General features: G+C 61.4%; 46 protein-coding genes, 1 tRNA gene and 1 pseudogene (1 of these 48 running past the window's edge). 33 read left to right on the top strand and 15 right to left on the bottom strand.

Going from position 1 to position 57,671, the window contains the following annotated elements:
* The 4 genes from DDF78_RS09430 to dapB form a co-directional block, all read left to right on the top strand.
* Positions 1 to 345: the final stretch of an ATP-dependent DNA helicase gene (locus DDF78_RS09430; protein WP_152581107.1), read on the top strand. It extends 3,918 nt beyond the left edge of the window; 345 of the gene's 4,263 nt are visible here — the last part of the coding sequence; the start codon falls outside the window, past its left edge; its stop codon occupies positions 343 to 345.
* A gap of 286 nt (positions 346 to 631) precedes the next feature.
* The gene (locus tag DDF78_RS09425; RefSeq protein WP_152581108.1) at positions 632 to 1,399 is read left to right on the top strand and encodes a GNAT family N-acetyltransferase; all 768 of its coding nucleotides are present in this window, start codon (positions 632 to 634) and stop codon (positions 1,397 to 1,399) included.
* A gap of 107 nt (positions 1,400 to 1,506) precedes the next feature.
* Positions 1,507 to 2,997 (top strand): MFS transporter, encoded by a 1,491-nt coding sequence (locus tag DDF78_RS09420; protein ID WP_152581162.1) that lies wholly within the window; start codon positions 1,507 to 1,509, stop codon positions 2,995 to 2,997.
* A 224-nt stretch (positions 2,998 to 3,221) separates the two neighbouring features.
* Positions 3,222 to 3,974, top strand: coding sequence for a 4-hydroxy-tetrahydrodipicolinate reductase (gene dapB, locus DDF78_RS09415; RefSeq protein ID WP_152581109.1), 753 nt, complete (start codon positions 3,222 to 3,224; stop codon positions 3,972 to 3,974).
* A 31-nt stretch (positions 3,975 to 4,005) separates the two neighbouring features.
* Here the strand turns inward: dapB and DDF78_RS09410 are convergent, their stop codons facing one another.
* Positions 4,006 to 4,767: a FadR/GntR family transcriptional regulator gene (locus DDF78_RS09410; RefSeq protein WP_152581110.1), complete on the bottom strand. Its 762-nt coding sequence runs from the start codon at positions 4,765 to 4,767 to the stop codon at positions 4,006 to 4,008.
* Between the two features lie 163 nt (positions 4,768 to 4,930).
* Between DDF78_RS09410 and DDF78_RS09405 the strand changes: the two genes are divergently transcribed.
* The 7 genes from DDF78_RS09405 to DDF78_RS12320 all read left to right on the top strand — a co-directional run bounded on the left by DDF78_RS09405 (position 4,931) and on the right by DDF78_RS12320 (position 14,383).
* Positions 4,931 to 6,352, top strand: a complete 1,422-nt coding sequence (locus tag DDF78_RS09405) for a GntP family permease (RefSeq protein ID WP_152581111.1) — start codon at positions 4,931 to 4,933, stop codon at positions 6,350 to 6,352.
* A 109-nt stretch (positions 6,353 to 6,461) separates the two neighbouring features.
* Positions 6,462 to 7,061, top strand: coding sequence for a gluconokinase (locus DDF78_RS09400; RefSeq protein WP_237564631.1), 600 nt, complete (start codon positions 6,462 to 6,464; stop codon positions 7,059 to 7,061).
* Positions 7,062 to 7,147: 86 nt separating this feature from the next.
* Positions 7,148 to 8,026 (top strand): phosphogluconate dehydrogenase (NAD(+)-dependent, decarboxylating), encoded by an 879-nt coding sequence (gene gnd, locus DDF78_RS09395; protein WP_152581112.1) that lies wholly within the window; start codon positions 7,148 to 7,150, stop codon positions 8,024 to 8,026.
* 52 nt (positions 8,027 to 8,078) lie between these two features.
* Positions 8,079 to 8,984: a 4-hydroxy-tetrahydrodipicolinate synthase gene (gene dapA / locus DDF78_RS09390; RefSeq protein WP_152581113.1), complete on the top strand. Its 906-nt coding sequence runs from the start codon at positions 8,079 to 8,081 to the stop codon at positions 8,982 to 8,984.
* 143 nt (positions 8,985 to 9,127) lie between these two features.
* Positions 9,128 to 11,191 carry a ribonuclease J gene (locus DDF78_RS09385; protein ID WP_237564630.1) on the top strand — a complete coding sequence of 688 codons (2,064 nt, stop codon included), beginning with the start codon at positions 9,128 to 9,130 and terminating at the stop codon, positions 11,189 to 11,191.
* Positions 11,192 to 11,475: 284 nt separating this feature from the next.
* Positions 11,476 to 14,121 carry an aminopeptidase N gene (gene pepN / locus DDF78_RS09380; protein WP_152581114.1) on the top strand — a complete coding sequence of 882 codons (2,646 nt, stop codon included), beginning with the start codon at positions 11,476 to 11,478 and terminating at the stop codon, positions 14,119 to 14,121.
* 91 nt (positions 14,122 to 14,212) lie between these two features.
* Positions 14,213 to 14,383, top strand: coding sequence for a response regulator transcription factor (locus tag DDF78_RS12320; protein WP_152581165.1), 171 nt, complete (start codon positions 14,213 to 14,215; stop codon positions 14,381 to 14,383).
* 317 nt (positions 14,384 to 14,700) lie between these two features.
* On the opposite strand, the gene DDF78_RS09370 is transcribed toward DDF78_RS12320, so the two are convergent.
* Entirely contained in the window at positions 14,701 to 16,674 is a 1,974-nt protein-coding gene (locus DDF78_RS09370; RefSeq protein ID WP_162000754.1) for a beta-glucoside-specific PTS transporter subunit IIABC, read from the bottom strand.
* Between the two features lie 287 nt (positions 16,675 to 16,961).
* On the opposite strand from DDF78_RS09370, the gene DDF78_RS09365 reads away from it, so the two are divergent.
* The 6 genes from DDF78_RS09365 to DDF78_RS09340 all read left to right on the top strand — a co-directional run bounded on the left by DDF78_RS09365 (position 16,962) and on the right by DDF78_RS09340 (position 23,798).
* A complete protein-coding gene (locus tag DDF78_RS09365; RefSeq protein ID WP_152581116.1) occupies positions 16,962 to 18,029 on the top strand; it encodes a phosphotransferase enzyme family protein in 1,068 nt (355 codons plus the stop codon).
* 175 nt (positions 18,030 to 18,204) lie between these two features.
* Positions 18,205 to 19,704 (top strand): amino acid permease, encoded by a 1,500-nt coding sequence (locus DDF78_RS09360; RefSeq protein ID WP_152581117.1) that lies wholly within the window; start codon positions 18,205 to 18,207, stop codon positions 19,702 to 19,704.
* Positions 19,705 to 19,871: 167 nt separating this feature from the next.
* Entirely contained in the window at positions 19,872 to 21,236 is a 1,365-nt protein-coding gene (locus DDF78_RS09355; RefSeq protein WP_152581118.1) for an aspartate aminotransferase family protein, read from the top strand.
* 224 nt (positions 21,237 to 21,460) lie between these two features.
* Positions 21,461 to 22,291, top strand: coding sequence for a GntR family transcriptional regulator (locus DDF78_RS09350; RefSeq protein WP_237564629.1), 831 nt, complete (start codon positions 21,461 to 21,463; stop codon positions 22,289 to 22,291).
* Positions 22,292 to 22,408: 117 nt separating this feature from the next.
* Positions 22,409 to 23,104: an MgtC/SapB family protein gene (locus DDF78_RS09345; protein ID WP_162000755.1), complete on the top strand. Its 696-nt coding sequence runs from the start codon at positions 22,409 to 22,411 to the stop codon at positions 23,102 to 23,104.
* A 4-nt stretch (positions 23,105 to 23,108) separates the two neighbouring features.
* Positions 23,109 to 23,798, top strand: a complete 690-nt coding sequence (locus tag DDF78_RS09340; protein WP_152581121.1) for an HAD family hydrolase — start codon at positions 23,109 to 23,111, stop codon at positions 23,796 to 23,798.
* Positions 23,799 to 23,933: 135 nt separating this feature from the next.
* Here DDF78_RS09340 and DDF78_RS09335 read toward each other — a convergent pair whose 3' ends face one another.
* Positions 23,934 to 24,806 carry an EamA family transporter gene (locus DDF78_RS09335; protein WP_202613260.1) on the bottom strand — a complete coding sequence of 291 codons (873 nt, stop codon included), beginning with the start codon at positions 24,804 to 24,806 and terminating at the stop codon, positions 23,934 to 23,936.
* Positions 24,807 to 25,027: 221 nt separating this feature from the next.
* Between DDF78_RS09335 and DDF78_RS09330 the strand changes: the two genes are divergently transcribed.
* Positions 25,028 to 25,888 (top strand): LysR family transcriptional regulator, encoded by an 861-nt coding sequence (locus DDF78_RS09330; protein ID WP_152581122.1) that lies wholly within the window; start codon positions 25,028 to 25,030, stop codon positions 25,886 to 25,888.
* A 138-nt stretch (positions 25,889 to 26,026) separates the two neighbouring features.
* Here DDF78_RS09330 and DDF78_RS09325 read toward each other — a convergent pair whose 3' ends face one another.
* Together DDF78_RS09325 and DDF78_RS09320 are read right to left on the bottom strand one after the other, a co-directional pair.
* Positions 26,027 to 26,779, bottom strand: a complete 753-nt coding sequence (locus DDF78_RS09325) for a LuxR C-terminal-related transcriptional regulator (protein WP_152581123.1) — start codon at positions 26,777 to 26,779, stop codon at positions 26,027 to 26,029.
* On the bottom strand, positions 26,776 to 28,368 hold the full coding sequence (locus tag DDF78_RS09320) for a PspC domain-containing protein (RefSeq protein WP_419465476.1): 1,593 nt from the start codon (positions 28,366 to 28,368) through the stop codon (positions 26,776 to 26,778). Before DDF78_RS09320 ends, DDF78_RS09325 begins: the two co-directional genes overlap by 4 nt.
* 165 nt (positions 28,369 to 28,533) lie before the next feature.
* On the opposite strand from DDF78_RS09320, the gene DDF78_RS09315 reads away from it, so the two are divergent.
* Together DDF78_RS09315 and DDF78_RS09310 are read left to right on the top strand one after the other, a co-directional pair.
* Positions 28,534 to 30,537: a PspC domain-containing protein gene (locus DDF78_RS09315; RefSeq protein ID WP_152581124.1), complete on the top strand. Its 2,004-nt coding sequence runs from the start codon at positions 28,534 to 28,536 to the stop codon at positions 30,535 to 30,537.
* Positions 30,530 to 31,666 carry a hypothetical protein gene (locus DDF78_RS09310; protein ID WP_152581125.1) on the top strand — a complete coding sequence of 379 codons (1,137 nt, stop codon included), beginning with the start codon at positions 30,530 to 30,532 and terminating at the stop codon, positions 31,664 to 31,666. Before DDF78_RS09315 ends, DDF78_RS09310 begins: the two co-directional genes overlap by 8 nt.
* A gap of 127 nt (positions 31,667 to 31,793) precedes the next feature.
* Here DDF78_RS09310 and DDF78_RS09305 read toward each other — a convergent pair whose 3' ends face one another.
* Complete coding sequence (locus DDF78_RS09305) at positions 31,794 to 32,363, bottom strand: cysteine hydrolase family protein (protein ID WP_152581126.1); 570 nt, start codon at positions 32,361 to 32,363, stop codon at positions 31,794 to 31,796.
* A gap of 343 nt (positions 32,364 to 32,706) precedes the next feature.
* Here DDF78_RS09305 and DDF78_RS09300 point away from each other — a divergent pair, with 343 nt between their 5' ends.
* Together DDF78_RS09300 and DDF78_RS09295 are read left to right on the top strand one after the other, a co-directional pair.
* On the top strand, positions 32,707 to 33,180 hold the full coding sequence (locus tag DDF78_RS09300; protein WP_152581127.1) for a MarR family winged helix-turn-helix transcriptional regulator: 474 nt from the start codon (positions 32,707 to 32,709) through the stop codon (positions 33,178 to 33,180).
* Between the two features lie 98 nt (positions 33,181 to 33,278).
* Positions 33,279 to 34,697, top strand: coding sequence for an MATE family efflux transporter (locus DDF78_RS09295; protein ID WP_162000756.1), 1,419 nt, complete (start codon positions 33,279 to 33,281; stop codon positions 34,695 to 34,697).
* Between the two features lie 118 nt (positions 34,698 to 34,815).
* Here the strand turns inward: DDF78_RS09295 and DDF78_RS12455 are convergent.
* The 4 genes and pseudogenes from DDF78_RS12455 to DDF78_RS09280 form a co-directional block, all read right to left on the bottom strand.
* Positions 34,816 to 34,905: pseudogene (locus DDF78_RS12455) on the bottom strand (DUF3800 domain-containing protein); the annotation flags it as partial.
* Positions 34,906 to 35,955: 1,050 nt separating this feature from the next.
* Positions 35,956 to 37,605: an alpha/beta hydrolase family protein gene (locus tag DDF78_RS09290; RefSeq protein WP_237564628.1), complete on the bottom strand. Its 1,650-nt coding sequence runs from the start codon at positions 37,603 to 37,605 to the stop codon at positions 35,956 to 35,958.
* 14 nt (positions 37,606 to 37,619) lie between these two features.
* Positions 37,620 to 38,258 (bottom strand): DUF4125 family protein, encoded by a 639-nt coding sequence (locus DDF78_RS09285; protein ID WP_152581129.1) that lies wholly within the window; start codon positions 38,256 to 38,258, stop codon positions 37,620 to 37,622.
* 90 nt (positions 38,259 to 38,348) lie between these two features.
* The gene (locus DDF78_RS09280) at positions 38,349 to 40,382 is read right to left on the bottom strand and encodes a DUF4037 domain-containing protein (protein ID WP_152581130.1); all 2,034 of its coding nucleotides are present in this window, start codon (positions 40,380 to 40,382) and stop codon (positions 38,349 to 38,351) included.
* Between the two features lie 220 nt (positions 40,383 to 40,602).
* On the opposite strand from DDF78_RS09280, the gene DDF78_RS09275 reads away from it, so the two are divergent.
* The gene (locus tag DDF78_RS09275) at positions 40,603 to 41,004 is read left to right on the top strand and encodes a VOC family protein (RefSeq protein WP_024464262.1); all 402 of its coding nucleotides are present in this window, start codon (positions 40,603 to 40,605) and stop codon (positions 41,002 to 41,004) included.
* A gap of 369 nt (positions 41,005 to 41,373) precedes the next feature.
* Here DDF78_RS09275 and DDF78_RS12220 read toward each other — a convergent pair whose 3' ends face one another.
* Complete coding sequence (locus tag DDF78_RS12220) at positions 41,374 to 41,502, bottom strand: hypothetical protein (RefSeq protein WP_272869826.1); 129 nt, start codon at positions 41,500 to 41,502, stop codon at positions 41,374 to 41,376.
* A 295-nt stretch (positions 41,503 to 41,797) separates the two neighbouring features.
* Here DDF78_RS12220 and DDF78_RS09270 point away from each other — a divergent pair, with 295 nt between their 5' ends.
* The 3 genes from DDF78_RS09270 to DDF78_RS09260 all read left to right on the top strand — a co-directional run bounded on the left by DDF78_RS09270 (position 41,798) and on the right by DDF78_RS09260 (position 45,383).
* Positions 41,798 to 43,066 carry an MFS transporter gene (locus tag DDF78_RS09270; RefSeq protein ID WP_152581131.1) on the top strand — a complete coding sequence of 423 codons (1,269 nt, stop codon included), beginning with the start codon at positions 41,798 to 41,800 and terminating at the stop codon, positions 43,064 to 43,066.
* 51 nt (positions 43,067 to 43,117) lie between these two features.
* Positions 43,118 to 44,158, top strand: a complete 1,041-nt coding sequence (locus DDF78_RS09265; RefSeq protein ID WP_152581132.1) for an NAD(P)-dependent alcohol dehydrogenase — start codon at positions 43,118 to 43,120, stop codon at positions 44,156 to 44,158.
* A 325-nt stretch (positions 44,159 to 44,483) separates the two neighbouring features.
* On the top strand, positions 44,484 to 45,383 hold the full coding sequence (locus DDF78_RS09260; protein WP_152581133.1) for a helix-turn-helix domain-containing protein: 900 nt from the start codon (positions 44,484 to 44,486) through the stop codon (positions 45,381 to 45,383).
* Positions 45,384 to 45,457: 74 nt separating this feature from the next.
* On the opposite strand, the gene DDF78_RS09255 is transcribed toward DDF78_RS09260, so the two are convergent.
* A tRNA-Pro gene (locus DDF78_RS09255) sits at positions 45,458 to 45,531 on the bottom strand.
* A gap of 187 nt (positions 45,532 to 45,718) precedes the next feature.
* On the opposite strand from DDF78_RS09255, the gene lysS reads away from it, so the two are divergent.
* From lysS to DDF78_RS09240, 3 genes are all read left to right on the top strand, one after another.
* Entirely contained in the window at positions 45,719 to 47,383 is a 1,665-nt protein-coding gene (lysS, locus tag DDF78_RS09250) for a lysine--tRNA ligase (RefSeq protein WP_162000757.1), read from the top strand.
* A gap of 277 nt (positions 47,384 to 47,660) precedes the next feature.
* Positions 47,661 to 48,887 (top strand): 1,4-dihydroxy-2-naphthoate octaprenyltransferase, encoded by a 1,227-nt coding sequence (gene menA / locus DDF78_RS09245; RefSeq protein WP_152581135.1) that lies wholly within the window; start codon positions 47,661 to 47,663, stop codon positions 48,885 to 48,887.
* 81 nt (positions 48,888 to 48,968) lie between these two features.
* The gene (locus tag DDF78_RS09240) at positions 48,969 to 49,715 is read left to right on the top strand and encodes a phosphoglyceromutase (protein ID WP_152581136.1); all 747 of its coding nucleotides are present in this window, start codon (positions 48,969 to 48,971) and stop codon (positions 49,713 to 49,715) included.
* 265 nt (positions 49,716 to 49,980) lie between these two features.
* Here the strand turns inward: DDF78_RS09240 and phoU are convergent, their stop codons facing one another.
* Positions 49,981 to 50,661, bottom strand: coding sequence for a phosphate signaling complex protein PhoU (gene phoU, locus DDF78_RS09235; protein WP_152581137.1), 681 nt, complete (start codon positions 50,659 to 50,661; stop codon positions 49,981 to 49,983).
* A 239-nt stretch (positions 50,662 to 50,900) separates the two neighbouring features.
* Here phoU and DDF78_RS09230 point away from each other — a divergent pair, with 239 nt between their 5' ends.
* Positions 50,901 to 52,220, top strand: a complete 1,320-nt coding sequence (locus DDF78_RS09230; RefSeq protein WP_152581138.1) for a sensor histidine kinase — start codon at positions 50,901 to 50,903, stop codon at positions 52,218 to 52,220.
* Positions 52,221 to 52,225: 5 nt separating this feature from the next.
* On the opposite strand, the gene DDF78_RS09225 is transcribed toward DDF78_RS09230, so the two are convergent.
* Positions 52,226 to 52,480, bottom strand: a complete 255-nt coding sequence (locus tag DDF78_RS09225; protein ID WP_152581139.1) for a DUF2530 domain-containing protein — start codon at positions 52,478 to 52,480, stop codon at positions 52,226 to 52,228.
* Between the two features lie 73 nt (positions 52,481 to 52,553).
* Here DDF78_RS09225 and manA point away from each other — a divergent pair, with 73 nt between their 5' ends.
* Positions 52,554 to 53,960, top strand: coding sequence for a mannose-6-phosphate isomerase, class I (gene manA / locus DDF78_RS09220; RefSeq protein WP_237564627.1), 1,407 nt, complete (start codon positions 52,554 to 52,556; stop codon positions 53,958 to 53,960).
* Positions 53,961 to 54,064: 104 nt separating this feature from the next.
* Here manA and serC read toward each other — a convergent pair whose 3' ends face one another.
* Positions 54,065 to 55,207 carry a phosphoserine transaminase gene (gene serC, locus DDF78_RS09215; RefSeq protein ID WP_152581141.1) on the bottom strand — a complete coding sequence of 381 codons (1,143 nt, stop codon included), beginning with the start codon at positions 55,205 to 55,207 and terminating at the stop codon, positions 54,065 to 54,067.
* Positions 55,208 to 55,503: 296 nt separating this feature from the next.
* Here serC and DDF78_RS09210 point away from each other — a divergent pair, with 296 nt between their 5' ends.
* Positions 55,504 to 56,475, top strand: coding sequence for a CHAP domain-containing protein (locus DDF78_RS09210; protein WP_152581142.1), 972 nt, complete (start codon positions 55,504 to 55,506; stop codon positions 56,473 to 56,475).
* Between the two features lie 240 nt (positions 56,476 to 56,715).
* Positions 56,716 to 57,492 (top strand): C40 family peptidase, encoded by a 777-nt coding sequence (locus DDF78_RS09205; RefSeq protein ID WP_152581143.1) that lies wholly within the window; start codon positions 56,716 to 56,718, stop codon positions 57,490 to 57,492.
* Positions 57,493 to 57,671 lie beyond the last annotated feature (179 nt).

The raw sequence follows: 57,671 nt of genomic DNA, 5'->3' as shown, positions 1-57,671 counted from the left end.
CAGAGCGATACTGCCAACGAACAACATGGGCGGGCTGACCAGCATGGTGAGCAATATGGGCGTGACAGCCAGGATGAGCCGAAACGCTTCACCATCGTCGACTGGAAGACGGGTGCGAAACCCCGTACGGCAGAGGATACCGAACGCAAATTGCGGCAGCTGGACATGTACCGTCTTCTGCTCTCGGCGATTGAGGACGTGCCATTGGCCAGCATTGACGCTACGCTGTACTATCTGGATGAGCCCGAAGAGGGCAGTCGCGAGCTGCATGCTCGCGCGAAAACGGAACAGGAGATTCTGGCCGAGTTGAGCTCCGGCATCCCCCAGCAATCCGACAATGACTAGGCGACCGCGCGAGCGGTAAGGCCCTGCGACTGGAAACCGCGTCGCAATGCCGTTGCGGAGGGGAGCTGCGACCCTCGTGCCTCATGTGTGGGCGGCATACATGGTGATGCAACGAAGGAGAGGCATAGCCATGCCCGCGCAGAATGTGACGAAGCAAAACGTGACGAACCGGAACGTGACGAGGCAAAACGCAACGAGCCAAGGCGTAACGACTCAGAGGAACGCAGCAAACCGGAAAAGCGCAGCAAACGAAGTGCGCAGCGCCAGCCGCATTGAGTACCGACCTATGCTTTGGGACGATATCGGGGCGATTACGCAGGAGTTCGACCGCACCTGGGGCCGCGCAGTGCCGATGGACAGCCCACAGCTTTCCAAGATGATATCGCGCCGTTTCGTGCTGCGCTATCTCGCGCCGAGCACAGGCACGCGAATCGCCTGCCTCGACGGGCGATTCATGGGAGCCACCCTCGTGCGGGCAGTCGGTCAAACTCCGCTGTTTCCCCGCGCCGAAGAGGAGCTGCGAGAACTGGACCGCGAGCTGGCGCTCAGCGACGCCGGCCGGCATGCCTTGCACGGCATGGCGCTCCAACGCGATATCGACGTGCAGATGGAGCAAGATTCAGGCGTCGACCGCGACTCGGATGCTGAGCTTGAGCTGTTCCTCGTCGCGGCAGATGCTCGTGGGCATGGGGTCGGCGGTGGTCTGTGGCGCGCCATGCTCGAAGACTTTGCCAGTGCAGGCGTGCAGCGTTTCCACCTGCATACCGATAGCGATTGCGATATGGGCTTCTATGACCATCAGCGCATGATCTGTGTCGCGCAGCGCAATATCTCGGATACTGATGACGCCGATCTGGTGTTGTTCGCTCCGGAAATCTCACGCATCTATGCCGGCGAAACAGAGCGGATCCTAGGCGATGTACAACACATGGGTCGCACTGAAACAGATCACACGGAAACAAGCCGTATGTCGCGGGCAAGCCGCGCGGCACAGCTGGATATTACCGAGCAGCCGAACCACATGGCAGCAGCACGAAAGGATGGTGCGCGGTGAACGCGATGTTCCGAATACCACGGCTTGCACGCCGGCGTTCAACTGCGGCCTCGGCGACATTTGCCGCTTCAGGCGATAAGCCTTCGGATGGCAAGTCTGCCCATGACATGTCTTCGCATCGCGGGCTCTCGACTGGCAATTCCGCCGCGAACAACCCTTCAACCGGCGGTTCCTCGCCCTACGCCGAGCTTTTCACTGTCCCCGGGTCGAAGGCCTTCTGCCTTTCCGGTGCCGTGGCGCGGCTGCCGATGTCTATGATGAGCCTGGGCATCGTGCTGGCGCTGAACCATCTGTATGGCAACTGGACGACTGCCGGCACGATGAGCGCGGCCTATATTCTGGCGCTCGCAGCTGTCACGCCGCTCTATGCGCGGCTGTTCGACCGTTTCGGACAGCGGCGCGTCGGACGTGTCGCGCTGGTGCTGCAGGTCATCGCGATGCTGGTCTTCGCATTCGCGGCCTTGCTGCGTGTGCCGATTGCGCTGCTGTTCGCGTTGGCCGTGCTGATGGGGCTGACCCAGTTCTCCTTCGGCGCGCTGGTGCGTACGCGATGGGCGTATGCGTTGCGCGGGGCCGCCAACGCGAAGAAGCTCAACACCGCCTACGCCTTGGAATCCGCCATCGACGAGATGGTGTTCATCTTGGGGCCGATTCTGGCGGCCTTCCTGGCGACTTCCGTGCACCCGGTTTCGCAGCTTTTCGTCCCCACGCTCGCCTGTGGAATCGGCGGTGCGGTGTTCTTCTCGCTCAAGGGCACGCAGCCGCCGGTCGTGGAGATGGTCGAGGTCACTGCCGCTTCGCGTGATGACGTCGACGTACGCGACGCGATGAGCAATGGCGGAGCCGAGAACGCTGCCGCCGAGCGCAACGCTGCAGCAATCACTGTCGCAAACAGCACTGTCGCAACGGCCGCTGCTGAGAAAAACGCTGCTGCAAAAAACCCCACCGAATCAGCCGAGTTCAGCTTCCATCAGCTGCATCGGCGTGGGCCCAGGCCCAAAAGCGTGCTGCTGTATCAGGGCATTCTCCCGCTGCTGCTGGTATTCGTGACCTTCAACATGAGCTTCAGCGCCTTCGACGTTTCGGTGACGGCCATGATGAAGGCGATGGGCAAGGAGCAGCTGCTCGGCCTGCAGCTGGCCATGTTCGCGGTCGGCTCGTGCGTTGGCGGGCTGATTTTCGGCGTCAAAGAGTTGAAGGGCTCGAACTGGCGGCATATGGTCGAGTTTCTGACCCTGCTCACGCTTGGATACGTGCTGATTCGCTTCGCTATGGGCAACCTGATCCTGCTTGGCTTCCTGTCGGTGCTTTCGGGATTGTGCGTCGCGCCGGTGTTCGCCACCGGCAACCTGATTGTCAAGAACACTGTGCCGTCGCGCTCGCTGACCGAAGGCCTGTCGTGGATTACCACAGCCGGGCAGGTCGGCGCTTCGCTGGGTTCGACATTTGGTGGCATCGTACTCGACGTCGCCGACTACCATACCGGCATGCTGCTGCCCTGCGCCACGACCTTCGTGACCTTGGTGCTGGCGGTTATGGGCTGGATGCTGGCGCGGCGACACACGGTAAGAACAGAGGCGAGTACAAGAGAACGCTGACTCACTCTCAGCGTACGTTTTCTGTATCGAAGCAACCTCGCGAATCGGAAAACGTACGATAACGCCAACTCAGCGTACGTTTTCCGATACGGCCCTCGTGAGCATGACATAGAACGTACGCTGAAAGCCGTCAGCGGCATACGGTCCAGTAGTATACAAGAGTACGTAGGTAGTTACAGGAATTGCGTTCGCGGCTGCGAACGGCATGTGGAAAGGGTGAACGGATGATCAGAGTCGCAGTGGTAGGCGCGAAGGGACGCATGGGGGCCAGCGTGGTGCAGGCGGTGAACGACGCGAGCGACATGCAGCTTTCGCACACCATCGACCACGGGCAGGACCCCGCGCAGATCAATTCAGGCAATACGGATGTCGCGGTCGAATTCACCATTCCTTCGGCTTCGCTGAGCAATGTGCTGACGCTGGTTGCGCATGGCGTCGATGTTGTGGTCGGCACCACCGGCTGGGATGACGACAAGCTTGAGCAGGTGCGTCAGGCCTTGGCGAACGCGCCCCGCGCGGACCAGTCCGTGTTCATCGCGCCGAATTTCGCGATATCTGCTGTGCTGGCCGACCATTTTGCCGCGCAGGCGGCCAAATACTTTGAATCGGTTGAAGTCATCGAGCTGCATCATCCCGATAAGATCGACGCGCCTTCGGGCACCGCCATCCATACCGCGCAGGCCATCGCCGCGTCCCGTCGCGAGGCTGGGCTCGGCCCCATGCCCGACGGCACGGTGACTGACGGCGGTTCGCGTGGCCAGGTGGTCGACGGCGTGCACGTGCATGCCGTGCGTCTGCGCGGCCTGAACGCGCATGAGGAGATTCTGCTGGGCAACGCGGGGGAGCAGCTGGTCATCCGCGCCGACAGCTTCGACCGCGGATCCTTCATGCAGGGCGTGCTGCTCGCCGTGCGCAAGCTACGCGATGGCGGCTACCCGGGGCTGAACATCGGTCTCGACACCTTCCTCGACCTTTAAATGCCGGCAGCTGTAGGTACAGACACATCCGTCATTCGCCGCCGGTCATCTGCGTCATGGCCTCATCCGATTCGTTGACGATATCCTCCATAGCCTTGCGCGCCGCGACCCCGTCGCCCTTGCGGATGAAGGCGGCGACATCGGTGTGCCGGCGCAGAGCATCAGCGTTTGCCACGCTCGGCATGAGCTGATGCTCGGTGCGCCCTTCGAGCGTGGCGACGATGATGCCGTCCAGCGCCGCGAACATACGATTGCCGGTTGCCGTGAGCAAGGTGCGGTGAAACATGATGTCGGCCTGCAAATATTCGGATTCGTTGGCATGGTTCGAATAGGCGACCATATCCATAGTCGCCTGCGTGAGCCGTGCCCAGTCGCTCGGAGTCGCGTTCTGCGCGGCCAGAAATGCTGCAGCCGGCTCCACCGCCACGCGCAACTGCGACAGCTCGTGCAAGGTAGCGAGCCGCTCCGGCCCCTTGAGCCGCCAGCGGATGATCTGCCGGTCATAAGGATTCCACTGGGCTGATGGAGTGACGATCGCGCCGGTTTTGCGCCGGACGTTCACCATGCCCTTCGATTCCAGGACGCGGGTCACCTCGCGGGTGACGGTGCGTGACGGCACGCCGAGTTCCGCGCTTGGCTGCGGCAGCCGTTCGCCGGCCCCGATGCGCCCTGCGGCGATATCCGATCCCCATTCCTCAAGCAGTCGATCGTGCAGGCTGGCCTCGTCCTGCGCAGCAGACGAAGCATTGATATGGCTGCCCGCTGCAGCTTCGGTCGAGTACCTATCCGTCATGCCTTCAAGTATGGCGCAGATAATAGAAAACACTGCGTGTCTCGCGTTGCGTAAACATGCAATATGCGTATATATTATCCTTATGGCATACAAAACAACGTTGTTTGCCGGTATATAACATATCAATACGTTTATTCATGAGTGCTCGAAGAAGAGGTAACGGATGAATACTGTGCTTGCTGCTGCAGTGACTGCTGCACCGCATCTGAATACAACGCAACTGGGCGTGAGCGTGATCGCCAGCATTATCGTGCTGATACTGCTGGTCACCGTAGCCAAGCTGCATCCTTTCGTATCCTTGATTCTGGCCGGCCTTGTCGTCGGCATCGGATCGGGATACGGGCCTGTTAACACCATCACCAGTTTCAGTACGTCCTTCGGTTCGACGATGGCCAGCGTTGGCATCCTCATCGGGCTGGGTGCGATGCTTGGCCGTGTGCTGATGGACACCGGGGCGGCCGACAGCATCGTCGACACTTTGGTATCGCGCTCCTCGAAGGCGATGATCCCCTGGACGATGGCGGTTATCGGCGCGCTTATCGGCCTGCCGATGTTCTTCGAGGTCGGTCTGGTCATGCTGGTTCCGGTTATCGTGCTTGTCACGCGCCGCACCGGTCTGCCGCTGATGAAGGTGGCCATCCCCACTCTGGCCGGTCTGTCGGTTATGCACGCATGCGTTCCGCCGCACCCCGGCCCGCTGGCGGCGCTGAGCTGCTTCAAGGACAATCCCAGCGTCGGCATCACCATGCTGTTCGGCATTCCGATCGCCATTCTGACCGTCGTTATCGTCGGCCCGGCCTTCGCCGCCATCTCCGCGAAGTGGGTGCCGGTCGGCGCTCCGGCGAACTTCGCCGAGTCCAAGGAGGATCGCGGCGCGGACGGTCGCGCCTTGCCTTCCTTCGGCCTGTCCGTGCTGTGCATCCTGCTGCCCGCCGTCCTGATGCTGATCAACGCGATCTGCGAGATCGCAGCGCCCAAGGCCTATGCGTCCCAAGTCATGTGGACGCAGATCGTGAGCTTCCTGGGCAAACCGGAACTGGCGCTGCTCATCGCCGTGCTGTTCTCCATGATCGCGCTCGGCTCGGTCGGCCACATCCCGTTCAAGAAGATCAACGAATCGCTCGGGGCTGCATTGCCTCCGGTCGCAGGCATTCTGCTGATCGTCGGCGGTGGCGGCGGATACAAGGGCGTGCTTGTCGACACTGGCATCGGCACGATGATTGGCGGCTTCGTCGAGCATTCGCATATCTCGATTCTGCTGCTCGGCTGGCTCATCGCCGTGTTCGTGCGCGTGGCGACCGGCTCGGCCACCGTCTCCATCATGACGACCGCCGGCATCCTCGGCCCGGTCATGGATACCATGGGCGCATCTCCGGCTGCGGTTTCGCTGCTGGTGCTCGCCATTGGCGCTGGCTCGATCTTCCTTTCGCATGTCAACGACGCCGGCTTCTGGCTGGTCAAGGAATACTTCAACCTTGATGTCGGCCAGACCTTCAAGACCTGGTCCGTGTTGGAATGCCTGCTGTCGGTAGTCGTGCTGGCGCTGGTGCTCGTCGCGAGCATCTTCGTGCCGATCGGTATATAGCCAGCTAGCGCAGCAGACATGAAAATATGAGATAAGTAACACCTCTGCGCGCACCGTGCGCAACAATTCACGACGATAATCAGCAATATGCAAGAAACGGAGAACGCTCATGAGTGAGCATGAGACACTGACCATGACACGCGATGACACCGAGTCAGTCATCGACGACGTCACTGAGAACACCATTCCCGACGGCTATCTGCGCGGTGCTGCGCCGATTCTCGTCGTGATGGGGGTGTGCGGCTGCGGCAAGACCTCCGTCGCCACGGCCATCGCCGAACGGCAGGGCTGGGACAGCGCGGAGGCCGACGACTTCCACCCGCAGGCCAATATCGACAAGATGGCGACGGGCATCCCGCTTACCGATGATGACCGCTGGGGCTGGCTCGACAAGCTCGCGGCATGGATTCGCGAGCATATCGACAACGGCAAGCCGGGAGTGGTGACCTGCTCGGCGCTGAAAAAGGTCTACCGCGACAAGCTGCGCCTGCCCGGCGTCGTCTTCGTGTATCTCAGTGGCGACTATGACACGGTTATGGAGCTGCTTGCGCACCGCAGCGGTCATTTCATGAAGCCGGCGATGCTCGATTCGCAGTTCGCGATCCTTGAACCGCCGAGCGCCGATGAGGTGCATCTGACCCTTGACCTCAGCAAGCATTTGAGCGTCGAGCAGGAGACCCAGGCCGTCCTCGACGCGCTGGGAGCCTGATTACAGCAACCCACAATCTAGGCTGCGCGCAACACAGCGCAGCGAACACCAATATCTCCATAGGAAACCTTAAGGAAAGGAATCTCATGAAAATCGGCATGATAGGACTGGGCCGCATGGGCGGCAACATGGTCGCCAGACTGAAAAACGGCGGCCATGACGTCGTCGGCTTCGACATGTCCCCGGAGTCGGGCCGCGACGTGGACTCGCTGGAAGCATTGGTCGCCGCGCTCGACGCGCCGCGCGCCATCTGGATCATGGTGCCCGCCGGCAAGCCCACCGACAGCACCGTCGACCAGCTCGCGCAGTTGCTCGAACCCGGCGACCTCGTGATCGACGGCGGCAACACCCGATACCGCGAGGATCAGCGCCACGCCAAGGAATTGGAGCAGCATGGCATTCATTTCATGGATGTCGGCACTTCGGGCGGCGTCTGGGGACGCACCGAAGGCTATGCGCTGATGGCAGGTGGCGCTGCCGAGGACTACGAACGCATCAAGCCGGTGCTGGAAACCCTGAAACCGCAAGGCGACAGCGGTCTGGTGCACGCTGGGCCGGTCGGCGCGGGGCACTACGTCAAGATGATTCACAACGGCATCGAATACGGCATGATGCAGGCCCTGGGCGAGGGCTACGCGATGATGGAGGCCAGCGAGCTGGTCGACAATCCGCGCGACGTATGCGATTCCTGGCGCGAAGGCTCGGTCGTACGCTCCTGGTTGCTCGACCTGCTGGTGCGTGCGCTGGACGACGACAAGGATCTGGAGCATATCGCAGGGCGTGCGCAGGAGACCGGCGAGGCCAAGTGGATGATCGAGGACGGTCTGAACCTCGGCGTGCCGCTGCCCGTGACCGCCGCATCGCTGTTCGCCCGCCAGAACTCGCAGCTTGACGATCCGATGACCATGAAAGTGGTGGCGGCTCTGCGCAACCAGTTTGGTGGCCACGCGGTCGACAAGGCCTAGCGGTTCGCCCAGCTGTTGTATTGCGTCCCGCCCGCGAAGTACCGTGGGCATTATGAGTGACGGTTCCATGCATCTTCTTGACCCGGCGCCATTTGGGCGCATTCTTCCCGCAATGGTTACCCCTATGACAGCCGACGGCTCCATCGATTTCGATGCGGCGCAACGCCTTGCCAGGCAACTGGTAAGCGACGGTGCCGACGGCCTGGTCGTCAACGGGACCACGGGCGAATCGCCGGTGACGCATATGGATGAGAAGGTCGATCTGGTCAAGGCCGTCAAGGACGTCGTGGATGTTCCGGTGATCTCCGGGGCTGGTTCGAACGACACGATTCACACCGTGCGCATGGCCGAGCAGACGCAGGAGGCTGGCGCCGACGCGGTGCTCGTCGTCGCGCCGTACTATTCGCGGCCTTCGCAGGAGGGTATTTTCCGCCATTATCAGGCGGTGAACGCTTCGGCCGACAAGCCCATCATCATCTACGATGTGCCGGGCCGCACCGGCGTGCACATCCAGCTGGAAACCTACCGGCGTTTGGCCGAGCTGGATCACATCAAGGCCGTCAAGGACGCCACGGGCGATATCGCCGGCGCGGTGCGCAAGCGCATCGAGACCGGGCTGACGTGGTATTCGGGCGATGACGGGCTGTTCCTGCCGTTCCTGTCGGTCGGCGCGGTCGGCATCATCTCGGTTATCGCGCATGCGGCCGCTGGCCCGATGCGCGACTTGGCAACGGCCTTCGACCGTGGCGACATCCATACCGCGCAGAAGCTCGCGGTGCGTCTCGCCCCGCTTGTCGAGGCCCTGAACGGCAACGGCTTCCAGGCGGTTATGGCCAAGGCTTCGCTCAAGGTGCGCGGCGTGCTCGAAGAGACGACCATGCGCTTGCCGAATGTCGGACCAGGCCCTGACGAATTCACGCGCGCCGAAAACGGCATGCGTGCTTCCGGGCTCCTGTAACGCTGCTCATCGAGGGCGCTTGGCAATGCCGAGGCACTCAAACCGGTTGACAGGCACGGGCTTGCAAGGTTCGCGCCGACCGGCGCATCAATCCTCGTCCACGCATAGGCGCGGACACTAAAAGAACAGAAATTCACTAGGATATGGACACAGAAGAACAAACAGCAACAACCACACACCGGCGCGGCAGCAAGGCTGCCAGACGGGGCAGTGAATCCGCCGTAGATTCCACAGCGGAATCCGCTGTGGAGCCCACGTCAGAACCGACGCAGGAGCGCGAATACGCGGACGGTCAGCGCGACGCCGAAGCACAGGCTTCGGAGCCTGAGGAGACACGCGGCCGGTCCGAGCGCTCGCACAATTCACGCTCCGGAGGCAGGCGCTCGAATTCCGGGCGCTCCAACTCGAACCGTTCCAATTCCGGCCGTTCGAACTCGGGCCGTGGCGGCCAGCGCCGCAACGGGGGGCGCTCCAACGGCTCATCTCTATCGCCCCAGCAGGACGAGCATCTGATCGCCCCGCCGAAGTACCGCAAGGGCTCCATGCGCATCACGCCGCTCGGCGGCCTCGGCGAAATCGGCCGCAACATGAATGTGATCGAGTACAACGGCCACATCCTGCTCGTCGACTGCGGCGTGCTCTTCCCGGAAGAGGAACAGCCCGGCGTCGACCTGATTCTGCCCGATTTCGACTACATCAAGGACAAGCTCGACCAGATCGATGGCCTGGTGCTCACCCACGGGCACGAGGATCATATCGGTGGTGTGCCGTATCTGCTCAGGCTGCGCCCGGACATCCCGCTGATTGGTTCCAAGCTCACGCTCGCCTTCGTCAAGGCGAAGTGCGAGGAGCATCATCAGAACCCGACCATGGTTGAGGTCGATGGCCGCGACAAGCTCAAGGTCGGCCCCTTCAACCTCGAATTCATCGCCGTCACCCATTCGATTCCCGACGCGCTGGCCGTGCATGTGCGCACGCCTGCCGGCACGCTTATCGACACTGGCGACCTGAAGCTCGATCAGCTGCCGCTCGACCACCGTATCACCGATCTGGTGGAGTTCGGCAAGCTTGGCGAGCAGGGCGTCGACCTGCTCATGATGGACTCGACCAACGCCGAGGTCCCCGGCTTCGTCAAGCCCGAAACCTCAATTGGGCCGGAGCTTGAACGGGTCTTCTCCGAAGCCACGCGCAAGATCATCGTGGCGAGCTTCTCCAGCCACGTCCATCGCGTGCAGCAGGTCGTGGACGCCGCGCACAAGATCGGCCGCAAGGTCGTCTTCGTCGGCCGTTCGATGGTGCGCAACATGGCCATCGCCTCCGACTTGGGCTATCTGCACATCCCCGAAGGCACGGTCATCGACCTGAAGAAGGCGCATGACGTGCAGGACAACAAGATCGTCTACATGTGCACCGGTTCGCAGGGCGAGCCGATGGCCGCGCTCGGCCGCATCGCCGAGGGCACGCACCGCGACATCACCGTCAATGAGTTCGACACGGTCGTGCTGGCCAGCTCGCTCATCCCGGGCAACGAGCACGGCGTCTACAAGGTCATCAACAAGCTCGTGCAGAAGGGCGCGCGCGTCGTGAACAAGGACAGCGCCGCGATTCACGTCTCCGGACATGCCGACGAGGGCGAGCTGCTGTACCTGTACAACATCATCAAGCCCAAGTGCGCGATGCCGATTCACGGCGAGAACCGCCACTTGGTCGCCAACGGCCTGATTGCCGTCAAGACCGGCGTGAACCCGAACAACGTCGTGCTGGCCGAGGATGGCGATGTGGTTGACCTGTACCACGGCCAGGCTGCGGTCGTCGGCTCCGTGCCGTGCGGCTACGTATACGTCGACGGCGATTCGGTCGGCGAGCTGACCGATGACGAGCTTGAGAAGCGCCGGATTCTCGGCTCCGAAGGCTTCGTCTCCTGCTTCGCCGTGGTCGATACCGACCGTTCGGACGTCGTGTCCGGGCCGAAGATCTACTTGAATGCCATGGCTGAGGACGAAAGCGATTTCGAGCAGGTGCGCCGCCAGATCATCCAGCAGCTCGAGGATGCGATGATGCAGGGCACCAAGGACACCTACAAGCTGCAGCAGATCATGCGCCGCACGATCGGCAGCTGGGTGGCTCGCCAGCTGCACCGCAAGCCCATGGTGGTGCCGGTCGTCGCCGACATCGCGCAGGACGTCGACACTTCGGGCCGGCGCTGAGGCGTTTGGAAACCACAGCGTTTTAGAGTGTTTTAGAATAAAGGCGCTGAGCATAATCGAAAAGCAGCGACGGCCGGACTGCACCAGAACAGACTGATAGCCGGCCAAGGCGTTGCAGCGAATGCGGCGCAATGCGGATGAACTGCATTGCGCCGCATTCGCGTAGTTGGCGCTTGGAGCCGAAAGCCGTGCAGCAACGCCCGGCAGCGGCAACAACCGTGACCAGCGGCTGCACTGTCACAAGGTCACGCAGCCGCAAGGCCACATATCACACAAGGAGAACCATGCCAGGAGCAAACCTCACCCGCGTCGAAGCCGAGGAACGGGCGGGCATCGTCTCGTCCCCGATTCACTACGCCGTCGAACTCGATCTGACGAAAGGCCCGAAGACCTTCGGCTCGCGCACCACGCTGCGCTTCGACGCGACGCCGGGAGTCGAGACCTTCCTTGACATCATCGCCGATCGCATCACTGCAATCACCTTCAACGGCGAGCCGATCGGCCCGGCGGCAGCATATGAGGACAACCGCATAGCGCTCAAAAATCTGCACGAGCATAACGAGGTCATTGTTGAGGCGCTGTGCCGGTATTCGAACACTGGCGAGGGTCTGCACCGCAGCGTCGACCCCTCCGACGGTAACGTGTATCTTTACTCCCAGTTCGAAGTGCCGGACGCGCGGCGCGTCTACGCGGTCTTCGATCAGCCTGACATCAAAGCCGTATTCTATTTCACCATGCTGGCACCGGAAAGCTGGATCGTCACCTCGAATATGCCCGTTGCCTCGTGTGAAGCGACTCAAGGTGCAACCGCCGAAGGCACGCTGGGTGACCACGCGATCGAAGGCATCAAACGCTGGGTGTTCGAGCCGACGCCGATAATGAGCTCCTATCTCACCGCGATCTGCGCCGGGCCGTATGCGCAGTGGCATACCGAATACGCCAACGAGGACGGCCGCACCGTGCCGATGGCGATGTATTGCCGTCAGGCGCTTAAGGACGCGCTCGGCAAGGATACAGATTACCTCTTCGACATCACGAAGAAGGGCTTCGCCTTCTACGCCAAGACCTGGGGCGTGCCGTATCCGTATGCGAAGTTCGACCAGATCTACGTGCCGGAATACAATGCGGGCGCGATGGAGAACATCGGCATGGTCACGATCCGCGACTCCTACCTCTTCGAATCCAAGGTGTCCGACGCGCTGGTCGAGCGCCGCGTGGTGACCGTGCTGCACGAGCTGGCCCACATGTGGTTCGGCGATCTGGTGACCATGAAGTGGTGGAATGACCTGTGGCTCAACGAGTCCTTCGCCGAATTCATGTCGACGCTGGCCACTGCTGAAGCCACCGAATGGCACGATTCCTGGGCTACCTTCACCTCCGGCGAGAAGAGCTGGGCGCTGAACCAAGATCAGCTTTCGACCACGCACCCGATCGTTGCACCGATCAACGATCTGCATGATACCGAGGTGAACTTCGACGGCATCACCTATGCCAAGGGCGCATCCGTGTTGAAGCAGCTGGTGGCGTACGTCGGCCGCGAGCAGTTCTTCACGGGCATCAACAGCTACCTGACCAAGCACCAGTATGGCAACGCGACGCTGGCCGACCTGCTCACCGAACTGGAAGCCGCCTCCGGCCGCGACCTCAAGGCGTGGAGTGCGCAATGGCTGGAACAGGCGGGCATCAATACGATTGCCGCCGAAGTGGAGACGGCCGCGGATGGCACGATTACCGCCATGACGCTCAGGCAATCCGCGCCGGACGAGCATCCGGTGCTACGCGCGCATCGCTTGGCGATTGGCTTCTACGACGTTGATAATGCTGATAATGCAGGCGACAGTGCTGACGGCGGTACTGACGACGGCGGCACCATCGTACGTACCGACCGCTTCGAACTCGACGTCGACGGCGAAAGCACCGAGATACCGCAGGTCGTAGGCCGCAAGCGCCCGGCGTTCATTCTGGTGAACGATGACGATCTGACCTATACCAAGCTGCGCTTCGACGCGGATTCGCTCGAATTCGCCGCCGAGAACCTGTATCGCTTCGACGATGCGCTTGCCCGCGCCACGATTTGGCTGTCGCTGTGGGATATGACGCGCGACGCCGAGTTCCCGGCTGAGCGTTTCGCCGATTTGAGTCTGAAAATGCTTGCAACCGAGCACGAGTCGACCACCTTCCGCTATGCGCTGGCGACCCTGCGCACCACGGTGATGCACTATGTTGCCGCCGCTCGCGCCGACGAGGCCGCCCAGCATGCGGCCGCACGGCTCTGGCAACTGGCCCATGACGCGCAGCCCGGCTCCGACGAGCAGTTCCAGCTGGTCAGTGCCTACTTGGGCTATGGCACGGAGGGCGACGTCGAGTTCGCCACGAACGTACAAGGTCTGCTTGATGGTTCCGTCACGCTCGATGGGCTGGAAATCGACAACAATCTGCGCTGGGCCGTCATCCACGCGCTGGCCGTCGCCAACCTGATCGACGAGGCCGGAATCGACGCTGAACTCGCCAAGCGCGACACCACCGAGAACCGTGAATTCGCTTACGGTGCCCGCGCCGCGCATTCCACGCCCGAAGCCAAGAACTGGGCTTGGGATCAGGCGCTGGATAACGACACGCTGACCAACAGCCAGCTCGAAGAGGTTATCCGCGGCTTCGCGCAGGCGAACGCCGAGCTTGCCGAGCCGTATATCGACCGCTACTTCCAGACTGTGGACTGGATATGGAAGCACAAGACCTTCCACATGGCCGAGAATCTCATCGGCGGTCTGTACCCCTTCTACGCCGACCCGGCCAAGCTGGTGTCCGGCGGCACCCGCTGGCTCGAAACCCACGCCGACGCCGACCGCGCCCTGCGCCACATGATCAGCGCCAACGTCGAAGCCTCCCAGCGCACCCTCAACGTCCGCAAGTACAACGAGTCGCTGTAGAGCAGGACATAGACCCACCCCCGGGCGTATGTCATGACATGCGCGGGGTAATGCACACAAGTCGGGCGATAGCGTTGTTCGGCCGCGGAAAATAGCGGACCGAAAATGCTATCGCCCGACTTGTGCAGCCAAGGACATCGCCGCGCAGACTTTCCTGTCGGAAGGCACTGTGCGCAACTACCTTTCAGCGGTTTTCAGCAAGCTCGTCGCCCGAAACCGCTTGGAGGCCATCAGCATAACCCGCCGAAACAAGTGGCTGTGAGATATACCCAACAAAAGTGAAATGTTGGATATATCTCACATAGATGCCGCGAGGACGTGCTGCAATCGGAATCGACTGGATTAGCTGGCAAACCGAGTCTGCGAGGCGAAGCCGTCTAGATTTGCACATAATGAAATCTGCTCTGCATCCATAGTAGCGGCTGCGCGATGTTTCGTTGAGGACTGCGCGGGCAGAGCGCAGAGACCGTGATTGCGCTCAGAGCCTGTGTACGACATTGCCCCGCAATCTCGGATGGGCGAGGTTGCGGGGCAACGCGTTAATGGCAACGAGTTCCGAATGAGCTATCGGGTGAATCGTCAGGCGACGACGCTGAGCAGCGGCTCCCCGGCGTTCACGGTGGTGGCGTCGGTGGGGACCACATCGACGAACTGCTGCGAATTCGTGACTACGGTGATGACCGTCGTGTCGAAGCCGGCCTGGGCGATGTGAGCCAAGTCAACAGTGCTGAGCAGATCGCCAGCTTCCACGCGCTGTCCCTGCGTAGCGGCGGATTGGAAGCCTTCTCCGTTGAGCTTGACGGTATCGATGCCGATATGCACCAGCACTTCCACGCCGTCATCGGTCTGTATGCCGAAGGCGTGCGGCATCGCCGTGATGACAGTCCCGCTCACCGGTGCGACTACGCGGCCGTCAGAGGGATTCACTCCGGCTCCCTGGCCCAGCGCTCCGCTCGCGAATATCTGATCCGCGATATTCTGCAGGGCAACCACTGTGCCAGTGGCGGGCGCGCCGACTGCAATGACCTTGGTTTCCGTGGCGGTCTGAGTTGCAGTTGCGGTCGCACTCGCGACAGCAGGAGCTGCGGCGAGCGAAGCATCCGCCTGAGCGTCGCCGACGTGATCAGCGTCAGTTCCAGCTTCAGCCGCCACCGAAGCCGCCGAATCCTCAGGTATGTCTTTGAAACCAACCGTGAGTGTGAGGATGAAGGCGATTACAGCCGCGACTCCAGTGCCGATCATCTCCAAGGAGAAATTGCCCACGCCGATGTACACCGGTATGGTCAGGCCACCAGGCAGGGCAAATGCGGTCGTTCCGCCACCGCCCGCAGCGGCGATCGCACCGCCGACGCCGCCGCCGATAACTGCGTAGATGAAGGGCCGGCGCAACGGCAACGTCACGCCGTAGATGGCCGGTTCAGTGATGCCTGCAAACACGCCGGTGATGGTCGCCGGCCCGGCGAGCTCCTTGAGATGCTTGTTCTTGGTCTTCAGGAACACCCCGAGCACGGCACCACACATGCCGAACACGGCGGGCAGCAGGGGAGCGGAGAGATGGCTGAAGCCGTTAAGCGCGATGTCGTTGATGATGACCGGCCACACGCCCCAGTGGATGCCGAACACTACAAGCGGCTGCCACGCAGCGCCCAAGATCAGGCCGCCGACGATAGGCGCCTTGCCCCAGAGCCATTCGAGCCCGTTGGCAAGTCCTTCCGCGCACCAGCTCGACAGCGGTCCGATGGTCAGCAGCACCAGCGGAACCGTGATGAGCACGACGAGCATGGGGGAGAGGAAGTTGCGAAGATTGCTCGGCAGATATTTGTTGAGGACATGCTCGAGCTTGCTGGCGGCCCAGATCGTGATGATGATCGGGATCACCGTGTAGGTGTAATTCACGATCGCCACGGGAATGCCGATGAAATGCACGGATTTGGCGCTCGCCAGCGTGATTACCGACGGGTATATCAACGCGCAGGCAATCGCCATAGCGACGAACTGGTTTGACTTGAAGCGCTTGGCGCTCGTAGCGGCGAGGAACACAGGAAGGAAGTACAGCACGCTGTCACCGATGGCGTGCAGGATGATGTACGTCTGGCTGGTGGTGCCCAATACGTTCAGTTTGACGAGTATCAGGAGCAGGGCCGAGACCAGTCCGGTGCCCGACAGCACCCAGATGATGGGCAGGAAGATCGAGGAAATCATGGCGATGAACCGCATCGCCAGATTCTGCTGCTTGCCTGCCGGCTCGTTGCCATCGGAGGCATCGGCTGAGTCTGCGCTGCCTGTAGCCTCGGCGGAGCCGATGTTCGAGATGCCGATAATCGCATCGTACAGCAGCGGCACATCATTGCCCACGACAATCTGGTATTGGCCACCCGCGCTCACTGTGGTGATGACCTTCGGATCGGCGCGGAGCGCTGCCTCGTCGACCTTTGATTCGTCCTTGAGCTGCAGACGTATTCGCGTGGCGCAGTGGGTCATATTAATGACGTTCTGCTCACCGCCCACGCCCTTGAGCAAGCGCCGGGCGCTCGCGGTCCAGTCGTATGCCATCTCGTATCCTCCTTGATAAACGTGCTTCATCGTTCGTCTATATGTACGAGAACCTGATTCTACAGCATGGATGTACGATGTAACTCGTTCCGCCGCGTCGCGGATTGGGGGTTAAGTTAAGACCCACGTTTCTTAACTTAACCCACGCACTCAGGCATCGGTAACCAGCCATTAATACAAGTCGCGGTTTTGTAACTGGTCTGTAACAGCTTCACCGCGATTGCGCGGGCGATGTTGGCGAGAATGGAAGTCACCAATCACGAATCCGCTATACAAAAGAGGTTTCGATGTTACAGATTTCCACGATTCTCGGCTCCGACGACCAACCGGCAAGCCTTGATGCGTTCAGTGGGCTGACCAAGGGCTCGCCGGCCCCGTTCTGGTTGTTCCAAGGAGTGTGCGCGGCTTGGGGCATCGAGAAAAGCCGAGCCGAAATCCAACTTATCACCGTCTCGGAGAACGCGACCTTCGTGCTCAAGCTCGACGGCAAGGAGGAAGGCGTCGTGCGCGTCTCACAGCCTGGATACGTAGGCGGGCCGCAGGCGGTGGCCTCTGAGATCCTATGGCTCAACGCACTGCACGACATCGATGGCGTCAGGCTCATCAATCCCGTGCCCACGGTCCGTGGCACCTTCGTGACCACGATCCATGACACCAGCGGCATCGGCTGGACGGTGGTCTCCACCAAATTCGTCAGCGGCGAGGTGCTCGAAGACCTCGACAACCCGGCACCGTACTACGAGACCATCGGCTCGTGGGCGGCACTGTTCCACGAGCAGTCGCGCCATTGGAAACCGCCGTATGGCTTCCAACGGTTCAATTGGGATCTGTCGAATATGGTCGGCCCATCCCCGCGCTGGGGACGGTGGGAAAGCGCGAATCTGAATGATGACGAGCGCGAGACGTGCGAAAAGGCGCTATGGAAGGCGATGGACGTGGTCATGAAAGTGCCGCGCACCAACGAGACCTGGGGCTTGATTCACGCCGATCTGCGCCCTTCGAATGTGATCAGAGCCGAGGACGGCGAGCTGACCATCATCGACTTCGATGACGCCGGATACAGCTGGTACCTCTACGATTACGCGTCGTCGCTGAGCTTCATCGAGCACGAGTCATACGCTCCCGAACTCGCTCAGGCATGGGTGCGGGGATACGAGCGCCAAGCCGGTCGGTTCAGCGCCGACGAGCTCGAAACCATGTCCGCGCTGTCGATGATTCGCCGCCTGCAGATGCTCGGCTGGACCACCAATCACCGCGAGGATGCGCTGCCTGACGGGCTGGCAGCAGCCCAGGCGCCAGGCAGCGTCGAATGCGCACGACGGTATCTCGAAGATTCGCTGTGGCTGCAGCGGTAACAGGTCAGCGCGAATCAGCGGACAGCCATAATTCATTGTCATTGGCTGCTCATCATTGACTTCTCATCATTAACTTCGTGCTGCGTATTGTCTTCTGCAGCCGCTCCCGCAGCTGCCATCCGCAGCACAGCGGAACCATTCTCATAGTCAACTCACGGAAAGGAATACGGTCACCATGTCTACAGCAACGACCGACGAACACAGAAGCACCGGGCCAGCCGGCGTCACCTATATCACCACCAGCGACGATTATTTCGAAAAGCGCCAGCTCAAACGAACCGCAGGTGTTTTCGGCCTGTGGGCCATCGGCATATCTGCAGTGATTTCCGGAGATTTCTCCGGCTGGAACGGCGGCATCGCCCAAGCCGGCTGGGGCGGCATGCTTATCGCCGCCCTCGTGGTATATGCGATGTATGTGATGATGCTCAATTCCATCAGCGAAATGGCTTCGGCCATGCCGCACACCGGCGGCGCATACTCCTTCGCGCGCGCTGCAATGGGGCCGTGGGGCGGGTTCTTCACCGGCTTGGCGGAAACCATCGAATACGTGATGACCGCGGCGACCATCGTGTATTTCTCGTCGGCATACGCAGATGCGATACTCTCCGACCTCACCGGATACTCGCTGACTCATCACGGGCTGCAATGGGTGTGGTGGCTCATTCTGTACGTTGCATTCGTCGTGATCAACTGGCTCGGCGCGGAGACCTCGTTCCGTTTCGCTCAGGTCATATCAATCATTGCGCTGGCCATTGTCGCAGTCTTCGGCATCGGTGCGATCATCTCCGGCAAAATAGACTTCTCCTCGCTGTTGAACATCAAGCCCGAACACGGCGATAACGCCTTCCTGCCGTTTAGCACTGGTGCAATATTCTACGCGATGCCCTTCGCCATGTGGCTCTTCCTGGGCATTGAGCAGCTGCCGTTGGCCGCCGAAGAAGTGCGCGAGCCTGAACGCAACATTCCGAAGGCCTCACGCTGGTGCATTTTCACGCTGGGACTGTCCGCACTGGTCATCGTCTTCCTCAATCCTGCGGTTGTCGGCTCTAAGGCGCTCGCCGGCTCCGACGAACCGCTGCTCGACGGCTACCGGGCGATTCTGCCGGGCAATCTCGCAGCTGTGCTCTCTGCATTCGCGCTGATCGGCCTGCTCGCGTCGATTCAGGGCATCATGTTCGCCTATGGCCGCAACCTGTACTCGCTCTCCCGCGCCGGCTACTATCCGGCCTTCCTAAGTCTGACTGGCAAGAAGAAGACGCCGTACTGGGGGCTAGTCGTCGGCGCGATCATCGGATTCGCCACGCTGTTCATCATCGCCTACGGCGGTTCCGGAGCAGGCTCGGTCGTGCTGAACATCGCAGTGTGGGGCGCTGTGCTTGCCTACCTGCTGCAGATGGTGTCCTTCGTGCTGCTGCGCAAGAGGATGCCGGATATCAAGAGGCCATTCGTCAGCAAATACGGCGTTCCTGGAGCTGTGATCTCAGGGCTGCTCGCGCTGGTGATTTTCGTTGCAGTGCTCTTCAACCCGGATTATCGCCTGGCGGTGTATGCGATGGTCGCCATTTACCTCGTGGCTACGGCGTTCTTCGCACTGTACGGTCGCAAGCATCTGGTCTTGTCTCCCGAGGAAGAGTTCGCAGCGTCTGGCGGTTCGGCGCAGTACAAAACCGAATGATTTCTGGGCTGGCGTAAGACGAATCATGGTAAGTCTACAATCGCTACAGCCAGCCAAAACGGTCAAAGGAGTCTGACGTGCAGCGACGCGGAACGTGCGTCGCCGCACGTCGGACCAACCGAGACACAACCCTCATCCAATCTCAATCCAACGAAGGAAAAGAAATAATGGCAACCCGTTCAACGATCATGGACACCAACAGCTTCCGGCCTGAAATGGCAAACGAGCTGGACCCTGAGACGCGCAAGCTGACGGAAGAGCGCGAAGTGCTGGGGCCAGCGTACCGGCTGTTCTACCGCAAGCCCGTGCATCTGGTCAAAGGCGTCGGCTCGCATTTGTGGGACGCCGACGGCGTCGAGTATCTGGACGTGTACAACAATGTCGCGTCGGTCGGGCACTGCCATCCGCGCGTGGTCGAGGCCATTGCGAACCAGGCCTCGCTGCTCAACACGCATACGCGCTATCTGCACGAGAATGTCCTCAATTACGCCGATGACATTCTTTCCACCATGCCGGATGAACTCGACCGCGTGATGTTCCAATGCACCGGCTCGGAGGCCAATGATCTCGCGGTGCGCGTGGCACGGACGTATACGGGCGGGCAGGGCATCATCGTCACCGCCGAGGCCTACCACGGCAATAGCGCGTTGACTTCCGGACTTTCGCCGGCCTTGGGCACGGCCCAGACGCTGGGGCTGACCATGCGCATGATTCCTACTCCTGACACGTATCGGCTTGAGATTGACGGCGTTCCGGCCTCGCAGTGCAAGCCGGAGGCCTTTGGCGCGTGGATGGCCGGGGAAGTGCGCAAGGCCGCTGCCGATATGCAGCGCCACGGAATCGCCTTCGCCGGGCTGCTGGCCGATTCTATCTTCTCCTCCGACGGCGTGTACCCTGATCCGGTCGGCTATCTGAAACCGGTGATTGACGCCGTGCACGAGCTGGGCGGCGTGTGGATCGCGGACGAAGTGCAGCCGGGCTTCACGCGCACGGGTGATGCCTTCTGGGGCTTCGCACGCCAAGGCATCGTGCCTGACATCGTCACTTCGGGCAAGCCGATGGCGAACGGACTGCCGACCTCCATGATGGCCGTGCGGCATGAGGTGCTGGAACCCTTCGCCGGTTCGATTCCCTATTTCAACACCTTCGGCGGCAACCCCGTATGCATGGCGGCGGCGCAGGCAGTGCTGAACGTCATGCGCGATGAAGACACCATGGGCAACGCGCGTACGGTTGGCGCGCATTTCAAGGCTGTGCTCACCGAAATGCAGCAGCATCATGCGTGCATCGGCGATGTGCGCGGAGCCGGGCTGTATATCGCGTGCGAAATCGTGAAGCCGGGCACGAAGGAGGCCGATCAGCCGATGGCGCTCAATATTCTCGAGTCCTTGCGCGAGCATCGCGTGCTGACCTCGGTGTGCGGGCGCTATGGCAACATCCTCAAGCTGCGCCCGCCGCTGGTTTTCAGCGACAGCGACATCGACTGGTTCGCTGACGCCTTCGAGAAGACCCTGAGCGAGCTTAAGGCCTGAGATTCCTGAGCCTGAGGCCGGGCAAGGCTAGCCAAGGCCGCGTGGCCCATTGCGCATGCGGCTGCGCAACCGGTGAAACGGCGGGCCGTTGTACATATTCACAATTGCATGTACAACGGCCCATGCCTTCCTCGAAACCGTTCAACGTTACGATGGGCTACAACATAGCCGGATGATATGCATAAGCGCTTGCCATCAGTGGCATGTCAGGAAGGAGAGTATACGTGCATGACGGGCAGGGGCGTGCCGGTAGCGTTCGCCGCCGGTATGCCCACAGCGAGACCATACGCCGGCTGCGCGCGATAATCGGTTCAGGCGAATACGAGATCGGCGAGCGGCTCGGATCGGAGCGCGCGCTGGCCGCACAATTGGACATCAGCCGCGCCGACTTGCGCCTCGCTTTGGCAAGCCTTGAAACGACACATGAGATACGCCGCACCATCGGCAGGGGCGGCGGCATTCTGGTCTCCGACAGCCGGTTGGAACGCAATATCAACACCGTCGAATCGCTGCCGATTATCGCCCGCCGCCAAGGCTTCCTCGTCTCCTCGCAGGTGCTTTCCGCATCGATTGCCACAGCATCAAGCTCCGATATGCGACGTTTGGAACTCAAAGAGACACCGGCTTCGATCTACGACATCGTACGACTGCGATTCATCGATGAAACGCCGTTGTCGTTGGAAATCAGCCATCTTCCGGCGCAGACCTTTCCCATGCTGCTCACCCGTGACCTCACCGAGTCCTTTTATACGATTTTCGAACGCGACTATGACGTGCGCCCCTGCATCGTCGACGAAACCGTGGAACCGATGCTGTGCAATGCCAAAGAAGCTCGGCTTTTGCAAGTCCCCGAGGGAACCCCTGTCGTCAGGATTCGGCGCATCGCGCGTGACGTGGACGGGAAGCCATTCGAGCGGGCCACCGATGTGTACATCGCCTCGCGAGTGCGTTTCACCATGCATCATTCCGGCTATGTCAGGCTCTCTGCCACGGCGAAGGAGGCAAGGGAGACAAAGGAGCCCAACGAGCCGGAGTCCAACCCGCGCGGGCTTTGAACAAACTGTTCCGTGATTTTCTGCCCTGAAAGTTGGGTTAGGTGTTGTCATGTCGATGCTGCCATGTCGCTCCCTCGCGGGAGCGTGGGAGCAATGTCGATGAAGGAGGGCAGGACTATGACCCAGCTTTTCGCGCTTCCCACGTGGAGCCAGTTGCTGTCCGCCGTGCTGACGATGCTGCTGTGCGGCCTTATCGGCTTCGAACGCGAATACCACGGCAAGGCGGCGGGCATCCGCACGCATGTGCTCGTCGGCATCGGCAGCTGGCTGTTCACCATGATTTCGTTCTATGGGTACCAGGCGATGGGCGGGCCTACTGGCAGCTGGGATCCGCTGCGCGTGGCGGCTCAAGTGGTTTCCGGCATCGGGTTCATCGGCGCCGGCGTGATCTTCGTCCACCGCGACAACGTGCGCGGGCTGACCACTGCCGCGGGCATCTGGGTTTCCGCCGCCATTGGCATGGCATTGGCATGCGGCCTGTTCTCGCTGAGCGTGCTGACGGCTCTGCTGTACTTCCTTGCGGTGCTCGGTCTTGCGCCGCTCGTGCACTATCTGACTCAGCGCCGCCGCCATGCGACGATTCGGCTGACCTACCTTAACGGCAAAGGTTCTTTGCGCTCTTCCCTGCTCGAACTCGAACGGGAAGGCTTCGAAACCCAAGTGACCTCTTCGCGCAACGTCGAAGCCAATTCGTGCAGCATGGTGGCCGTGGAAATTCGCGTGCAGGGCAGGGTTACCCCGGACATGGTAAGTGCGCTCGCCCGCATCGACGGCGTGAAGGACGCGGAACTGATGCTCGGCGATGAGGAGTGACGTTTTGGCTGCGTTGAATGATTCGCCCGCCGACATCACCGACGTGGTGTTCGGCTGGTATGGGGTGATGGTGGAGCGCTTGCCGCGGCTTGTATTGGAAGGACAATACCCGTCTGGCGTCATTGACATGGTGCTTGACACGGACGATATCTGGGGCTTTGACTATTACGACGCGATGCTCGAATGTGGGTGGAGCGAGGAGCGAGTGCTCGCGGACTATGAGCAGCATCACGGGCCTGCGGTGGCATGGGTGTTGCGCGTGTATCTCGAGCGTCGGCGTCTGGCGCTGCATGCCGTGATGCCTGGGATGGGCGCGATGCTGTGCGACTTGCGCTCGCGGAGGATTCGGATGTGGGCGTTGGCGAATGCCGCAGCGGTCGACTACGACATGGCGCTTGAGCAATTCCCTGAGCTCGGGGCCTTGTCCGGCAGCATCGTCTCCGCGCGCGAGAGGCTGCGCATGCCCGATCCCGTGCTGATGCATCGCGCTGAGGAGCGGTTCGGACGACTCGGCCTTGACGTCAGCCGTACCCTGTACGTTGACACCGATACACGCAGCGTCGAAGTCGCACGGCAAGCCGGCTGGCGCGGCGTGGTATTTCAGGATGCGGGCCAGCTCCGACGCGAGCTGGCGCTAGATTGGCGTCCGTTTTATAGAGCTAGCGAGGGGCCATCGCTACAATCCTGCCTATAACTGGTGCTTGGCGTCCGTTTTGTAGCGACAGCCTTCTCATAATGGAACGAAAGCGTCGCACCACCCACTCGTCAGCGACGCTTCTGCTCCAGTAGGCTCGGTTACTAATACAATCCGTACGCATGGCAGACCTGGTTATTTCGCGATCGACTTCTTGGCAGCCCTGAATTCCCGGGTGGATACGAGGGCGTTGCTGAGAATGATGAGCGCGATGCCGGCCCATTCGTTGGGTCGGAGTGCCTGATGCAGCAGGAGCCATCCGGCCAGCGCGGCCCACACGGGGTTGAGGCTGGTGAAGGTGCCGAACATCTGGGCCGGCACTCGTCTCAGAGCGAGCATATCGGCGGCATAGGGGATGGCTGAGGCCATCAGGCCGCAGGCCACGGCGAGAACGATCGACATCACGGTCGGAGTGTGAACGGCGAACCATGCGATTGCGATGGGTATCCATACCATGGCGGTGAGGAGGCTGGCGGTGGCGGTTCCCTGCAGACCGGGGAGGCGCTGGCCGAGCGAGCGGTTGAGCAGAATGTAGACGCCCCAAGCTGTCGCGGCGAGTAAAGCGCAGGCAATGCCGATGACATCCGTTGTCGGGCCAGGATCGGTCAGCACGATTACTCCTACGGCGGCAAGTATGGCGCACGCGACATCGATGATGCGCCGTGAGCTGGCTATGGCCACGATCAGCGGCCCGAGGAATTCCAGCGTGACGGCCATGGCCAGGCCTATGCGGCTGACCGCTGTGTACAGGCTGAGATTCATCACGCTGTATACGACCACCAGTCCGATGATCGGCCGCCACTGGTCCTTGCGCAGCCCGCGAAGCGTGGGGTGCGCGATGGGGGCGAGCACGATGGCAGTGACGAACTGGCGGATGGCGACCACGCCGACCGGGCCGATTATCGGGAACGCTTGGGCACCAAGGGCGGCGCCTACTTGATTGGAAACGGAACTGGTCAGCATCATGCCGATGCCGGTTGCGCGCTGCGCCGCATTCGCCGTTTGCACGGACAATTGCTTGTGTTGTTTGCCGCTCGCCGGCGCTGTGCTAGGCGTTGCGTCAGACGCTGCGCCTGAAGTTGCGACCGGAGTGGCAACAGACTCCGCAGCCGATGCTGCAGTTGGTGACACAGAAGAATGACCGATGCTGTGATGTTCCATGCTGCTACAGTAAGTCACAATCAGCAATAATCCTATTGCAAGTCATGACATAGACATACGTTTAGGTTATGGATTTGAGTCTTCGGGAGATTCGGTTTTTCGTAGCCGCCGCTGAAACGGGATCATTCACCGATGCGGCACCGCAGCTTCACGTGTCGCAGGCTGCGGTTTCGCGCACTATTGCAAACCTAGAAAAGGCCGCCGGGAGCAAACTATTACGACGATTGCCGCGCGGGTGCGAACTCACCGGCGTCGGCCAGCAGATCTTGCCGCATGCCCGTCGGGTGCTGGCCGAGGCCGAGCGGCTGCGCGAAGTGCTGGCTTCGCAGCACAGCACGCTTCGACTGGGGTACGCATGGTCGGCGCTTGGCTCCCACACGGTGCCATTGCAGCGGGAATGGGCGAAGAAGCACCAGGATATCGCGTTGGAGCTTATCAGATACAATTCGCCCACGTCGGGACTTGCGGAAGGGCTGTGCGATGCGGCTATCGTGCGCATTCCCGTGAATGACAAACGATTCGACTCCGTGGTGGTCGGCTTGGAGCGGCGGCTGGTCGCGTTCGCCTCGGACGACCTGCTCTGGTCCCAGCGCGAACGGGTCACCATGGGCGAGATCGCCGAGCGCACGGTTATCATCGACCCGCGCACCGGGACCACAAACATCCAGCTATGGAGCGGTTTGGAATATACCCCGAAGGTCATCGAGTCCAATGACGTCGATAGCTGGCTCGACGCCATAGCGGCGGGGCAGGGGGTCGGGACCACGGCCGAAGCCACTGCGCACCATCATCCCCGGCCCGGCATCAGCTACCGGCCGATAACCGACGGCCCGCGCATACCCGTGCGGCTCGTCTGGTGGCACGACGAGCAGCCCGCCGGCTTGAACGACCTGATTGGCACCGTCACGCAGCTGTACGCGAGCGACTGAGCGGACTAACGGGCGCAGGCTCAGCGTACGTTTTCCCCCACCGTAGTGAAGTCCGTATTGGAAAACGTACGATGAATGATGCTCAGTGTACGTTTTCCAATATGAGGCTGCGAAGCGTGGCGGAAAACGTACGCTGACTCACACGATTCGCCGGTCGGCGGCCCAGCGGGTCAGCTCGGTGCGATTCGAAAGCTGGAGCTTGCGCAGCACCGAGCTGACATGGGTTTCAACGGTTTTGATGGAGATGAACAGTTCGGCGGCTACTTCCTTGTAGGTGTATCCGCGGGCGATGAGGCGCATGACCTCCTGCTCGCGCGCCGAAAGACGGTCGAGCTCGTCGTCATGCGCGGCGGGGGCGACGTCTTGGAAGGTGGAGAGCACGAATCCGGCGAGCTTGGGCGAGAACACCGCATAGCCCTCATGCACCTGGATAATCGAGTTCATCAGATCTTGCCCGGTGATGGTCTTGGTCACGTAGCCGCGTGCCCCGGCGCGGATGACGGAGCCGACGTCCTTGGGCGAATCCGAGACGGAAAGCGCCAGAAATGCCGAATCGGGGGAAAGCGGCTGCGATTTGGCGAGGATTTCTGCGCCGCCTCCGCCCTCGCCGCCGGGCACATGCACATCGAGCAGCACCACATCGGGCGCGGTCTGGCTGATCATCGCGATGGAGCCTTCGACATCGGCTGCCTGCCCGACGATCTGGAAATACGGCTGCAGCGTGGCGATGACGCCCGCACGGAACATCTCATGGTCATCGACGACGGCGATGCGGATATGTTTGAGATCTTCGTTGCTGTGGCTGGGGGAGGGGTCGGTGTGTTGAGCATCATCGCCCGAAAATTCGACGTTTGTAGCGGGTTTATTGTCGAAGGTATCGGTGCCGTTCATCGTTGCTCCTTGTTATTCGCGTCGTCACTGGTGCTGTGCGGTTTGCCGCCGCCCGCGTCGTTGCTGTGTGGCTTATCGGCAGCTGCGCCGTTATCCGCACTGCCATGAGTATGTTCAGCAGTCTCATCGGCTTTGCCGTCTCCGTCGCCCACGCAGGTGACCGGCATATGCATGCGCACTTCGGTTCCCCAATTCGGCTTCGACACAATCTCCACTGTACCGCCGCGCCGCGTGATGCGCCCGACGATCGATTCGCGGATGCCGAGCCGATTGGCGGGTACGGCATCCACGTCGAAACCGCTGCCGTGGTCGCGCACGTACACTTCGACCGTGCCCTTGCCCGCCTCGCAGTACACCGAAATCGGCTCGCCGCCATGCGTGGCCGCGTTGACCAGCGCCTGCCGCGAGGCGTCGAGCAGCGCGTCAGTCTGAGCGCTGGGCAGCGCGTCGCCCACGGTCACCACCTCGATCGGCTTGCCATGCTCATCCTCGACCTGCGCGGCGATATCGCTCAGGCCCCGGCTCACGGAGCGCTCGGGCGGCGTGCGTTCCTGATAGAGCCAGTCGCGCAGCTCGCGCTCCTGCTGGCGGGCCAGCGTGAACACCGTGGTCGGCTCCTCGCTGTGCAATTGAATCAGCGCCAGCGTCTGCAGCACGCCGTCGTGCAGATGGGCTGTCATATCGGCGCGTTCCTCCTCACGCTCCTTGAGCGCCCGCTCGGTGCCCACATCGCGGATTAAGGAATGCATCCACGGTACAATCGCGATGCCGGTGCCCACGAGCATCGCCAGACCGGCGAGAAGCACCATGCGGATATCCGGATTGCCGGCGTTCGCAGGCGATGAATTCATATGCGCCGAAGAGACGATATACGTCGTAAAGGCAAGGAATTGCATGGCGATACCGATGATCATCGAGCGCAGTTGCCCGTTTTCGGCGTTATAGCGCAGCCATGAGATGCCGATACCCGCGAGCGAAATCAGCGTGGCGGCGAGAATGCCTACGGCGAGGCCTGTGGCGGCCAGCAGCACGCCAATCGCAAGGATCAGTAACCCAGCGAGTGCGAACAACGACGATTTTGGAGCGCGACGCAGCGCCGCCAGGAGGCTTTCCGCAGAGCCACGTATATCGTCTGCAGCGTCATGCACGGCATTGTCGGAGGCGTATTCGTGGGCGGTGGCGCTGCCCTTGCCGGTACTATCAGCTGGCGGCCTCGTGGCATTGCCCTGCGTGGTCCTGCCTTGCGCGGCTCTGCCCCGTGCTGCGGCGTAAGGCCTATTGCCATGCGACAGCGGCGAATCGGCCACCGGAACGTCGTGCGCGAGTGCCGCGGCAGCGCGCACCGGGTCGCCGGAAGGAACGAAAATCCACAGGAACAGGTAGGCGATGAGGCCGGACCCGAACAGGAAAGTCGAAGCCAGAAACGCCAGCCGCACCGGCCAGACCTTGATGCCCAGGTGTTTGGCAATCCCCAGGCACACTCCGCACAGCATGCGGCCGTGCTCCGGGCGCATCAGCGGCAGCACGGCAGGATGGACTGGCGGCGCCAAAGGGCTGGGCGTCATGCCGTGCATCGGGCCGGGCGTCATGCCGGGAGCGCCGTTGTGCTGCGGCGGTCGCATGGTGGTGGTCTGCGTCATACCCTCTATTGTGCCTTCCTGATGCGCCCAAGGGTAGGCGGAGCGCCAGAGTTCAGGGGATAATCAGGGTGTTCCCTGATACTATGCGGCGCGTGCGTTTGCTGTAATAGAGGCATGAGCAATCCATATGACGCGGCACCGCCGCAAGAACCACATCCGCAGGATCCGTACGACACCATGTTCTCGACCCATGCGCGACGCTTCTTCGCATGGATACGGAGCGGCCGCATCAGCCGCAGCGAAGACCGCTGGGTCGGCGGCGTGTGCGCCGGGCTGGCCGAGCGCATCGGGTGGAGTCCGGTGCTCGTGCGCGCGCTGATGGTCGCCTCCACCGTGGTATTCGGCTTCGGCCTGGCGTTCTACGCCCTCGCCTGGTTCCTGCTGCCCGACGACTATGACGGTCGCATCATGGCGCAGGATCTCGTCAATGGGGTCTGGCGCTGGGTGATGCTGGGGCCGCTGGCCATGTTCGTGGCCGTATTCGTATTCCCCGGCCGTGGGCTGTTCGTGGACGCGCTTGCGCTCGCGGCGCTGCTGGTCGTGGTCAACAATCTCTCGCATCGCGAGCATATCGCTGGCAGGGGAGCTGGGTACACCGGGCCACAGGGCAACCCATCTGGGCCGCAGCCGAATCCTGAAGGATGGCGTCCGTGGTTCGGCGGACCTACGGGCGGACCTGCGCCTAGGCCGGCTGGTTCTACCCGTCCTACTGGCCCCACCGGTCCAGCAAGTCCGGCTAGTTCATATTCCGGCAGGCCAGTCGGGCAAACTGGGCCAGCCAGTCCAGCAGGTACTGAGCCGCCAACATATGGCATGCCGCCTGCAAGCGGCTACGGAACGGCCCATTCCGCGGCAAACACAAGTGCTGCAGGCTCTGCAGGCCCCATGAACGGCTCTGCGGGCTGGGCTCCCGGCACCGGCCCTGCTGCGTCGGCCGCGTCAGCATATCGTCGACCGGTGCCGCCGCATGACCCGCATTATGCGAGCCATCTTGCGCATGACATTCGTGACCAGAGCTTTGCGGTGCCGCCGCCTGTGCCAAGGTGCGTGCGGCGCAAACCGGCCGGCTTCGGCGTGGTCATGGCCGTGCTCGGGCTGATATTCGTCTCGGCGGCGGCGCTGTTCGGCACGCAGCTGAACGCCAGCCTTTATCTCGGCGATATCGTGAAGATGGCGGTGCTGTGGAGCGCCGGCGTGTGCCTGCTTATCGGTGGCGTGATCGTAGTGCTCGGGCTGATGGGCCGGCGTTCGGGCGGGCTGATTCCGCTGGCCTGGCTGGCGGGTTTCGTCGCGGTCAGCTTCGCCGTCGTCGGCGCGTTCTATACGTACAATCTCAACGATATGAGACTGACGAATGCCTCGTATGCCACAGTTTCAGGGCAGAGCGAGCGTTCATTCGGGCCGAGCGAGCACGACATGACGACGCTGAAGAACGGCGTCGCCTTCGTAGGCAACGACTATGACAGCAATCGTGCCAGCATCGATTTGAGCGGCTATGCAAAGGGGCGCAAGCCACATGATATGAAGCTCGACAGCGGCAAGACGGTGCCCTCGCAATGCCCCACCGGCGTCATCAATCTCACCGCCTACCGCACGCAGGTGTCGATAACGCTGCCCGATGGATGCTCGTACGGGTTTGGCAACGGCATCGATAATTGGCAATACTATGGTTCCGTGCGGTCGGTCGGCGGACGGTATGCGTCCATGAACCGATCGTCGTCAGCTGGCCTCTTCGAATTCATGCAATATACAGGCCATGAGAACGACAGCAATTATCAATGGCTGTATGGCGATGATCGGCCCGTCGACGGGCCAGAGCTGTGGATCAACGCCACGCATGTGATCGAGGCCAGATTCTCGGTGCGCTACGCCTCCGAACCTGCTGCAAGCACTAGCGACATGACCTGGGATGACATGAACGGTGTTATCTGGAACGGTTCTTCTGCTTCCTCGTCCTCCTTATCATCGCAGGTGCCTGCGGTGACGCTTGCCGCCTGGAACAGTGTGAATGATGGGAATGCCGCGCAAGACACGAGGCACGCGAAAGAATCCGCCACGCAATTGAGAGTGATTAATGCGCAGCAATCCGTATCGACTAAGGAGTTTGGCCATGAGTGAGTTCAACGAGACGCCGGAGACCAATCGCGATGATGTCGAAGCCGTACGCCCGGCAGAGTGTTCGACGAATACCGCGCAAATGCCTATCTACAATGGGCATGTGAAGGATGACGCCGACGTGACGCCAGTACCGGACGCCAATACCGACACAGGCGCTGAAGCGACTGAGATTCTTGGCACGACTGCAATTCCTGACGCATCCGGAAATCCTAGTGCCGTCGAGAGCTTTGACGCAACAGAAATCATTGAGAAGAGTGAAGGCTCTGACACGGCCGAAACCGTCCAGTTGTCGAGCGCTCTGGACAAGGCAGCGTCGGTTGAAGCAACTGCGGTCATCGTCTCGTCTGAAAGCATTGACTCGGCTGAAAGTGCCGACGCATCTGAAAATATTGACTCGCGTGAAACTGGTGCCGAGCGTGAGCCTGATAACAGTGGAGCGGGCGCGAATGCAGCCGGTTCTGATGTCGAAACCGAATACATCACGGAATCAGCGTTCGATGCTATGGATGCTTCCACAGTGGCCTTCGATGGGGTTGGTGAGGCCAACAGGGCCGCCGAATCGAACAGCACTGCCGAGCCAAACGGAGCTGTTAAATCGAACGAAACCGAAGGCGACGCTGCCGAGCAAACTGACGCCGATGAGCCCACGTCGGCCACAGCGCAAGGCGACCAGCCTGCTTCGACTTCGGTGCCGCTGTACGCGACTGAGCCGCCACGAGGCTATGGCTACCAGCAGACGGGCGCGAACCAGCAGCATGGCGCGAAACCGCAGGCTTTCTGGAATCCTCAGCACTCCCAGCACCCCCAGCAGCCATACGTGCAGGTGCCGCGTGAGTCGCAGCCAGTCGCTCCGCTGATGGTGAAAACCGGGCCAAGCGTCGCAACGATTGTCTTCGGCACGCTCGGTCTGGTGCTGGGGGCGATTACCGCCGCGTTCGGGCTGTTCTTCCCGATGACAGCCGTCGTCGACCCGGTCGTGAACTTCCGCGTAGCCATCGCCGCGCTATGCGCCATACTAGGCGGCATCCTCATCGTCGTAGCGCTGATATGGGCGCTGGTCTCCTGGTTGCGCCGAGGCAATCGGCGTTTAGATGCAGAGGACGTTGATACGGAGCAGGCAGCAAAATAGAAGCCCCAGGCATCGTCAGAATGCGTGGAATCATGCGGTTTCTGACGATGCAATCGCACCTTGTGCCCCTGCGTGCCACCGATGCTGGAAAACTAGTTCGGTCCGCTATGACGTGCCGGATACTCGGTCAAGCTTTGGCTGGCGTATCAAAGGCGGAGTCGATGGTGCTGATGCGGGCGAAGCGTCCGGCGAGGGCGAACTCGGTGCGTTCAATGATCGCGTCGGTGCCAAGCACCGCTCCGGTGTCAGGCCAGCGGATGGGGAAGGTGGCGGTGGCTTCGGTGACGAAGGTGACATGGTACCCGAGGTCGGCGGCGACCCGGGCCGTGGTTTCGCAGCACTGTTCGGTCTGGATGCCGCAGATCACGAGATCGGTTATACCAGCACGGGTCAGGTGCTGGGCGAGATTCGTGGTCGTGAACGCGTTGCGAGAGGTCTTCGTGACGATATGCTCGCCCTCGGCGGGATTGAGACCGTCAAGCGGCCGGACGAGCCCGTGCGCCGGATCGAATTCATCGTTCGAGTTCGGGGATGCGTGAAGCACCCAGACAACCTGATGGCCCTTTTCGCGCGCAGTGGCTACGAGACGGGCCACATTGGTGACGATATCCGGGTTCGAGACCTGGCCCCATTCGGGCAGAGCGGAGAAGGAACGCTGCATGTCGATCACGATCAGGGCGGAATGCGAAGAAGTCATATCCCTATTCTCGCCCGACGACACGACCCGCAACGTGATGATGTGACGATACATCTGACGGAGTCGCTCGGGGGTGTCGCGAGTGCGTAGCACTCGCGAGGTGCTGCTGTTCTCCAAAGTGAGTTTTACGGATTGTCGTTGGGCTCGCTGTAAGTGGGTTCGTGCAGAAATGTTTCGTCCATCACTGGTCCGACATGCCGAACCCGATTGGCGTCACTGTAACTGACTGGCATGACGACGACGGCATGCTCCGACGGCTGTGCCGGTGAGCCTGCTATGTGTGCGTAAAACCGTGAAACATTTCGACTTGACAGTTAGAATTCTAATAGTTAAGATTCTAACTATGATCGCTCGCATCGCAGATATCACCACCGCCATCCGCACGCTCGCCTTCGCCCAACGAGAAGATGCAGACGCTTGGGTGCGCGGCAGCGGTCTCACCAGGCAGCAGGCGTTCAGCCTCGGTTTCATCGAGGGACGGCAACATCGCGGAGTGATCGCCCGCGATCTAGCTGAAAGCACTCGGACCACGCCGGCCTCCGTCGCCAGTGTGCTCAAAGGGCTGGAGGAGCGCGGACTGGTGGTCAGATGGCCATCCCCGGAAGATTCCCGGGTCAAATTGCTGACCGTGACCCCCGAGGGATCACGGCTCGTCGTCGGTTACGAAGAGCGGATGTGGGCCGATCAGGCCCAGCGCCTCTCCGTGCTCAGCGATGATGAACAAGAGCAGCTGCTCACGCTGCTCAGGCGTGTCACGGCCGGGGTACAAATGCCCGAGCGGCCGCGCGCCTTCCCGGAGGCTGCGCGCCCCGAATAAGCGCCACGTCTTTATCCCATTATCTTTCTTTTCGTATATTCGTAGACCCCTGCATGCGCTGGAGCCTGCCCGAAAACACCCCAAATGGAGGGTCTACCATGTCTGAAAACAATCAGAACATCCTTGCCAAAGCGCCGATATGGAAGGCGCTTGCCCATCTGTGCATCCCCATGATCGCCGGTCTGCTTATCGGCGTCGTCTACAATATCGTCAACGCCGGCTTCATCGGCTCGCTACCTGAATCGACTCCGTTGCTTGCCGCTCTGACATTCTCACTGCCCGTCTTTTCGCTGCTCATGGCCGTGGGCAACGTTTTCGGCGTCGGCGGCGGCACCTACATCTCCCGTCTGCTCGGCTCCGACCAGCACGAGGAGCCGCAGCCAGCTTCCGGCGCAAACGCCGCTGAGCAAGATTCCACGGGAATCCGCATCCGCCAAGTCGGCGCGTTCACTGTTTGGGGCGCGGCTCTGGGAGGCGTCGTGGTCGGCATCCTCGGCGTCATCTTCGCCACGCCGATATCCATGGCCATCGGTGCCTCCGGCGCCGACCTGCTCCCGACCTCGCAGTACATCGGCGCGATGTTCGCGTTCGCTCCCGCGCTGGTCTGCGCCTTCGCGATGGAACAGGTCGTGCGCTCGGAAGGTGCCGCAACCGCCTCGATGATTGGTCTGATTGCCTCCACCATCGCCAATCTGGTGTTCGACGTGCTGTTCATCCTGATCCTTGGCTGGGGCGTGCTCGGCGCGGGCATCGCGCTGGGCCTCTCGAACGTCGTCGCCGTCGCCTACTACGGATGGTGGCTGAGCAGGAGGGCTGCCGCGGTATCCATCGCGCCGAAATGGTTCCACATCGATCGCACCATGCTGGCCACCGTCTTCGGGGTGGGCGTCTCGGAGTTTCTGCAGGCCTCGTTCCTTATCGTCACCGGTCTGGTGCTCAACTGGATCGCCATCGCCTACGGGGATGCCCTGCTCGCTGCCTTCGGCGTGGCCCAGCGCGTAGCCCAATTCCCGGAGATGATCTGCATGGGGCTGTTCATGGGAGCCGTGCCGCTATTTGCTTTCAGCTTCGGTGCTGGCAATCAGCCGCGACTGCATACCGCCGTCAGAAACGTCGCCATCGCCATCGCCGGGGTCACCGTCGTATGCTCCGGACTCATGTTCCTGTTCCGCAATCCGCTCTTCGCCTTGTTCAGCCACGATCCCGCAGTCGTCAGCGACGGCGTCCTGATTCTTACCGCCATGCTTATCTCAACCCTGTTCAACGGTTTCACCGGACTCATTATCGCGGTGTTCCAAGCCACCGAGCAGATGAAGGCGGCTACAGTCATGTCCGTGCTCCAAGGCGTGCTCTTCATCCCCGTCGTGCTCATCGGCAACGCGGTATTCGGCATGAACGGCGTGATCTGGGCCATGACGGCCACTGAGATCATGACCTTCATCGTCGGCATCGTGCTCTACCTCGTTGGCAGCCGCAGGCCGCAGCAAGCGCCAGTGCCCGACGTTGCGGTTCGGTAGACAGTCCGGGCCGAAGGCTTAGGAGCTGCACAAACATGCGGTTTCGGCCTTTTGGAAGCTTATTTGGCTAGGTATAGCCGCTTTTGAAAGCTAGAACTTCTTAGATATTCCTTACTTCCTGATCGTGGAGCACGAGGGTGATCAGATAGTATTCGGAAAGCTTGCCCCATTCGCCGGACTCGACGCACATGATACTCAGTTCGGACATATGGAATCCCTGCGAACAGAAGAGGTGCCGGGGAATACCCCCGGCGGCTTGGAGCCTTCCTTGGCAAACCCCAGAGAAAGCAATTCCATTGTAGGGTATGGCTATCGTTGATGCCACATAACTTTCGCGCTCGCTTTTACCTGAGACACCTCGGGAAAACGTGGAATAGGAATGGAAGTGGAAGCCGGATTCCCTGTGCATCATGGGGGCCGGCTTCCGCGCCATCCGGTATCTCTGCCGCCTCAGATCCATCGCACGGCGCAATCCATTCCGTCATTTTCCGCGATTCTACTCCGTACTTTTCCTTGATTTCACTCCGCTGTTTTCCCTATCTGCGCCCCGTCATTGTCTGTCGTCTACGATGGGTGTCATGACGCATACGCCAAACGATGAACTCGATCTCGACGCATGGACTCGCAGTCAGCCTCAGGAGGACCTGGCTGAGCTGCTTGCCGCCGCCGTCACGGATGTTCCCGGCGTCCAAGCCCGATCGATGCAGGAAACCGGTGACATGGGCAGCCTCGCCGCGCTCGTGGACGAAATGCTCAAGCCCTCTGCGCGCTTTTACGATTACTATCAGTCGATCGATTACGCTAACGGCTGCTATGACACGGTTGTGATGCTGTGCCAATTCGCGCATCAGCAGCCCACCTCCGATCTTGTGCCGATTCTCGAACGTGCTCTCACGCTGACGACGCGGGCGACGATGCCGAGCGCACGTTCCGTGAGTTCGTGCAGCAAACCGCAGGACGCAATCGCCGCCGGCCTAAGTGTATTGAGATTCTTAGCAAGGCCAAGGTGCTCGCCTAATCAGTCTGCTCATGTGATAAGCGAACTGCGTGGCTGGTGGTTGTGTCGTTATCCGTATTGCACTACGCTGCAATTACCTGGGCAGGTCGTCCTGCCTGTGACCTCATTGGCCTCCTTCGGGAGGCCAATGCTTTATTTACGTTCTTCGTCCGTTTTGAGTTGTTTTTGCGTAAGCCCTGTGGACTTCACGCACATGGCTGAAAGCCACAGCAGCATCGAGTTTATGTGCTTCTTCGTTCCTCAGAGCGTGAACAGGCCCCAGAAAGCCAGTGAGACCAAGGAGAACATCGCGCTGAACGTCAGTGAGCCGAGCACGAGGCAATGGCCGAATCCTGCAGCGACGACCGGTGCAGAATTCTGCGCGGGCAGATGCTCGGGTTCGCGCGCCAAGCGGTTTTCGGCGAAGCGAACGAGCAGCCAGGCGAAGGCCACAATGCTGAGCAAGGCGAGCGCTCGCAGCGCCATCCACCCTGCAGACAACGCCGAGGCATCATTGCGCAGCGCAAGCGCGGCCGAGACGGTTCTAGCTAAATAAGCCAGCAAGCCAGCCATGCTCGCCACGACGGTGATGGCATTCGCCACGAGCAAGCCGGCAATTCCTGCGCCGAAAGAGCCATGCCGGTCGTCCTGCGCCCCGCGCCTGCGGCGTCGATGGGTCAGCGCAAGCACGAGCGAGCCCAGCGCGCCAACCAGCAGACACAAAGGCGCCAGCGCCAGCAGTATCAGCAGCACTGGCAGCGAGCGAATCAGCCCGGGGGTAGTCGTCTTCGGCACGGCGAGGCGCTGATGAGGCTGTGTGCCAGCGATCATCGGCGTGCTCCAATCGTCGGCGGATGCGCCGGCGGCCACCGCGTTCACCCAGTTTTCAAGATCATGCGTGTACGACTCGTCGAGCGGCAGACCGGGCTGCGAGGTGCGCGCACCGACGCGCATCTGATGATTGGCGGGGTAGTAGCGCACGGTGACATTGTCATTGCCAGCCTGATGCGCGTGCTCGCGCAGCATCGTCGCGCCCTGCTCGATAGGCATCGACAGGTCCTCGGTGCCGTAGTTCACCAGCAGCGGCATGGTGAGCGCGTCGAGGTAGCGCTCGGCGGGGAAGTCGGCGTAGCGCAGCCCCAGCATCGAGAAGTCCATGCTGATGAATTTGGCGACATTGCGCACCATCGGCTCCGGAGCGCCTATATAGGTCATGTAGTTGCTCGCCGCCATCGCCATCTGCCTGCGCCCCGGGACGACGGGCGGGGAAGTGAGAATCATGAACGCGAGATCGGGGTGATCATGCGTCATGACGCTGGCGATCCAGGTGCCCTCGGACTCCGCATACAGTCCGACGCGCGAAGCGTCGACGTTGCTGCGGCTTTTGAGCACGTTCAGCGATGTGACATAGTCCCGGGCCATGGCGGTGTAGTCACGCTGGAAGGTCGAATAGTTGTCCATGCGCTTGTCCGGCACCAAAGTGACGATGCCGGCCGAAGCCATTGCGGAGGCGATATCGCCGTAAACCGTATGCGCCTTGCCGGTTCCCGCTCCGTGAATGAATAGGCAACCCGGGCGTTTGCCGGTGGCGCCCACGGGTTCGCGCAGCACCGCGTCGACGGTGACTGACGGGGCGAGCCGGATGCGCAGCGTGGTTTCCTTGACTTGGTAGGTGCCCTCCTGGTTCGTGCGCTGCCCGCGTGCGGCAATCGCGGTGTCGGGCGCAGCGACGGTAACGCGATTGTTGGCGAGGCTGTTACCGCTGTTGCCAGCGTTGTTGCCGGCATTGTCGCCGGTCAGCGGGCTGACTTGCCAGTTCGGCGTCATCGCAGCGCCAAGCAGCGCGCACAGCACCAGCAGCACGACCGATACGGCCGCAATCGAGGATATTCGCTTCACAGCGCTTTTCACAACATGCACGCGCCTTACTGTAGCGCCTCGGCCTCCTCAAGGCTTGCGAAGCCGCCGAGCAGCACGGTGTTGCGCACGGTCTCCTCGGTCAGGTTGCGGCCCTGCGACCGCAGCTCGTCGATGAAGCGGCGGTAGAGCTCGAAGGTGGCAGACGAATAGGTGCCAAGCTCGCCGCGCAGGTAGGTCTCGAACGAAGTCGCGTCCGGCGTGTCCTCGGCGGTGTGCAGCATGCGCATGCCATTGCCGAGTTTCGGGTAGCGTGTGCGGAATTCCAGAGCCCAGCCAACTTGCGTGGCTATGACCTGCTCCTGCAGCGCGATACGCGCGTCCGGCAGCTGGGGAATATACGGTTCGATGCTCCTGCGGTATTCGTCTGGCGCGGTCGAGGCCATCATGCGGCCGTATTTTTCGGTTATCAGATTGCAACCGATGTGGTCGGCCTCGTCCAAGTCCTGCGCGTAGCTGCTCAGCAGCGGCGCTGGCCATGTGAGGAACTGACTCAGCCGCATCTGGTGGAACACCGGCCAGTTGCCCTGGCACGCGGCACGCCCGCCCTCGTTGTCGGTGCGCTGGAACTGCTGCCATTCATGCTGCACGACTGCTTCGGCAAGTTCGTTGCCGTCGCTGTTGACGCTGCCTTCGCTGCTGTCCATAATCGCTCCTTTATTCCTGTGTAAGTATCCCTTATTCCTGTAAATATCTCTGGGTAGATATCCCTGCGCACATATATGCGATACCGCCGCTCACAAGCTATGCAATACCGCCGCGCTCGACTCGATATGCTCTTCGACATAGGGCCGCTGCCATTCGAGGAACGGTTCAGACGAATCGCTTAAGCCCTCGGCGTTAAGCTCGTGGACGATTTCGGTGCAGATATGATCAACGATGCTGCGGATTTGGTCTTGCGCCGGCCCTGAGCCCTTGCCGCCTTCGCCGAATCCTGCGCCGCCGAAGCATGCCGCCGATGAGAGCCGCAGCACGACTTCAAGCTGCTCGCACACGTCGGCGAGCCGCGTCGCCATACGCTTGCTGAGCCTGCGCATCGCCGCGAACCGCCATTTATAGTACGGCAGATAGCCCACGGTTATCGGCTGATTGATAAGGAAAACCAGCGAGCAGCAGGCGTTAACGAATTCGTTGATCGACAGCCAGGCTGCCGCGCCGTCGCCACGGGCCAGCATGCGCGGCAGATTGTATTGCCCAGCCTGCGCGATCATGCCCAAACGGCGGGAAATCAAGGCGAGCCGCACGTCTTCGGGCATCATCTTGAAACCTTGGCGGGTCTTAAGAAACATGCCGAGCGGATCGGCGAAGACCTCGCCGTTGGTCGCTGCCGCCAGCGTGGCCTCGTCCAGCAGCAGCCATTCGTGCGGCTTGCTGGCGGCAGGCGCCTGACGGTATCCGGTCAGGCGCTCGAAGAAATCGCCGATGGCGAACACGCCGACCCGCCGGCTCGCTCCACCCGCCCGCGCCGTGGACTCGCGGGGTCCATATCCCATGAACTCGCTCGGCAGCGCGTCGTAATCGGCCTGCAAGCGCTCGCCGATGCGCGCGTAGTCGTCGTCAGCGAGCCACAGGCAGAAACCGGGACCGAAATCGTGGTCCTGCGAGAATTCGTCATCGAAGCCATAGCATTCCGAGCCGTGTCCGACCAAGCCGGCTGCGATGCGCCCGCGATACTCGGGGTATCGCTCGGCGATAAGCGCCTTGCCGTACTCGTTCCAATATGCGCGGGCCAAACGCAACCCGGATATGCGCTCGCGCGGCTGGCCGGTGCGCGAATGCTGGGGTGCAGTGCGCTGATTGACGACCGAACTATCTGCGACTTGGCTCTGCGTCAAACCAGCCGCCTCCTGCGCGCTCTTCAGATTCTCCTCGGTGATGCGGTAGTAATCGGTTTCAGTGCCATAGCATTCCGCGATCACCGCAAGCGAGTGCCGGTACACGTCAGCAGCCTCGGCGAAACGGCCCAGCGCGAAGCAGACTTGCGCATAGCCAGCCAAAGCCGACGCATAATGCGCACTGTGTTCGAGATGCCCCGTCTGATAGATGCGCAGCGCCTGCGACGCATGGTCCAACGCATTCGCGAGCAGTTTCTCGCGCTGTGTGGCATCACCTACGGCACTATTCGTCTGTGCGCCCGCCTCGGACTCTTGCAGCAGCACCAGCGCCAGATTCGTATGAGTGGAGGCCACATCGATATCCACTGTGGCGTCAACGCTTGCGGTTTCAAGGATGTGCAGCGCGGTTTCCAATTCCTGCTGCGCGTGGGGCAGCTGCCCGGTTTCGCTGTAGAGCATCGAGAGATTGTTGTGCAATGCGGCCATGCGCCGGTCGGTGGGGGAGAGCGTGCGCACAGCATTGTCGAGCGCCTGGCGATACAGGTTCTCAGCCCTGTCATATTGGCCGGCGGCGCGCATTCCGGTCGCCGCATTGATCAGCGTTGTAGTCCAGGCCTCGCTGCCCTGCAAATCCATGCGCGAAGCCAGTTCGAGCGTGCGCTGGATGATTCGCTGATTGTCCTCATGCCGGCCTTGGGAACGGTAGAACCCCATCGTCTCGTTGAGCACCGTGAGCATCCCGGCGTCATCTGCGGCGTTTTCGGCATCGGCCAGCGCCTGCTGCAAGTACGGCTCAGCCTTGGTGCCCGCGTCGTGCGCGTCGAAGATGGCATCGAGACCCGCCAGAAATTCATTGACATCGAAATGCGTCTGCCTGCTGGAATCGCTGCCACCGTTATTGCGACTGCCGCCGTTCAGCTGTGCGTCTTTGCCCATCAGCGTTCCTTCCGCCAAATTGTAGGATCATTGCAGCATGAGCCTCACTACAGTCTATGGCGCGACGGGTACGGCTGCGTATGGCGACTCGGCTCATAACGCGCGATAAAGTATCACGGTTTGACAATCTGTGGGGCGTTTTGAGGTTTCGACTTGAGCCGAAGTTATTTAACCTATCTGTATCAGGTCATAATCAATACTGATACGAAGGAGTGTCATCATGGCTTCACCAATGACTCGTTTTACGACCGATTTCCAGCATTCCGGCATGCCTGCCAAGGATCTGGACGAGACGATCAAGTTCTACACCGAAACGCTCGGTTTCGAGCTGGCCGGGCTGTTCCACAATGGCGAGAACCGTTGCGCGTTCCTGCGCTACGGCCACCTGACCATCGAGACGTGGGAGGGCGATCCAGCCCCGATGACCACCGGCGCCATCAACCACTGGGCGTTCGACACCCCGGACATCGAGGCGGCGTTCAAGAACGCGCAGGAGCTGGGCCTGAACTTCAAGGACACCGAGATCCAGTCGATTCCGACGTTCTGGGAGAAGGGCATCCGCTACTTCAACATCTACGGCCCCAACGGCGAGACGATCGAGTTCTGCCAGATCGTCAAGTAAGTAGTCAAGTAGCCCAGTATCCAAGCGACCGGCCGGCAATCCTCGGATAGCCGCTTGAAACGTCACGACTCCCGCACTATTCCATATACGCAGCGGGAGCCGTGACGTCTCAGGCGTCCCAAACATCACAAAACCCGCAGTGCCCCGGCAATCATGCGGGAATAGTGACGGTCTGAGATAGCGCTGGATATATCGCTGTAGGCACAGCAGCGGCAGGAATACTTAAGAAAATATGAAAACTGAAAATACGAAAAGATAAAACAAATACATGGAAGGGGACGCCGTTGTCCGGCTTCTGCATCACGTGCCCGACTTCGGCACTTTATTGATACATCATTACTTCTTGTTCAATTATTGATTATATACTTTTCAGCGCGTTTCGATGGTCTCGATGGCGTTGACGACGGACTCGCTGTAGCCGGCCTGGGACAGGGCGCTCATACCGCTGACTTCGAAACCACGCATCACGGCAGCCATGAAGCTCTTCTTGTTCATCATAGTGAATTTCCTTTCGTTGCCGCGCCATTTGGCGCTTCAGTCGGGCTTTCCGGCTGATGGCTCCCAATATAGCCGCGCGCGACGACTTCTGCTAGCCTGTTGTGTAAAGGGCATGTTTCGCGTGGTTCATCAAATGTGAAAGAGCTCACACCGCAAAACAGCGATTGCAAAAAAGTATTAATTCTTGGTGACATGCACGCCAAAGCAGCGTCATTTCCGGGCGGAAACTGGTATCACCGCTCCAATGAAGGGCGATACGGAATAACGAGGTTCTGAACAACGTAAGGAAAAGGTAATGGCACAAGGATTGGTGCGCAAACTGCTGCCGGGGTTCCTAGCAGTCGCGGTATTCATGACGGGAGACGGGTTCGAGCTGACGTTCCTGTCCAAGTACGTCGTGGATCAGGGATTCAGCTCGTCGCAGGCGTCATTGATGTTCACGATGTACGGTCTGGTGGCGGCTCTCGCGGGCTGGTCCTCGGGCGTACTGTCCGAGCTATTCGGACCCAAGCGCATGATGCTCATCGGCGCTGCGTCATGGATCATTCTGCATCTGGTGTTCGTCGGCATCGCGCTTCCGAGCCACATCTTCTGGCTCATGCTCGTCTCGTACATGTTGCGAGGCATGGGCTACCCGCTGTTCATCTACTCCTTCGTGGTGCTGCTCGTCCAGACCGTTGATCCAGCCAAGCTGTCCTCGGCGCTAGGCTGGTTCTGGACCGCCTATTCCTTCGGCATCGGCGTGTTCGGCGCCTATCTGCCGGCATGGATCGTCCCCTTGATCGGCGAATACCATACGCTGTGGTTCTCGCTCGTGTTCTCGGCCATCGGCACGGCCATCTGCCTGTTCTTCGTGCCCAAGACCCATAACGACAAGCTCGACACGATGAGCAGCTCCGACAAGATGCGCGAGCTCGCCCGCGGCGTCACGATTCTCAAGGACAACCACCAGATCGCCCTTGCCGCCATCCTGCGCGTCATCTGCAACCTCACGCTGTACGGCTTCCCGGTCATCATGCCGCTCTACCTCGCCACGCACAACAACGGCGGCCTCGCCTTGTTCAAGGTCACCGAGTGGTCCACCATCTGGGGCCTGCTGTTCCTGGTCACCGTCTTCGGCAACGTGTTCTGGGGCCGCACGGGCGACCGCTTCGGCTGGATGGGCCAGATGCGCTGGTGGGGCTGCTGGCTGTGCGCCATCGGCACGCTCGCCATGTACTATGTGCCGCTGTACTTCGGCCATAACATGCCGCTGATGTATCTGTGCGCCGTGGTGCTCGGCATGGGCATCTCCGCCTTCGTGCCGATGGGCGCCGTGTTCCCCGCGCTCGAACCTGAGCACAAGGGCGCTGCGGTCTCCGCGAACAACCTCGCCTCTGGCCTGACCACCTTCTGCGGTCCGTTCATCGCCACGCTTCTGCTGCAGACCGTCGGCTTCGCCGGCGTGTGCTGGGCGTACGCGATCTGCTACATCGGCGGCTCGATCATGTCCTTCTGGATTCGTCCCAACCAGCCCGGCATGCCAGAGCGCAAGTCGCGCAGAAGCAAAAAACTTGCGGCGTAACAACCGCACCCAACCAAACCAATCAATTTCAACCCAAACAAAGGAGTTATCATGAAGGCTGCTGTTCTCGAAAAGCAGGGTGTCATCAACATTCGCGAGGTCCCGGACGTCAAGGCCCCCGGCCCCGGCGAGCTGCGCATCGCGCCGCATACCGTAGGCGTGTGCGGATCCGATCTGCATTACTACACACACGGTCGCGTCGGCAAGTATGTGGTCGAGCAGCCGATGATCATCGGCCATGAGGCCTCGGGCACCGTGCTCGAAGTCGGCCCCGGCGTCACTGATTTCAAGCCCGGCGACCGCATCGCGATGGAGCCCGGCATCCCCGACATGATGTCGCGTGCCAGCCGCATGGGCATGTACAACGTCGATCCGGCCGTGCGCTTCTTCGCCACCCCGCCGGTTGACGGCTGCCTGTGCGACGAGGTCATCCACCCGGCCGCGTTCACCTACCACCTGCCCGAGTCCGTGAGCTTCGGCGAAGGCGCGCTGCTTGAGCCGACCGCCGTGGGCATGTGGGCCGCGACCAAGGCCGGCATCAAGCCCGGCGATGTGTGCGTCGTGACCGGCTCTGGCACTGTGGGCATGCTCACCGCCTCTGCCGCGCTCGCCGGCGGCGCCTCCAAGGTGTTCGTCTCCGACATCTCCGACATCAAGCTCGGCATCATCGGCCAGATCCCCGGCATCATCCCGGTGGATCTCAAGAAGGAGGACCTGGTCGAGCGCGTGCGCGAGGAGACCGCAGGCTGGGGCGCCGACGTGGCGTTCGAGTGCTCCGGCGCCCCGAAGGCCTACGAGACCTTCTGGAAGCTCATCGCGCCTGGCGGCACGGCTGTGCTCGTCGGCATCCCGGTCGATCCGGTCAAGATCGACATCACCGAGCTGCAGGCCACCGAGGTCCGCATCGAAAACATCTTCCGCTACGCCAACGTGTACCAGAAGGCCATCGATCTGGTCGCCAGCGGCAAGCTCAACCTCAAGCCCTTCATCACCGAGACCTTCGCGATGAAGGATACCAAGGTCGCCTTCGACCGCATGGACGAAGGACGCCCGGGAGACATCAAGCTGCAGATCACCGTCGACCGCGACTGATTGCAGCCAGATGGTCGAATGCTGGCTTGCTGATAGCTGGTAGTTGATTGTTGTCTTACTGGTTGCCGGTGGCCGGCGTTATTGCCTAGCCATTACAGCGGGGATGCTCGTTCTCAATATATATTAGGGAGCGGGCATCCCCGCTGTTTATGGTTGTGGCGTCTGTGGTTGCGGGTTGTGGCGTTTACCAAGCTGGGCTATAGGGGTTATGGGGGAGTACGGACTGTTTCGCTGGTCGCAACGAGTCTGTTGCGCCACGCCGATACGCGATACAGTGGTGGCGGCAAGGTGTTACAGCGTTGAGCGCGATGATGGAGAATTGATAATGAGTTCGCTTCCAGGCAATGTCGGCGGGCGACCTGACTCAGGCTCGCTTGAGGTGATCGTCCCCGATGGGGGAACGGCCATCCGCTGGACTAGCCACGGCTACCCCAATTCGCTGGCGAAGTGGCATTATCATCCGCAGATCGAGATTCATCTCATTCGCGAAGGCAGCGGCCAGTTCATGGCGGGCGATGGCCTGATGTCGTTCGAAGCCGGCCATGTGGCCTTGATCGGCTCGAATCTTCCGCATAACTGGATCTCGGATATTCGCCCTGGCGAGCGGCTCGCGCATCGCGACGTGCTGTGCCATGTGCGCCCGCAGACCATTCGCATGCTGTCCTCCGTATTCCCTGAGACCGCCGGATTCGAGCAGGTGCTGCGCCGCGCCTTGCATGCCGTGGTGCTGTCTGGCGAGTCTGCCCGTCAGGCGGCGGATCTGCTGGTTGCGATGGGGGAGCATGACGAGGACCGTCGTGTGGCCGATCTGATCGCCATACTCTCGATATTCGAACACGCCTCGCCCGATGAATCGCGCACGCTGGTGACGCCCGAATACAATCCGATGGTGGCGGTCGGCGCCGAAGACGGCATCAACGCCGCTATTTCCTATATCTCCAAGCATCTGGACGAGGTCAGTCTTCAGGATGCCGCCGACGCCGCCTCCATGAGCCCTTCCACCTTCTCGCGGTTCTTCAAGCGCGTGGCCGGCATCGGCTTCGCCGACTTCGTGCGCCGGCTGCGCATCGGACGCGCCTGCCGGCTCCTGTCGTGCACGGATATGCCGGTTGCACGCATACAGCGGATGAGCGGCTACTCGAACGCCTCAAACTTCAACCGGCGCTTCCTGGAAGAGACCGGTCTGACGCCCTCCGCCTACCGCAAGAACTATTCGCCGCGGTGACGCAGCAGCAGATCTGTCTGCGATAGAAAGTCGAAAAGGCGGATTGTTGATAGTTCAACAATCCGCCTAAGTTGTCGGGCTGGCGAGATTTGAACTCGCGGCCTCCTCGTCCCGAACGAGGCGCGCTACCAAGCTGCGCTACAGCCCGTTTTGGCAACGTGGGCAATACTACATCTCGCAGGCGGACATGGCAAAGCGGAGTGTCGAACCTAATGCACCATTCGTATCAATTGCCGACGATACATGTCGCCAATGATGCATTATTCCGCGGGACTGCTGCATTTGCGTTCATGCCATCGTCCTCGTGTATCGGCACTTGGTTAGAGTGGTGCGTTATGAGTGAAACGACTGAGACCGTTGGCGCAATGACCGAAGAGAGCGCCGAACAGGCTTCCGCGATGACCACCGTCGAGCGGGCGCATATGCTGCTGCAGCAAGATGAGAGCATTCGCAATGCAATCGACGGCGGTGCGAGCCTCGATGAGGCGATTGACCCGAGCAACGATACGTACGGCCCGCTCGCGCACCCGGAGCAGGTGCAGATGCGCGTGGCTAAGCGTGCGCTGATGCTCAAGGAGGGCCTGCAGCCCTATCCGGTCCATCTTGACGTGAGCGACCGCATCGAAGACGTGCGCGCCAAGTATGACGGCACGTTGCAGCCGGGCGAGGAGACCGAGGATATGGTCGGCATCGCGGGCCGCGTGCTCTTCATCCGCAACGCCGGCGGTCTGTGCTTCGTGCAGCTGTGCGCAGGTGACGGCACCAAGATCCAAGGCATGATCGCCAAGCGGGAAATCGGCGCGGATTCACTCAAGCAGTTCAAGCAGCTGGTCGATCTGGGCGATCATCTGTATCTTCGCGGCCGCGTCATTGCGTCGAAAACCGGCGAGCTGTCGGTCTTCGCCACCGAATGGAGCATCGCCGCCAAGGCCTTGCAGCCGCTGCCCGCCCTGCACAAGGAGCTGGGCGACGACACGCGCACGCGCAAGCCGTATATCGGCATGATCGCCGACGAGAAGATACGCAACATGGTGCGCAACCGCTCCAAGGCCGTGTCCTCGCTGCGCCGCACCTTCGACGAGCATGATTTCATCGAGGTGGAGACCCCGATGCTGCAGACCATCCACGGCGGCGCTGCGGCCCGCCCGTTCACCACGCATATGAACGCCTTCGACATCGACCTGTTCCTGCGCATCGCGCCCGAGCTCTTCCTCAAGCGCTGCCTCGTGGGTGGCATCGACCGCGTGTTCGAGATCAACCGCAACTTCCGCAACGAGGGCGTCGACGCCACGCATGCCCCGGAATTCACCATGATCGAGGCCTATCAGGCCTACGGCACCTACGACACCATCGCCAAGCTCGTCAAGGAGCTCATCCAGAAGACTGCTATGGACGTTTTCGGCTCCACGACCGTCACGCTGCTGGACGACACTGAGTACGATCTCGGTGGCGAATGGAAGCAGATCAGCATGTATGGCTCGCTTTCCGAAGCTCTCGGCGAGGAAATCACGCCGGAAACCTCGGTTGAGCATCTTGGCGCGATTGCCGACAGACTCGGCGTTGAGCGCGACGAGGTGGAGAACCACGGCAAGCTCGTGGAGCATCTGTGGGAGCACTTCTACGAGGATAAGCTCTACGCGCCGACCTTCGTGCGCGATTTCCCGGTCGAGACCAGCCCGCTGGTCAAGGCCCACCGCTCCAAGCCGGGCATGGTCGAGAAATGGGATCTCTACGTGCGCGGCTTTGAGCTCGCCACCGGCTATTCCGAGCTCAATGACCCGGTCGTGCAACGCGAGCGCCTAGTCGCCCAGGCGCGTGATGCGATGGCCGGCGACGAGGAGGCCATGGATATCGACGAGGACTTCCTCGAAGCCCTCGGCGTGGGCATGCCCCCGGCAGGAGGCATGGGCATGGGCGTCGACCGTCTGCTTATCGCTTTGACTGGCGCGACGATCCGCGAAACCATCACCTTCCCGCTCGTCAAGCCGATGAACTTCTAGGCTGCTGCCGGTGCATTCCGTACGTCAGCACGTACTGCGTTGCCTTTTGTACGCTACCGCGAGGCTGACGTACGTTTCGTAACGTTTTGCGGCCGTTCCGCGTCGCTTTTTGCACGGTAGCTTTGCGCTAACGTACAAAAAGCGACGCAAAGCCGCGAGTTGTGATTATATGGGGATGGCGCAGAACGGGGGATGGCGTAAGGCAGAAGGCGCCGGACGGTGTGCGGATGTGCGAAAGACTCGTGACGAACCTGCCCTCGGCGTATGGTGGGGAGCCATGAAGCTTGGATTGTGGATACAAGGGGCGCGGCCGAAAACCCTGCCGCTGGGGCTGGCTCCTGTTATCGCCGCCGCTATGACGATGTGGCAGACCGTGTTTGAGGGCGTATACGGCGGGTCATATGACCATAGGCCGTGCCCGGTGTTCGGTGGTAGGCCGAGCCTCGATCTGGCCAGCAACTACGGCCGGTGCCTGACCTCCCACGGCTGGTACATTGCCGTGACCTTGCTGTGCGCAGGCGTTGCGGTTTTCCTGCAGATCGCCGCGAATTTCGCCAACGATTACTCGGATGGCGTGCGCGGGGTCGACAGCGGGCGAGGCATGCAAGGCGTTTCTTTGGCAGATGCTGCTGACGGTGCAGGCCAGTCCGGTACAGACCAATCCCAATCCCAAGTTCAAGCCCAGTCTCAACAGTTGGACAGGGAATTGGCAGATTTCGAAGGCGCACAACGCAGGCAGGTCCCATCGCGCCTCGTCGCGTCGGGTGTTGCGCCGAAGAAGGTGCTTGCCGCTGCAGGCATCAGCGCGGCGCTCGCCTGCGCATGCGGTCTGGCGATCATCGCGCTTACCGGCCATTGGTGGCTCCTCGCGCTTGGCGTGGCGTGCATCGTGGCTGGCTGGTTCTATGTCGGCGGCAAGTATCCGTACGGCTATCACGGCTGGGGCGAGATCTCGGTGTTCGCATTCTTCGGCCTGATTGCCACCTGCGGCACGTCGTATGCGCTGTCCGACACGGTGCCGCATGTCGTCATCTGGGTCGCCATCGCGCAAGGACTGCTTGCCGTCGCGGTATTGTCCGTCAATAATCTGCGCGACATCGATGATGATGCGGCGCACGGCAAGCGCACATGGGTGGTGCGCATGGGCAGAAGCGGCGGGAAAAAGTTCACCGAGATGCTGATTGTGGTACCGGCGCTGATGCTGGCGGCGGAGTTCGCCATGGGTCATCCTTGGACTGCTGCCGCTGAGGAAGTCGATAATGCGTGCGGCTGGCAATACGCTTCGCCGAGTGATTTCGTGGGCAGGGAGGTATGCGATTATTCGCATGTCGCGTATACGCAGCATTTGTTCGTGGTGACTGCCGTGGCGTTTGCGCTGGCCTGCATCGTGTGCCTGGCGGCTGCGATTTGCGTGCACCGGGAGAAATATCGCGGGGCTTTGCCGTTATGCGCCTTCTCTTCGCTTGCACTGGCTTTTGCCTTCGGTACCTTGTATCTCATGTAGCGTCCTCTCTCATGTGAGCGTGTACGCGTGCCGGAGTGTGATACTGCCCACAGTGTCGCCGATGCACATTATGATTGGGGCATGTCTTACAAACTAGTACTGCTCCGACACGGTCAGAGCGCATGGAATAAAACCAATCAGTTCACCGGCTGGGTGGATGTCCCGCTGACCGAGCAGGGCGTCGCTGAGGCCAAGCACGGCGGCCAGCTGCTCAAGGAGAAGAACGTCCTTCCCGACATCGTCTTCACCTCGCTGCTGCGTCGCGCCATCAACACGGCCAACTACGCCCTTGACGAGGCCGATCGCCTGTGGATCCCCGTCCAGCGCAGCTGGCGTCTCAACGAGCGTCACTACGGTGCGCTGCAGGGCAAGAACAAGTCCGAGATTCGTCAGGAGTACGGCGACGAGAAGTTCATGATCTGGCGCCGTTCCTACGCCACCCCGCCGCCCGAGATCAACCCCGACGACCCGTACGCCCAGGACAAGGACCCCCGCTACGCCGGCGATCCGGTGCCCGAGGCCGAGGCCCTGGCCAACGTCGTGGCCCGCGTCACCCCGTACTGGGAGTCGGCCATCGAGCCTGAGCTCAAGTCCGGCAAGACCGTCCTGATCGCCGCGCACGGCAACTCGCTGCGTGCCATCGTCAAGATGCTCGACGGCCTGAGCGAGGAGGAGATCTCCAAGGTCAACATCCCGACCGGCATCCCGCTGCTCTACGAGCTGGACGAGAACTTCAAGCCGATCAAGCCCCGTGGCGAGTACCTCGACCCCGAGGCCGCCGCAGCCGGTGCCGCCGCAGTCGCCGCGCAGGGCCAGAGCAAGAAGTGAGCCCGCTGAGAGGCATCTGACGCTGCGTCAACGCTTCAACGCAGAAAACCGCTGCCGTCCATCGCAAGTCGATTGGACAGCAGCGGTTTTCGTTTTTCACATTGATTACTGGATTGAAAGTGCCGAGCCCCCGCGACTCAGCGCCGCTTTCGCTCCAGTAGCCCTTGGTAACGCTACGCGAATACGCAAACGAGGCGGAATCCCGACAGTCGGGAATCCGCCTCGTGCGATGGGCGTGACCGCGCTATGTGGTCAGCTATGATGCTCAGTCGATGTCGGTGCCTTCATCGCGCTTGGGGGCCTTGCTGGGGTCGAAGCCGGAGACGATGAACGTCACGCGACGCGCGGCCGAAACGGCGTGGTCGCCTAGACGCTCCATGAACCGGCCGATCAGCACCACGTCGATGAGCTGCTGCTTTGTGCCTGTCCACGAGTCGTCCAACACCATCGAGAAGGTCTGGTGGTGCAGATTATCCAGGATGTCGTCGTCGAGGATGATCTGCTCGGCGACATCGGCATCGCGGTCGGCGAGCATGCTCACCGTGCGGTCAGCGGTCTTGTCGAGGAAATCGCGCATCTGCGCGAACAGATCCTTGGCTTCGTCCGGCACGGGCGAAAGCGGGTAGGTGCGGCGTGCGGCCTCGGCGATGTGCCGGGCCAGATCGCCCATGCGCTCGAATGTGGAAGCCAGACGCATCGAAGAGACGACCACACGCAGATCGGTGGCCACCGGGTTCTGCTTGGCGAGCAGACTCACGCACTGGTTGATGATGTTGGCTTCCAGCGCATCGATCTTGATGTCGCCGTCGATGACATTCTGTGCGGCATCCAGATCGGCATTGAGCAATGCCTCGCCCGAAGCGTTGATCGCCCTGCGCACATCCTGTGCCATATGGTCGAGGTCATCCGCCACGGCCTTCAACTCCTCGTTGAAAATAACGCGCATAATTCAGCCTTCCTGCTGTGGGATTCGCGACTATTACCTTGTACCAGTGTATGGGCAACACCCCTTCGGCGCGACATCGACATGTCTTCGTGCGGTGTTGTTGTCGCAGAATTCACCGCGGCGTTCACCTGCCATTCATATTGCCCGCTGCCAGGAGCCGCGCATATATATGGCATCCGCCACGGCGCGTCGCATGTCGTATGGGACGGCGCACGGCGGGATATGGGAGAATGGGGGGCATGCCCCTGACCATGTCCTCCGTCCTGATTTTCTCGGTGTTCGGCCTGCTTGCCGCCGCCATCGTCGTTGTAGCGCTGTACTCGGTGCTCGATTGGCTGCGGCCTCTTGTGAAGCGTGCGTTCGGTTCCGTAGGCTCGGTGCTGCCTGAGTGCCTTGGATCGTTGCGTCGCTGGCTGGCAAGTTGGCAAGCGGATGATGAGGCGGGCGACGATCTGGACGATTCGACGGCCGCGCTGATTTCGATGCTCAATACCGTTTCGATTGTGGTGGATGAGTCCGATGGCGTCGTGCGGGCCACCCCCGACGCCTATGTGCTGGGGGTTGTGGATGACGACGCGATTATCAACGAACGCGTGCTTGAGCAGATTCGACTGGTTCGCGCCAAGGGAGGCCGTCGGCAATTCGATCTCACGACGAGCACGCCGGAGCGATTTGTCGGCCTTCCGGACGACACGCCTGAGTACAGCGGCCACGGGAGCCATGGGTCTGCTGGCGACACGTCTGCTGAGGGTGCGCGAAATAACGATGTGCAGGCAGTGAGCCGACCGAACTGGCTGAAGGTCACCGTAGGCCGCATCAACGAGCATTTCGTGGTCGTGCTGCTCAACGATGTGAGCGAGCTGAAGCGGTTCGCCCAGCTGCGCGATTCCTTTATCGTGAACGTATCCGAGCAGCTGCTGGCACCTGAGCGCGATCTCGAGCAGCTGGCCGATGCGCTGGAACGCGACGATGCGGATCTCGAATGGATACGCGCCCATGCCCGGCAGGTGCGTATTTCGAGCCGGTATCTGAGCCATATGGTGTCCGATCTGCTGCTGCTCATCAAGGCGCAGGAGCCGGTCACACCAAGCGAATCGAACCGGCTTGACGTCAAGGAACAATTGGACTGGGTCGCCGACACGCTGGCCGAGGAGAGCAGCCAGTTCGGCACGCCGATTGTCGTGAGTTGCGAGAGCGGGCTGAGCGTCAATGGCGAGCGCGAGCAGATTCGCGCCGCCGTGCGCAAGCTTGTCGAGAACGCCATGGCGTACTCGCCCAAAGGTTCTGCGGTGAGCGTATCCGCGCAGCGTTCCAAGGACGGCAGGCAGGTGCTCATTCGCGTGCTCGATCGCGGCAAGGGCATCGCGAAGGCGGAGCAGCCGCGCGTCTTCGAACGCTTCTATCGCGGCGCCAATCAGAATGCCCGCAGTGCCGAGGGCATCGGGCTAGGGCTGGCCATCGTCAAGCATGTGGCGCTGACGCATCACGGCAGCGCCACCTTGTGGAGCGTGCCCGGGCAGGGCAGCACGTTTACCTTGATGCTGCCGCTGGCCTGCTGAATGCGCTATTCGCCCAGCCGCCGGTAATTCCACCGATCGAAATGCTCCCAGAGCAGCATCAGCAGGCCAGCGGCAACGCCGGAGCCGCAGATGATCAGCAGCTGCGTCATGGCGAATCCGCAGGCCATGAGCACCAGGCAGACGACGGTCGCCAGCAGCCACAGTCCGGTGCCGATGAGGAACACCTTGCGCAAATCCACACGCACCGCGCTGGGTGCCGGCTTGCGAACGTCGGGGTTGATGATCGGCGCGAATTTCATATCATCACTGTAGCGTGCACCGTGGCCTGCGGGGTAACCTTGATGCAGTCCGTCGTCCGCCAGGAAGAAAGGAATGACTGTGTACCCGATTCGTCCTGTCGTCAAGCAGTATGCCTGGGGATCGTATGACCGGCTGCAAGCCATGTTCTCCTCGCAGTTCGAGCAGCCGTTCGAGGGGCCTGTGGCCGAGATGTGGTTCAGCGGGCATCCCCAGTGGCCTTCGACGCTGAGCATTCCCGGGCGCGGCGAAATCAGCGTCACCGATGCGATTCACGAGGATCCCAAAGGCATGGTGGGGCAGCGCAACTCCGACCGTTTCGGTCCGGTGCTGCCGTATCTGCTGAAGGTGATCTCCGCCAGGATTCCGCTGTCGCTGCAGGTACATCCGGTCGGCTTTGAGGCCCGTGCGGGGTACAACGCGCAGAATGCGGCCGGCGTGCCCTTCGATTCGCCGGTGCGCTCCTTCAAGGACCCGGTGGCGAAAAGCGAGATGGTCGTCGCCATGGAGCCGTTCAGCGCCTCGGTCGGCTTCGCATCGATACCCTTCATGCTGCGCAACCTCAGGCTGGTCGACCATCCGCTTGCCGCGCGCATGGCCCAGGCGCTCGCGCCGCGCTTCGCGATGCGGGCGCGCAACACGGAGGGCTTCGAGGAGGCGGATGCGATGATGCCGGTTGCCGCCTCCGTCTGGCCTGAATCAAGAAGGCAGGTGTTCCGGGCCTTCCACGCGGCGATAACCGCCAGCGAGAGTGCCGATCTGCTGCCGGCGTTGGAAACCGCAGCGAGCCAGGCCACCCACCCGCGCGCGCATCTCGCCTTCGAGCACGCACTCATCGCCGCACGGGCGTTCGAGAACGACGCCAGCGTGCTGAGCCTGCTGATGCTGAATCCGGTCACGCTTGACGAAGGGGAGTCGGTGTTCATCCCCGCAGGCACCCCGCACGTCTATCTGCATGGCACGGGCGCGGAGATCATGACCAATTCCGACAATGTGTTGCGCGCCGGCATGACCGTCAAGCACAAGGACATCCCCAGCCTGCTGCGCACGCTTGACTGCCGTTCAGGTGCGCCCATCGACCCGGCAGCCACCAATCTGGTCGCGCTCATGATGCGCGATGTGGTGGTGTACAAGCCCAAGCTCGAGGAATTCATGCTCTCCTATGGGCATGTGGACGCGCAGCACCAGCAGTGGCCTATGGTGGAGCGGCTGATTCGCCGTTATGGCAAGCTCGTTCGCCAGATCGGCAACGGGCGTCCGCTGGTTCCCAGAGAGCAGGGCCCGCGCGTGCTGCTGTGCACGCAAGGCGCGGTGCATTGCGTCAGCGCGAGTGACGAGCGGGTGCTGGTGCGCGGGCAGTCCGTGTTCATTCCCGCCCAAGAGGGCTGGCTGAGCGTCGATGCCGTCGATTGCGACCCCGACTCGCCCCATGCCCCGTTCGCGGCCAATGGCTCGTTCATCACGGCCTCGACGCAACGGTAAGGGAACATAACGGGTCCCTCTAACGGGTAACGGGTCGCGCGTCTAACCGGTCTTAACGAGTAACGGGTCTCTAAGCAAGCCTAGAGACCCGTCTAAAGACGCGCCTAGAGGCGTTCGACCACGTAATCGATGCAGCGGATCAGCGCTTCGACGTCGTCGGGCTCGACGGAGGGGAACACGCCGATGCGTAGCTGGTTGCGCCCTAGCTTGCGGTATCCGGCCGTGTCGAGAATGCCGTTGTCGCGCAGCACGGCGATCACCTGCTTGGCGTCGATGGCGCCATCCAGATCAATCGTGACGACCGCATGCGAACGGGCCTGAGGGTCATTTACGAACGGCGTGGCGTACTCGCTGGCCTGCGCCCACTGATATAGGAGGTTTGCGGAACGCGCGCAGCGCGCCGTGGACCATGCCAGGCCGCCGTTGGCGTTGAGCCAGCGGACCTGCTCGGCAAGCATGATGAGCGTCGCGATGGCCGGCGTGTTGAGCGTCTGGTCCTTGCGCGAGTTCTCGATGGCCGAACGCAGGGAAAGGAAGGGCGGCACCCAACGTGTCGAGCCGTCGCGTTCGGCTTCGCCGGCCAGGCTGTAGGCGCGGTCGATCGCGGCAGGGGAAAGCGCTGCGACCCACAGCCCGCCATCCGAGCCGAAGGCCTTCTGCGGGGAGAAGTAGTAGGCGTCGCATTGGGAGACGTCCACGGGCAGGGCGCCAGCGCCGCTGGTCGCATCGACGAGGACCAGGGCCTTCTGCTCTAGGCTGCCCTCGACGCGGCGCGCCGGTGCCGCCACGCCTGTCGAAGTCTCGTTCTGCGCCCAGCAGTAGGCGTCCACATGTTCGGTGCGTTCGGGGATGCGGTAGGAGCCGGGTTCGGCCTCGAAGATCACCGGGTCGTCCAGGAACGGCGCGGAGGAGGCCGACTGGGCGAATTTGGCGCTGAAGGATCCATAGCTGCCGAATGCGGCCCTGCGCGCAATCAAAGAGGCGCAGGCGAGATCCCAGAAGGCGCTCGCACCGCCGTTGCCCAGCACGATTTCATATCCGGACGGCAGCGAGAAGAAGTCGGACAGCCCTTCGCGGATCGAGGCGACCAGATGCTTCACCGGATCCTGACGATGCGAGGTGCCCAGTAGTGTGGCACCTCCTTCCGCAAGCGCGCGTATCTGCTCGGGACGTATTTTGCTGGGGCCGGAGCCGAACCGTGCGTCGTGGGGTCGTAGGGATTCGGGTATCGTCACTGTTTTGAACATACTTGCCAAGAGTAGCAAGGTGGGCGCACCGACAGTGACGCTTGTTCACGCTTCGGCCATGCCCCGGCTGCAGCTCAAGACACGCCGAGGGCGGTTTGTAACGCAGTAGACATTTGAAGAGGCGTAAGAGCGCTGTTTCGGCCCCTTTGCGCTACGCAGCGTCGCCTGACATGCCCGTGGGGGAGCAGGCCGAATGCCCGAGCGTTGGACCAGCCCACCATGTAAGGTGCTTCTTGAGCTTGTACCGGGTCGCCGCATGCCGCGTGACCCTGAACCCGATAAGGAGCTGGGCACGTATGAAGCATGCTGCGCATAAGGCGGCCAAGGTTTCCCAAGGAAAAGAACAACGAGAAGGCGCATCACGCCGGCTGTTCGCCTTGGAGCATGGCACGCATACCGCAAAGGCTGCCCTTGTTCAGACGCCTTCGGGCACGATGGCCGTGGAAATCGATCAGGCGCTCGCCGCCAGGATCAACGAAGTGGCTCCGCTTACGCGCCGCGCAATGCGCGAGTCGGCCCGTGCTGCGGAACGACGCTCGCATATCATCGCTTCGACCTCGCTGGCTGCCCTCGTAGGCACGGCGGCGACGGCCATGGCTTTCGCCAAACCCGCCGACAGCGCGCTGGCCGCCACTGATGCGCCAACGACGACCACGCAGCTCAAACGTGTGTCCACCAACGAGGCCGCATCCCGTTCCCAGGATCGCGAGCCGCTGAGTGGCGCTGATGCGCAGACGTCTTCCGCCACACAGACCAGCAGCAATGAGGGCAATTGGCAGCTCGGCGATTCGAGCGGCAGCCTGGATGTGAACAGCATGTCCCGCTCCACCGCCAACAATCCGGCCGTCGCTGCGCTGATGGATGGCGACCATGACGCTTTGCCAGCAGGGTTCGATCCCAATCACGCCACAGGAGACTCCGGCAACGCCTACGAGTTCAGCCAGTGCACCTGGTGGGTCTACGTGCGCCGCCATCAGCTGGGGCTGCCCGCCGGCTCGCATATGGGCAACGGCAACATGTGGGGCAATTCGGCGCGCGCCCTGGGCTATTGGGTCGACCATCAGGCCCGCCACACCGGCGATATCATGGTGTTCGCAGCAGGCCAGGATGGTGCCGATGCCGCATACGGCCATGTCGCAATCATCGAGAAGATCAATTCCGATGGCTCGGTTGAGACTTCGGAATGCGGTTCGGTGATGAATGGCAAGACCTATTCCAAGACGTACAGCGCGCAGCAGGTCGCGCAGCACGACATCATTCACTACTGATTACTGATTCACTGCTGGTCGTCGCGCGGCTGTCGCGCTGACCCAGCTCCATTTCCTACCTCGTCTGGACTGCTCTAAGCCAATGACGGCTCTGTCTGCATGCATAGGGTTGCCGCATGAGGCGATGACGAATCAAAGCGGCCCGACTGCAGCATCCTGCCGCGTGTCTCCGGCAATGGCAACGAATAGGACACGACGCCCCGTCGATGTGTAGGGAAGGTATGCTATTTTCAGAAATTGATGATAAAAAAAAGCAAGTCTCTATCCGCAGCTGTAGCCATCGTGTCGATGAGCACGATGCTCACTGCGTTTGCCCCTTCCGCCATCGCAGCGAGCGGTGACTCCGCGTCGTCAGATTCGTCGACGAGCGTCGGGTCCTCCGCCATTGTGGCGTCTTCACGCTCTTTCACGGCCGTACACCCGAAGAGCGACCTGCTTAAGGAATCCACCTCGACCACCAATGACGGAGACTGGGCCACACAAGGCCTCAACGTGCCGCAGACCAAGTCGCAGGCCGAAAAGGACGCCGAGGCGGCACGCAAAGCTGCTGAGGCGGCTGCAGCGCAGGCGGCGCAAGATGCCGCGGCGAGTCGCTCTACGGAGCGCGAGCCGCTGTCGACATCTTCGGCGAGTAGCCAAGGCTTCACTGTTGCACCGCCGAACGGTGCCTCTGCGGCTTCGGTAGTGTCTTTCGCCGGCCAGTTCGTGCATAAGGCTCCCTATGCCTGGGGAGGCGCGACGCCTTCGGGTTGGGACTGCTCTGGATTCGTGCAGTATGTGTTTGCCAGCATCGGTATTTCGCTGCCCCATTCCTCCGGCGCACAAGCTACTGCGGGTACTGCGGTTCCCAGTCTGGCCCAAGCCATGCCTGGCGATATCATCGCCAATGGCATGCATGCGGGCATCTATGTGGGCAATGGCATGGTCGTCAATGCGCTGAATCCGAGTGCGGGTACAGACTATACCAGCGTTGCGGTTGCCTTCGTCGGCAGCTATTCGATTCGTCGCGTGCTGTAGACGTAACGGAGCTGAAATTTTGACGACATGTCCTCGCGGGGACATGCCGTTTCGGGTTATAGGAACAAACGTGTTGGTTTAGACTGTGGTTTTTAGCTGGTGTTGTTGGGGTATGGGGTGCTGGCGTGCAGTTCGTTCCAGTCGACGCCGCTGCCCGGGGCTGGCTCGTCGCCGGTATG

The organism is Bifidobacterium tibiigranuli (genome assembly GCF_009371885.1).
GTDB classification, from domain to species: domain Bacteria; phylum Actinomycetota; class Actinomycetes; order Actinomycetales; family Bifidobacteriaceae; genus Bifidobacterium; species Bifidobacterium tibiigranuli.
This window is presented reverse-complemented; position numbering and strand designations above follow the sequence as displayed.

What these genes read in the sequence shown, in the direction of transcription:
- DDF78_RS09425 (WP_152581108.1), top strand. Translation starts at nt 632, where the DNA reads ATGCTTTGGGACGATATCGGGGCGATTACGCAGGAGTTCGACCGCACC.
- DDF78_RS09420 (WP_152581162.1), top strand. Translation starts at nt 1,507, where the DNA reads ATGTCTTCGCATCGCGGGCTCTCGACTGGCAATTCCGCCGCGAACAAC.
- dapB (WP_152581109.1), top strand. Translation starts at nt 3,222, where the DNA reads ATGATCAGAGTCGCAGTGGTAGGCGCGAAGGGACGCATGGGGGCCAGC.
- DDF78_RS09410 (WP_152581110.1), bottom strand. Translation starts at nt 4,767, where the DNA reads ATGACGGATAGGTACTCGACCGAAGCTGCAGCGGGCAGCCATATCAAT.
- DDF78_RS09405 (WP_152581111.1), top strand. Translation starts at nt 4,931, where the DNA reads ATGAATACTGTGCTTGCTGCTGCAGTGACTGCTGCACCGCATCTGAAT.
- DDF78_RS09400 (WP_237564631.1), top strand. Translation starts at nt 6,462, where the DNA reads ATGAGTGAGCATGAGACACTGACCATGACACGCGATGACACCGAGTCA.
- gnd (WP_152581112.1), top strand. Translation starts at nt 7,148, where the DNA reads ATGAAAATCGGCATGATAGGACTGGGCCGCATGGGCGGCAACATGGTC.
- dapA (WP_152581113.1), top strand. Translation starts at nt 8,079, where the DNA reads ATGAGTGACGGTTCCATGCATCTTCTTGACCCGGCGCCATTTGGGCGC.
- DDF78_RS09385 (WP_237564630.1), top strand. Translation starts at nt 9,128, where the DNA reads ATGGACACAGAAGAACAAACAGCAACAACCACACACCGGCGCGGCAGC.
- pepN (WP_152581114.1), top strand. Translation starts at nt 11,476, where the DNA reads ATGCCAGGAGCAAACCTCACCCGCGTCGAAGCCGAGGAACGGGCGGGC.
- DDF78_RS09370 (WP_162000754.1), bottom strand. Translation starts at nt 16,674, where the DNA reads ATGGCATACGACTGGACCGCGAGCGCCCGGCGCTTGCTCAAGGGCGTG.
- DDF78_RS09365 (WP_152581116.1), top strand. Translation starts at nt 16,962, where the DNA reads ATGTTACAGATTTCCACGATTCTCGGCTCCGACGACCAACCGGCAAGC.
- DDF78_RS09360 (WP_152581117.1), top strand. Translation starts at nt 18,205, where the DNA reads ATGTCTACAGCAACGACCGACGAACACAGAAGCACCGGGCCAGCCGGC.
- DDF78_RS09355 (WP_152581118.1), top strand. Translation starts at nt 19,872, where the DNA reads ATGGCAACCCGTTCAACGATCATGGACACCAACAGCTTCCGGCCTGAA.
- DDF78_RS09345 (WP_162000755.1), top strand. Translation starts at nt 22,409, where the DNA reads ATGACCCAGCTTTTCGCGCTTCCCACGTGGAGCCAGTTGCTGTCCGCC.
- DDF78_RS09330 (WP_152581122.1), top strand. Translation starts at nt 25,028, where the DNA reads ATGGATTTGAGTCTTCGGGAGATTCGGTTTTTCGTAGCCGCCGCTGAA.
- DDF78_RS09325 (WP_152581123.1), bottom strand. Translation starts at nt 26,779, where the DNA reads ATGAACGGCACCGATACCTTCGACAATAAACCCGCTACAAACGTCGAA.
- DDF78_RS09320 (WP_419465476.1), bottom strand. Translation starts at nt 28,368, where the DNA reads ATGACGCCCGGCCCGATGCACGGCATGACGCCCAGCCCTTTGGCGCCG.
- DDF78_RS09315 (WP_152581124.1), top strand. Translation starts at nt 28,534, where the DNA reads ATGAGCAATCCATATGACGCGGCACCGCCGCAAGAACCACATCCGCAG.
- DDF78_RS09310 (WP_152581125.1), top strand. Translation starts at nt 30,530, where the DNA reads ATGAGTGAGTTCAACGAGACGCCGGAGACCAATCGCGATGATGTCGAA.
- DDF78_RS09305 (WP_152581126.1), bottom strand. Translation starts at nt 32,363, where the DNA reads ATGACTTCTTCGCATTCCGCCCTGATCGTGATCGACATGCAGCGTTCC.
- DDF78_RS09300 (WP_152581127.1), top strand. Translation starts at nt 32,707, where the DNA reads ATGATCGCTCGCATCGCAGATATCACCACCGCCATCCGCACGCTCGCC.
- DDF78_RS09295 (WP_162000756.1), top strand. Translation starts at nt 33,279, where the DNA reads ATGTCTGAAAACAATCAGAACATCCTTGCCAAAGCGCCGATATGGAAG.
- DDF78_RS09285 (WP_152581129.1), bottom strand. Translation starts at nt 38,258, where the DNA reads ATGGACAGCAGCGAAGGCAGCGTCAACAGCGACGGCAACGAACTTGCC.
- DDF78_RS09280 (WP_152581130.1), bottom strand. Translation starts at nt 40,382, where the DNA reads ATGGGCAAAGACGCACAGCTGAACGGCGGCAGTCGCAATAACGGTGGC.
- DDF78_RS09275 (WP_024464262.1), top strand. Translation starts at nt 40,603, where the DNA reads ATGGCTTCACCAATGACTCGTTTTACGACCGATTTCCAGCATTCCGGC.
- DDF78_RS12220 (WP_272869826.1), bottom strand. Translation starts at nt 41,502, where the DNA reads ATGATGAACAAGAAGAGCTTCATGGCTGCCGTGATGCGTGGTTTCGAA.
- DDF78_RS09270 (WP_152581131.1), top strand. Translation starts at nt 41,798, where the DNA reads ATGGCACAAGGATTGGTGCGCAAACTGCTGCCGGGGTTCCTAGCAGTC.
- DDF78_RS09265 (WP_152581132.1), top strand. Translation starts at nt 43,118, where the DNA reads ATGAAGGCTGCTGTTCTCGAAAAGCAGGGTGTCATCAACATTCGCGAG.
- DDF78_RS09260 (WP_152581133.1), top strand. Translation starts at nt 44,484, where the DNA reads ATGAGTTCGCTTCCAGGCAATGTCGGCGGGCGACCTGACTCAGGCTCG.
- lysS (WP_162000757.1), top strand. Translation starts at nt 45,719, where the DNA reads ATGAGTGAAACGACTGAGACCGTTGGCGCAATGACCGAAGAGAGCGCC.
- menA (WP_152581135.1), top strand. Translation starts at nt 47,661, where the DNA reads ATGAAGCTTGGATTGTGGATACAAGGGGCGCGGCCGAAAACCCTGCCG.
- DDF78_RS09240 (WP_152581136.1), top strand. Translation starts at nt 48,969, where the DNA reads ATGTCTTACAAACTAGTACTGCTCCGACACGGTCAGAGCGCATGGAAT.
- phoU (WP_152581137.1), bottom strand. Translation starts at nt 50,661, where the DNA reads ATGCGCGTTATTTTCAACGAGGAGTTGAAGGCCGTGGCGGATGACCTC.
- DDF78_RS09230 (WP_152581138.1), top strand. Translation starts at nt 50,901, where the DNA reads ATGCCCCTGACCATGTCCTCCGTCCTGATTTTCTCGGTGTTCGGCCTG.
- DDF78_RS09225 (WP_152581139.1), bottom strand. Translation starts at nt 52,480, where the DNA reads ATGAAATTCGCGCCGATCATCAACCCCGACGTTCGCAAGCCGGCACCC.
- manA (WP_237564627.1), top strand. Translation starts at nt 52,554, where the DNA reads ATGACTGTGTACCCGATTCGTCCTGTCGTCAAGCAGTATGCCTGGGGA.
- serC (WP_152581141.1), bottom strand. Translation starts at nt 55,207, where the DNA reads ATGTTCAAAACAGTGACGATACCCGAATCCCTACGACCCCACGACGCA.
- DDF78_RS09210 (WP_152581142.1), top strand. Translation starts at nt 55,504, where the DNA reads ATGAAGCATGCTGCGCATAAGGCGGCCAAGGTTTCCCAAGGAAAAGAA.
- DDF78_RS09205 (WP_152581143.1), top strand. Translation starts at nt 56,716, where the DNA reads ATGATAAAAAAAAGCAAGTCTCTATCCGCAGCTGTAGCCATCGTGTCG.